Below are 57,671 nucleotides of genomic sequence, written 5' to 3' on the forward strand. Positions count from 1 at the left end.
TTCTTTTGCAGCTCCTCGTTGCTCATGGCACTTCCGCCGTACTTCACAACGATGATCTTGCGATTAAACTTCTGTATATAAGGAAGGGCCTCAACCAGCACCTCCGCTTTCTTCAGTACTTCCTGCATATCCTTGTCCATGTCACTCTCCTCCTTCAATCTGCGCTCCTACATTGCAACAGGCATTAAGATCTGTAATCTGCGTTAATCTTTACATAATCATAAGTGAGATCACATCCCCAGGCTGTAGCCTCCTGATCTCCCTCATTCATGTTTACAAAAACAGTAACAGCGTCAGCCTTCATTATCTTCAGGGCCTCATCCTCATCAAATACGATAGGTGTTCCCTTATCAAAGACCTTCAGCTTTCCATTGACGCTCTCAAAGTACAGCTCCACATCATTCTGATCAAACTGTGCTCCTGAATAGCCCATAGCACACAGGAACCTTCCGAAGTTGGCATCACAGCCGTAAATAGCAGCCTTTGAAAGGTTTGAGCCAACAATTGCCCTTGAAAGAGTCCTTGCATCCTCCTTGCTCTTAGCCCCGACAACCGTTGCCTCAAAGAGCTTACTAGCACCTTCGCCGTCAGCAGCCATCTTCTTTGCCAGGAACTTGCAAACAAAGTCCAGGGCCTCTTTAAAGGTCTCAAAGTCGCTTCCCTTTGAACTGATCTCAGGGTTCCCAGCCTCTCCGTTAGCCATTATCAGTAAGGTGTCATTTGTGGAGGTATCTCCGTCAACTGTTATCATGTTAAAAGAGTCTTTTACCACCTCTGAAAGTGCTTCCTGAAGCAGGTCCTTCTTTATGAAAAGATCTGTTGTAAGGAACGCAAGCATTGTACACATATTGGGGTGGATCATGCCTGAGCCCTTGCTCATTCCACCAAGGGTAACTTCCTTTCCGCCAATCTCAAAACTTACAGCCACTTCCTTATTAACAGTATCTGTGGTCATGATAGCCTTTGAAGCAGCTGTTCCGGCCTCAAGGCTTCCATCTAAAGTCTTACTCATGGTATTTACACCATTTACCAGCTTATCCACAGGAAGCTGCATTCCGATAACTCCGGTAGAAGCCACAGCAACAGACTCAAATGGAACCGAAAGAGCTGCTTCCACAGCCTTGGCTGTTGCCTCGCAGGCATCAAAGCCTTCCTTACCGGTGCAGGCATTGGCAATTCCTGAATTAACAACCACTGCATGCATGGGCTCTCCGGATTTTACTATCTTCATATCCCACTGGACACAGGCTGCCTTAACCACGTTTGAAGTAAAAGTTCCTGCGCTTACACAGGGAGTTTGGGAAAAGACAAAGGCCATGTCTGTCCTTCCCTGATACTTTATGTTTGCTTCGCAGCTGCTGGCCTGAAATCCCTTTGCAGCTGTAACACCGCCTTCTATCTGCTTCATGTTCCCTCCAATCACTTATTAAATACTGTGAGGTTTCCCTCATTCAGTGCAAAATCATAGTAGTTAAGGTCTTCTCTGAGAGTCCAGCCCATCTTCTGCCAGAACTTATTACCTACCACGTTGGTAACAAAAGCATTTAGGCAGACCTTGTTGATCTGCTCCTTTTCAAGCTGCTTGCAGCAGAACTCCACCATCTTTCTGCCTATTCCGTGCATTCTGTACTCTTCACTAACACATACGTGATATAAGCAGGCTCTTCTGCCGTCATGGCCACATAAAATAGCACCCACTATCTTTCCATCCTTCTCGTACACTGCACTGGTGGTAGGATTTCTTTTCAAAAATCTCTCAACGCCTTCCCTGGAATCATCCATGGAGCGCATTCCAAATCCATGAATAGATTTCCAAAGGGCATACACATTATCGTAATCTTCACATGTCATTACACGAACCAAAGCTATCACCTCTTTATGGGAATAATGGAACCAGGTCAAGGCCTGTGTTTTCCTCAAGTCCAAACATTATGTTCATATTCTGAACTGCCTGTCCTGCTGCACCTTTCACAAGATTGTCAATTGCGCCCATCATTATGATACGACCTGTTCTCTCATCAATTTTAAACCCAATATCGACAAAATTGCTACCTTCAACCCATCTGGTCTCAGGATAGATTCCATCATCCAGAAGTCTTATGAAGTGCTCTTTTCCATAGTATTTTTCGTATGCTGCCCTAACTTCTGCTTTTGTAGGAAGATCGCCGTCCTTCTTTATAAGAGTTGCATACTCAGTTGCAAGGATTCCCCTGTTCATAGGAGCAAGATGAGGTGTGAAGTTAAGAAGTAGCTCTTTTCCTGCGGCGTAGCCAAGCTGCTCCTCGATCTCGGGAGTGTGTCTGTGGTTGGCAACACCATAGGGCTTTGCTGACTCATTGACTTCGCAGTAGAGGTTTGCGACCTTCGCTCCACGACCGGCACCGGAAACACCGGAAAGTGCATCTATAATAAGAGTGTCCGGATCGATCAGTCCCTCTTTTACCAGAGGATAGGCCGTGAGGATCGAGCAGGTGGTGTAGCATCCGGGATTGGCTAAAAGCCTTGCCCCCTTTATCTTGTCCCTGTTGATCTCGCAAAGACCGTACACAGCTTCTTCTATATACTGTGGAGCCTTGTGCTCTATCTTGTACCACTTCTCGTATACGGAAACATCCTTTAATCTGAAGTCAGCAGAAAGATCAATAATCTTTACCTTATTAAGGATCTCATCATTAACAAGAGATGCGCACAGGCCCTGGGGAGTAGCTGTAAAAATGACGTCGCACTCTTTTGACAGCTCGTCCATGTTATCGTCCAGGCACTTGGCATCTACTAATTTAAAGAGATTTCCGTAAATGCTGCTGTACTTTTCATCTATATAACTTCTGGAGCCGTACCACACAACCTGCGCCTTAGGATGTCCCTGAATAAGTCTTACGATCTCCGCTCCTGCATAGCCTGTAGCTCCGATGATTCCTACCTTTATCATAGTATTCCCGGTCCTTTCATTAACTGTCTGATGCAACAAATTTGTTTAAGTATACGTCCGCTAAATGAATAATGCAATAGCTTTCCTAAATAAATATGCAAATATTTGTCAATATTTAAATATTTATGCAAATTACTATTGCATTTTATACATTTTAGGTTTATATTAGAGCCAACATTGAAAAATGAAGCAAAAAAGAAAGAAGGAAATCTATTATGGCTAAAGAAAAAGTAATACTCGCTTACTCAGGTGGACTTGATACTACAGCTATCATTCCATGGCTTAAAGAGAACTTTGATTACGAAGTTGTTTGTGTATGTATCGACTGCGGTCAGGAAGAAGAGCTTGACGGTCTTGACGAAAGAGCTAAGAGTTGCGGCGCAAGTAAGCTCTACATATTAGATGTAGTTGATGAGTTCTGCGACGAATACATCGTTCCCTGCGTAATGGCTCATGCTGTTTATGAGAACAAGTATCTTCTTGGTACATCAATGGCTCGTCCTCTTATCGCAAAGAAGCTGGTTGAGATTGCCAGAAAAGAAGGCGCTGTTGCTATCTGCCATGGTGCTACAGGTAAGGGAAATGACCAGATCCGTTTCGAGCTTGGTATCAAGGCTCTGGCACCGGACATCAAGATCATCGCAGCCTGGAGAAATGACAAGTGGACAATGGATTCCCGTGAGTCAGAGATCGAGTATTGCCGTCAGCATGGAATCAATCTTCCATTCTCAGCTGACTCAAGCTATAGCCGTGACAGAAACCTTTGGCATATTTCCCATGAGGGCCTGGAGCTTGAAGATCCTTCCCTTGAGCCCAACTACAAGCATCTCCTTGTTCTTGGCAAGACTCCGGAAGAAGCTCCTGACACACCAACAACCGTTACAATGACCTTCGAAGGCGGAATTCCAAAGTCCGTTAACGGAAAAGAGATGAAGGTGTCCGATATCATTCGTACCCTGAATAAGCTGGGCGGCGAGAACGGAATCGGAATTGTTGATATCGTTGAGAACCGTGTAGTAGGCATGAAGAGCCGTGGCGTTTATGAGACTCCCGGAGGAACTATCCTCTACGAGGCACATCAGCAGCTTGAAGAGTTGATTTTAGACCGTGATACCTATACAATGAAAAAAGATATGGGCAACAAGTTTGCCGATCTAGTATATGAAGGGAAATGGTTCACTCCTCTTCGCGAAGCACAGCAGGCATTTATCGAATCAACACAGAAGTACGTTACCGGTGAAGTTACCTTCAAGCTCTACAAGGGCAACATCATCAAGGCAGGTACAAAGTCTCCATACTCTCTCTACAACGAGAGCATCGCATCATTCAAGACCGGAGACCTCTACGATCACCACGATGCTGAAGGCTTCATCAATCTCTTCGGACTTTCATCAAAGGTTCGCGCTATGAAGATGCAGGAAGTTGAGAAGAACAAATAATATTAGATGAAGTCCATCTTCTTTTTTGCCGGATATTTTATAGTAATGAACATCTTAGGGTTCGCCTTGATGGGAATTGATAAAAGGAAAGCTCAGCGTAGCGCCTATCGAATCCCCGAGGCGACCCTTTTTACGATTGCAATCATGGGCGGAAGCCTTGGCAGTGTCCTTGGTATGTACCTGTTCAGACATAAGACAAAACATTGGTATTTTAAGCTGGGAATGCCTATAATATTAGTATTACAGGTGGCACTAGCCGTTCTTTTGATTCTCAGTCCGCTTGATTTTAAATTTATGTAATGGGGTACAGGGTATGCACTTAGCAGTATGCGACGACAATATAGCTGACAGAAAGCAGACAGAAAGGCTTCTCGGAAGACAATCTGACCGTATCTTCAAAGAGACCGGAGAGCGCATCTACATTGACTCCTTTGGGAACGTGGAGGCATTTCTTCACAATCCCCAGATGTATCATGGACTTTTCGTAGATATGGTTGGAAGCCCCATAAACGGCTTTGAAGTCATGAAAAAGCTCCTTGAAGCCGGCATCTACCGCCCTATCATAATGTGCACCTCCTCCATCGACTACAAACTCCTTATGGAGGAAGCAAATATAGATGCCCCTAATATCTATTTTCTGGACAAGCCCATCAAGGTAGCTGAGATAACCGCCATGGTGGACATGATCAAGGAACAGACAGTTGAGGGCGAGCCTGAAATAGAGCTCAGAAGCCGCGAGGGTACAGTTTACGCCAAGGGGGACGACATCATTTTTGTTAAAAGAGCTAAGAATGAGCTCCACGTTTACCTGACAGACGGACAGATCGTTGCCATCTTGGCAGATATCCTTAATTTCTACGATGAATGCGGAGCTATCTTCGATCAGATGTGTCCCGTCAACGACAACACCTTCATAAATGTAAATCACGTAAAAAAGACATCCTTTGGAAAGGTGGAAATGGATAACGGAGAAACACTTCCCGTGGCCTTCACCTACAGGAATGCTATTAAGAAAACAAAAGAGTTCATCAACAAATGATGAACTCTTTCTTTTCACCCTATTTTCTTTACACTCTCTCCTTCAACCATGTGTCCTTCAAGAATAAGGACACCCTGGCGATATCTCTCCTTACTTATCTTTCTGATAAGATTAAGAACTGCGTTTCTTCCCATTTCGTAGGAGTCTACTCCATAGGTTGTAAGCTTAATATCCCCAAGTCTTGGATAAATGTATCTGTCAAAGCTAACTATGGAAATATCTTCAGGAACCTTTAAGCCTTTTTCTGCAAGTTTCTTTATAAGAACTGTGGCAGTGAGATCACAGCTGCAAACAAAGGCAGTTGGCATCTTCTCAGGAAGCTTAATGAACTTGCTTCCATCAGTGACCTTATCCGCCTCACACCTGTCAGGAATAAGCCATTCCTCTTTAAAGTCAATTCCATGCTCCAAAAGAGACTTCCTGTAACCAAAATACCTGTCTGTAATGGTCCCCGATGACAGGACAGTGCCCACAAAGGCAATATTCCTGTGCCCCATTTCATAGAGGTAGTTAGTCAGGCAATAGGCTCCGTTATAGCTGTCAGCCACAACTGCATCTTCATTGCCTGTATGATAACAGAAATCCAGATAGATCATTGGAATCTCGCACTGGGTCTTCAAGGTTTCAAGGTACTTTTCACTCAGTTTCCCGATTATCATAAGTCCCTCAACCTTCTTATCACTGATAAGCTTTGGAATCCTGCACTCTTCTTCTGCCTCCGTGCTTAGAATCTCAAGCATGGAATAGCATCCCTTTTCCATAGCCAGCTGAGATACCTGCTGATGGAGTCTTGAATAAAAAGAGCTGTAATCATCCACATACTGCTCTGAAATTATCAGCCCTATGATGTAATTCTTAGTGCCTGCTTCCGCCTTCCTTGACACTGAAGGAACGTACCCCATCTCACCGGCAAGGGAATGAATTCTTTCCCTTAAGGCTTCGCTCATGCCCTTTTGCCCCGACAGAGCCTTAGAAACAGTTACTGTACTGACGCCAATTCTGTCAGCAATGTCTTTTAGCCTTACACTCTTTGCCATATGAAACTCCTACAAGCTGGTTGACGCTGCTATTAGTATTATATCCTATTTCATTGAATAAAAATACATAAAATTATTAATGCAGCAAAAAAACTATTAATCTATAATTAACTTATGATAGCGATTAAAATCACACAGCAGAAAAACTTCATGGCAAAGTTCCTTACTACAGATATGTTTGATGCTTATCTGGTGGAGGAAGCTATTATCGAAACCTTTAATACCTTCACAATTGATGGCAGGATCCATAAAGACTTTTATAAAGATACATCTTTAGATCCTGAGCAGATACCTTCAGGTGACTTCTCAAGTTGGGGCAAAATTCGCCCAATATGCCTTGATCTCATAAAAGGTAAACAGACTCCCCTTGGTTTTAAGTTTGTTCTTCACCTGGGACAGGAAGCTAAGGAAAAGCTTCTTGCAGGAGTAGATATGGATATTTCTCCGGATCAGCTGAATTTAGGTATAAATATAAAACTCAGCCAGGGACAGATAATAATCACCACAGGAATGTCCACTAACATCTTCACTATGGATAAAAGCGCAGAAAAAGCCTGGGATGAATTCATCCCAAGCTTCTTAGAATCAAATGGTATAGAAACAGATTTAATGTAGCACTATGTCTGATATTTCTGTAATATTGCGATCAGCTGATCATACTTTGGCTTGATCTGATCATACTTTTCCTTGTACCCGTCCATGGAACCGGCACGAAGTATCTCTGTCAGTTCACACACAGGTGTAAGGAATCCCTTAAGTCCCAGGTTGGCGCCTACTCCCTTAAGAGTATGCACAGCCTTGAAGGCCTCAGAAACATTCCCCTCTGCCAGATATTGGGTAAGATCACTCATGCTCTGGTCGTTCAAGAATTTGAACATAAACTTGGCGATCAGATCCTCATTTCCCATGAATCTGTCGAGAATCTCATTCCAGTCTACGCCCCACTCAATTAACTCAGCCTTGAAATTAGCGTCCATAAGCCTCCGTCCGATTAAAAGAATATCGAAAAACCGAGTAATATTTATACTATAAATAGATTTTACAACAATTCATTTTTCTCAGCAACGGATAGAAGTTCTTTTTATTATATTTTTAGACTTGTTCTCCCATTGCCACAAGCTTCTCTGCCTGATCAGCTGCAATAAGGGAATCGATTATCTCATCCAGATCTCCGTCCATGATCTGATCTATCTTATAGAGAGTAAGTCCGATACGGTGATCAGTAACTCTTCCCTGATGGAAGTTGTAGGTTCTTATCTTCTCGGAACGGTCTCCTGATCCAACCTGGCTCCTTCGAAGCTCTGCCTCGTCATTGTGCTGCTTTGCACTCTCCATCTCAAAGAGCTTGGCACGAAGTACTTTAAGGGCTTTTGCTTTATTCTGCTGCTGACTCTTTTCATCCTGACAGGAAATAACGATTCCTGTAGGCAAATGGGTCAGTCTTACAGCGGAGTCCGTTGTATTGACGCACTGTCCGCCGTTTCCGGAAGCACGGAACACATCGAACTTACAGTCGTTCATGTCAATCTCCACTTCCACGTCCTCTACCTCAGGCATAATAGCAACTGTTATGGCTGAAGTATGGATTCTTCCGCCAGATTCTGTGGCAGGTATTCTCTGAACTCTGTGTACTCCACTCTCAAATTTAAGTCTGGAGTATGCGCCATTTCCCTTTATCATAAAGCTTACGGTCTTAATACCACCGATGCCGATATCCTCAACGCTCATGGTCTCAACACGCCATGCCTGTCTCTCAGCATATCTTGTGTAGACCCTGTACATATCTGCTGCAAAAAGAGCTGCCTCATCTCCGCCAACACCTGCTCTGATCTCCACGATAACGTTCTTCTCATCGTTAGGATCCTTAGGGAGCAAAAGAATCTTAAGCTCCTCTTCCAGTGCCGGGAGCTGATCCTTGGCGTCAGATAGCTCTTCCTTGAGCATCTCCTTCATTTCAGGGTCATTTTCCTCGTCCAGCATGGAAAGGCTCTCTTCTATGGTTTCTTTGCACTTCTTATATCTGTTGTAGCACTCCACCAAAGGCTCCAGGTTCTTCTGCTCCTTCATCAGGGCCCTGAACCTCTCCTGGTCTGAAACCACCGATGGATCGCCCAGCATCATGGTGATGTCCTCATACCGTCTTAAAATGTCTTCTAATTTATCAAACATGGATTTCTCCTTGTGTTCATGTGTGTTCTAAGTTACTGTCAGGCCTGCAGAAAAATATGCTTTGATTCTCATAGCTCTGAACACTCCGATAAGCCTGGCTGGGAGCCAGTCTTATCTCCGTAGAGCTACAATCGAATCTGCAGCATACTTTTTCTGCAGACCTGTATCGTAGACCAACACTACATTTATTCAAAAAAAATTGCCTTATCTAAGTTCATATCATTAGCATATGTACATCGAAGGCAACTAATAATAGCATGCTTTGATTACTCTGTCATTTCCTGAGAAGTCCTTAACAACCTCAATGTCATGATAACAGCCGGCGCTTTCAAGAAGTGCCTTAACTTCATCTGCCTGGTCGAAGCCGATCTCCATAATCAGGTAGCCACTGGTGAAAAGGTAGTCTGGTGCCTTTTCTATGATACGACGGTAGAATACGAGGCCGTCTTCGGATCCGTCAAGAGCTAAGCGGGGTTCGTAGTCCTTTACCTCAGGAGCGAGGGTTTCAATAACAGATGTTTTGATGTAAGGCGGGTTGGAGACTATGATATCGGCTTTCTTCTCCATGGATTCGGGGAAGAGGTCGGTGTGAAGAAACTCAACTCGATCTGATAGTCCAAGCCTTTCTGCGTTCTCCTTAGCTACAGCCAGAGCCGTCTCAGAAATATCTGTACACACGGCTGTAGTGTAGTTTGTGAAGTTCAAAATGGTAAGGCCGATACATCCTGATCCGGTGCAAAGGTCTAAAACCTTGAAGCCGTCCTCCATGTAGCGAAGGGCTTCCTCGGCCAGGAACTCGCTGTCCTGCTCAGGGATAAGCACATCACTTGTTACCTTAAAGTTAATCCCCATGAAATCCCAGCTGCCAAGGATATAGGCAACCGGCTCCCTGTCTGCTCTTCTTTTGATGAACTCGTCGTAGGCCGACTTTTCTTTTTCCGTAAGTTCTCTGTCGGGATGGGCAATAAGCGCACTGTGGTCCGTTTCACATACGTATTCTAAAAGGAGCCGGGCATCAAGCTTAGCTTCTGCAATTCCGGCTCTCTCTAATATTTCTGTTGCGTTTTCAAAACAATCCTTATACTTCATTTTCCTCGTCCTGAAGCCAGCTCTCATCAATCTCATAGCCGAAGGAATCCTTAAGGAACTCCTTCCAGTCAAATACTGCCTCTACAGATCTGATGGCAACTTCTATCATATCCTCATCAGGCTCTTTTGTTGTGAGTCTCTGAAGCCATAATCCCGGTGCTGAGATCCATCTAACCAGGAAGAAATTGGTCCTTCCTGCAAGTCTTATGAGCTCGTAGGAGATTCCGGAGATGACAGGGATAAGAAGGAGCCTTATCACCACGCGCCACACGTAGGAATCAATCCTGATGAAGAAGAAAAGTACGATACTTATGAGCATTACAAAGAGAATAAAACTGCTTCCGCATCTCTTGTGAAGTCTGGAGCTCTTTTTAACGTTGTGGACAGTAAGGGGTCTTCCCTTTTCGATACAGTTGATGCACTTATGCTCGGCACCATGATACATGAAAAGCCTCTTAATATCCTTGATCGTTGAAATTAGCAGTATATAGAGGATAAATATCAATATCCTTAATACACCCTCAATAATAGCCACCAAAGAGTCATTTCTGGCATACTTGGAGATAACCTCTGAAAGAGCATATGGAAGAATCATGAAAAGAGCTATTGCAAAGGCAAAAGAAATAAGTGTTGTAAACACCATAAGGAAGGTATCTTCGTGTCCGTTTGATACCTGCTCAATGCCTTCGTCCAGCTTACTTGGCTTTTCCTTGGTCTCCTCATAGAAGGAAGAGGAGAAATTAAGGGACTTAAGCCCAAGAATAAGTGAATCTAAAAATACGAACACCCCCCTTACAAAAGGAATGTTAAGGAGCTTGCTTCCATAGGCCAGACCATGGTATTCATCCACCTCAACAGCAACTTCGCCATCGGGCTTACGAACTGCCACAGCATACATGTCCTTGTTCTTCATCATTACTCCCTCAAGAACTGCCTGTCCGCCTATTCCTGAGTAGTGTCTGATCTTTCTCTTACGTCTGTTCATACCGTAACCACCCAAAACTAATTTATTATCTTACTATTCTATCAAAGAAAAAGAGGTCGAGGCTACTTGCCTCAACCTCCTACTTGTCATTTCCAATCTAAAATTACTTGTTGTCCATGCCGTACTTCTTGTTGAACTTATCAATACGTCCACGAGCAGCTGTAGCCTTCTGCTGGCCAGTATAGAAAGGATGGCACTTTGAGCAAATTTCTACGTGGATATCGCTCTTTGTTGATCCTACTGTAAATGTGTTACCGCAGTTGCATGTAACAGTTGCCTGATGGAATTCTGGCTGAATGTCCTGTCTCATTTCTTTCTCACCTCACTATATCTTCAATACTTCATCTGTTTCCGACAGACGTTGTCAGTACTTTTCGTACCTGACATAAAATTGTTCACGGTTACTGTTTCACAACAGCTATATAACTATAGCACACTCTTTTTTATATGGCAAGGACTTTTTAATTCAGTATACTTGCCAGTCTTAAGAAACCGCAATAGCCCTTTTCATCCAGCAGTACTTCGATGTCAACACCACGAGGGATGAATGCACGCATCTGTCTGCTGTCAGCGGCGTTGCTTTCAGGGAAGAACAGTTCTATATCTATATCTCCCTTTTCATCAAAGGCTTCCAGGATCTGCCTGTCAAAGCAGGACATCATATCTGATACAATTCTAAGAACTCCACCGGATGGAGTCAACCTGATATTATCAATGATTGCCTGTTTCATCTGGGCAGGAGTCAGGCCAGCGATATTCAGGTACAATACCCTTGATGGCTCCGCTGTCTCATTTCCTGAAGAACCATTATCTGATCCCCCGGTTATGATCCTGACGGGCGAAGGAGGCACTGAATTATCGTTATTTGAAGGAGGCGTTGTTCCACCTGAAGAAGCGTTTGAATTATCGGTATTTGGAGGAGGCGTTGTTCCACCTGAAGAAGCGTTTGAATTATCGGTATTTACTGGATTATTAGTGTTATCAGAATTTCCGCCTGTTTCATCAGTGCTATCATCAATAATCACTTCACCGGCTGCTTCAAGCTGTAAACAAATTCATAAAGATTCCAAGAAACATGGATTGCTACTCCAAAAATCCCCAAAAAGTTATTGGTTTCGGCCTAGAACAATATTGGTTTAATGCCCGGCCGATATTTTAAGCATATTTTAGCTTGGTTGAGCTGTTTTTGGGGTAGTATTTCGGCTTTATAAACTTATGATAATTCTTTAAGCCGACAATTAAGAGTTAGAGAGAGCTTTTAGACCAGAAAAAATCGGCCTGAATGATGATCAGCATATCGCTGTAGCCGACAAACGCATAAAATAGCTTGGAGCCAACTAGGATTATTCGTCTTCATCCTCTGAAGGTACTTCAAATTTCTTTCTGATGGTAAGGATGTTCTGGCCATTCTCAAAGTTATAGAGCATTTCGTCGACTTTTTTCTTAACGAAAAAGATTCCCAGTCCTCCTTGTTTTCTCTTGCAGGCGTCAAGGGTTATATCGGGATCTGGCTTTTCCAATGGATTGTACGGCACTCCGGAGTCAATGAAGGTGATCTCTATGGAATTATCCTTGGGGAATAGCTTTGCGATCAGGGATGCTCTGCCAACTTTACCCTTATCCTTGTAGGCATAGCTGGCTATGTTCACAAACAGTTCCTCCACCACAATAAAGATATGGGAAAGCTCTATCTGTGAAACCTTCAGACTGCTGATTATCCTGTCAATAAAATCTATCACCTTGGGAAGGTTATCAACATGAGCATCAATATCCAGCCTGTATTGAATTTCCTTTGAATTCTTGTCCATCAGCTTTTTCCAACAAAAATAATCATCAGTTGCTGTGAACTATATTGTATCATATTTCTATTCTTTTTTTCGAAATCACGTATAAATATTGTATAATTTAAGAAGACAAGACAAAAGGTCATCATTCTTTCTATTAGGAGGTGCTTCATGGGTGATATAGATCAAAAGAGTACTATCAGCGACAATTCTTTTGCCGGAAAGGCCATAGTTTCTTTTCCTGCGGAATCACTTATCCTGAAGGAAGGTGACGTCAATCCCGATATGTTCAAGATAATACAGGGAAAGGCTGAAATGTATGTAGGCTACGGAACAGACAAGGAGGTTCTTCTTGGAATTGTAGGCCCCGGAACCTGCTTTGGTGAGCTGGGCCTTTTATTAAAAGCTCCGTCAATCTATACAGTTATAGCCTACTCTGATGTCTATGCCATAAGGGTCACAGAAGATCGCATGGGCAATTTCATCCAGGAAAACCACTCCAGTGCTCTCCAGATCATGAAGAACATGGCTCATACCATGGCGATCATGCAGCATCAGATCATGGCTCTTAGCGATGAGATCAACTCCTACACCAAAAAGGATGAGGACAGCTTTGAAGACATGAAGAAAGAACTGCTCCAGAGTCTCTACAATCCCAACGGCCTTGGTATGAGAGGAAAAATGTACTTCATGGGAAGCCAGGGTGGCGACAAAAAATAATATCGCCAGGTATAAAGTTTACTTGAAAAATGCCGAAATAAAGGTTAGAAAGCCATAACTATTCCCATAACGGATTGAGGGAATCTTTAACGTCACGGAGGACGATCATGAGCGTAGGCATGAATGCCAATTTAATATACGCTTCTATCAGAGACAGAAACCAGAACCAGGCGGATAAATGGGCCGATAGCGCCCGTAATGATTTATCCGGAACTACCGGTTCTTCTATGCGCGCCTTTGAGCATCAGCAGCGAGTTCAGGACAAAAAAGAAGACAGTGTTGTAAATCAGAGTATAAGCTACGCTGATTCTTTAAGGGTGTCCAGATCCAAGGCAAAAGAAGCTTCTCTGCAAAAGAAAAAGCTCCAGTATAACTTCAAAAAGATCTCCTCCCAGATCATCACCAGCAAAAACTCTAACAGTGCAAGAATGGCTGTCACCGCTGCCAGACGTGAGGTGCTGCGGCTTAAAAAGCTCCAGGCCAGCGGCGAGTATGACGATGAAGAGATCCAGATCTCCATTGATCACGCCAAGTCCATGGAGCGCATAGCAAAGAAAAAACTCGCTCACTTAGAGCAGGAGGAAATGATAGAACGAGGTCATAAATCCGCAATGGGAGGCCTTGAAGAAAAAGAGAAAACTGAGGATGAGCAGAATCAGGACGAGGAACTAGAAAAATCTGAAGATGAACTTTCCGAGGAAGAAATGAACGGGGACGAAGGCCTTGATCCCGATGTCTACTACCCTGAAGAATTTGAACTTAGCTTGCATGAATTAGTCCAGGATGCCCAGGATGCCATAGCCTTTCGTATGGAAGAGCTGGCAGTCCAGATGCAGGATCAAATGGACGAAATACAGGAAAGCTCAATGACTTCCATGGATCAGCTGATGAATGAGCTTTCGGAAGGCATGAAGGAAATGCTTGAGGACCTTAACCTTGATGATCTGGCAAACACCATTGCTGCTCCTGATCCCAACATGTCAGAGTCCGATCTTAAGATGCTTAAGCTTAAGCACCGCACCAAGGAGATGAAGGAAATCGCCAAGGCTGACGGTGAATATCTTAAGTCCATCATGGATAAGTATGAGAAAAAAGGCATCGCAGGAATTAACATAACATCCGGAAGCGGAGCATTTTTGCCGGGTAATGCATTATCCGGAGGAATATCACCTGTAACAGTAACCATCCCTAGCGCTTATGGTTCCGGAGCCCCCTCCATGGGTATTGATATTTTCGCTTAAACTCTAAGATAAAAAGTATGGTATCATTGAAACATGAGCAAATATAGTGATATTGATGACGAGCAGCTCATCGTCCGTATTCACGACGGCGATGAGCCTGCTATTGTAGATTACATAATGAACAAATATAAGGAGCTGGTTCGAAAAAAGGCCAATTCAATGTATATCCTTGGAGCTGATAAGGATGACCTTATCCAGGAAGGCATGATAGGTCTTTTCAAGGCCATCCGCGACTATGACTGTGGTCGGGATGCCAGCTTCTCTACTTTTGCTGACCTTTGCATTTCAAGGCAGATGTACTCTGCCATCAAGTCCCAGGCAAGGAAAAAGCACGGCCCATTAAACAGCTACATCTCCATCTATGCAAGCCGCGAAGACCTGGATGCAGGAATGGATATTCCCTTAGAGGATATGTTGGAGGCAGACCCCAACTTTGTCCCCGAGCAATACGTTATCGACCAGGAGAGTTTGCGGACCCTTGAAGATGAGATTGAAAAAGAACTAAGTGACCTGGAGAGGCAGGTCCTTGACCTTTATATCACAGGAATGAGCGTAAAAAAAATCTCTGCAGTCCTTGGCAGGGATGAAAAATCCACTGACAACGCCATGCAGAGAGTTCGCTCCAAACTAAAAAAATATCTCAAGCACTAAAAAATCAGGCTGACGTCCCAAAATTGAGGCGCCAGCCCTTATTTTACATCATTCTCTGTCTTACTACTTCGAAAGCAAGGATTCCGGCAGCAACAGATGCATTCAGTGAATCAATGTCACCCTTCATAGGAATTGATGCTATCATGTCGCACTTTTCTCTTACAAGTCTTGAAACTCCGCTTCCTTCATTTCCAATAACAAGTCCGATCGCACCCTTTAAGTTAAGCTTGTACATGGTCTCTCCGCCCATATCAGCACAGGCAAACCATAAGCCTCTCTTTTTAAGGTCCTCAATGGTATTTGCTATGTTAGTAACCTTTACAACAGGAGTATAGTTAAGAGCTCCGGCAGAAGCCTTAGCCACAGTAGCTGTAAGTCCTACTGCCCTGTTCTTTGGAATGATAACTCCATGGGCTCCGGAAAGATTGGCCGTTCTGATGATAGCCCCAAGGTTATGTGGATCTTCGATTTCATCAAGAATAAACACGAAGGGATCTTCATTCCTTGCACTTGCCAGCTCAAAGATATCCTCCATTTCTGAGTACTTATAAGCTGCAGCAATAGCAATGACGCCCTGGTGTTTCCCTGTGTCAGACATCTGATCAAGTCTGTCACGGTTTACAAACTTTATAAGGCAGCCCTGCTTCTTGGCTTCACGTCTGATGGTGGATACAGGTCCATCCTGGCAGCCATCAAGAATGTAGATCTTGTCGATGGTCTTTCCTGACCTAAAAGCCTCTATTACGGCATTTCTGCCCTCTATTTTCTCTTCATTTATTCCGGTAATTTCTTTTTCCTTATCCATCTAAATCCTCTTATTCAGTGCCTGATACATCGCAGCAATCAGTTCACCAATACTCCAAGCTTCTCGCAGCCCTTTTTCACCAGGTTCAGTGCCCTGTCCATGTCTCCTGACAGATACAAAAAACCTATAACAGCCTCAAAGCCAGTTGCTTCCAGGTACTCCATGGTAGATGCATTCTTGGCTTTGGTGTGGGGCTTTGAGTTACGTCCGCGCCTGAAAATGTCTTTTTCCTCATCGGTGAGATCATCCATAATAGCAGCTGCTAAAGCCGCCTGGGTGGGCGCTTTAACAATAGCGCTTGCTTTTTTATGGAGATTATTTACCGCTGTATTTCCTTTATTAACGAGAACGGAGCGGACCACCAGGTCAAAGACTGCATCCCCGATATACGCAAATGTCAGAGGCGAATAGGTCCTGATGTCCTTGGACTCCACATCAAATTTCTCGTTTATATATTCGTTTAAATCAGCTGCCATTTAACTCCCTCACGGGTATCCTTGATCTCTACGCCCTTATCAAGAAGCTCCTGTCTTATAGCATCAGCAGTTGCAAAATCCTTTGCCTTCTTAGCCTCAGCCCTCTCCTGTATCTTGGAATTGATGAACTCCAAAAGCTCAGGATCAACGGGCGCTTCCTCTGAAAGTGCCTTGGCATGTCCGATAAGATCAAGAGAAAGCACTCTGTCAAAGCTCTCAACCAGAGCAAGCTTTGTAGCATCGTTAGTGTCAGCCTTAAGGGCATCGTAAAGGATTGTAATAGCCATTGAAGTATTCAGGTCGTCAGAAACAGCTTCCCTGAACTTAGCCTCAAACTCTGCCTTAACCTTCTCGTCAACTGCTCCCTCAGCCTTAAGCTCAGCCACTCTCTTGACCAGCTTGTTGTAAACTGCTGCTGTATTATCAAGAACCTCAAAGGAGAACTCAAGAGGCTTCCTGTAGTGGGACTGAAGGCAGAAGAACCTGTAAACAAGAGGATCATAGCCTTTTTCCTTAAGGACAGAAACAGTAAGCACTGCTCCCTTTGACTTGGACATCTTTCCAGCCCTGTCGTTAAGGTGATTGGAGTGGAACCAGTATCCGCACCACTTGTGTCCAAGATAGCTCTCAGACTGGGCAATCTCATTGGTGTGATGAGGGAACATATTGTCAACTCCGCCGCAGTGGATATCAAGCTTCTCTCCAAGATGCTTCATGGAAATGCATGAGCACTCAATGTGCCAGCCTGGGTATCCAACGCCCCATGGGCTGTCCCACTTAAGAGCCTGGTCCTCAAACTTTGACTTGGTGAACCAGAGAACGAAGTCTGTCTTGTTCTTCTTGTTCACATCTTCCTCAACGTCATCTCTTACGCCAACCTCAAGCTGCTCCTTCTCGATTGCTGAAGAGAATACATAGTAGTCATCAAGCTTACTTGTGTCAAAGTACACATTTCCGCCGGCCTGATAAGCATATCCCTTTTCGAGAAGCACCTCGATCATGTGAATAAACTCAGGGATGCAGTTAGTTGCCGGTTCTATAACATCTGGTTTTTTATTGCCAACAGCCTCAAAATCCTTGAAGAAAGCATCTGTATAGAACTTCGCGATCTCCATTACGCTCTTGTGCTCTCTCTTTGCACCGGCAAGCATCTTGTCCTCTCCGGTATCTGCATCAGAAGAAAGATGTCCCACATCAGTGATGTTCATGACACGCTTAACTTCATAGCCTGCGTACTCCAAAGCCTTTATAAGCGCATCCTGCATGATGTAGGTTCTGATATTTCCAATATGAGCAAAATGATAAACGGTAGGTCCGCAAGTGTACATGGAGACCTTTCCAGGTTCGTTTGGCACGAACTCATCGATCTTTCTAGTAAGTGAATTGTAAAACTCAAACTTCTCTGCCATAGTTAATTTCCCAAAAATCCTTTCCTAAAGCTCTTTTCATCCTCTGTCACAGCCCTGACATCGTTCGCAACCGCCAGCATTCATCACTGAGCTATAAGCGTCCATCGGATTTGTCAAAAGACATATCGCCTGTGATGAAATTCCTTCCCCAGAGCCTGTAAAGCCAAGCCCCTCCTCGGTTGTAGCCTTGACATTAACCTGAGACATCTCAATTCTCAGTGCCTGAGCTATGTTTATCCTCATCTCATCGATGAAAGGCCTCATTTTAGGAGCCTGTGCAATGATGGTCGCATCAATGTTCTCGATGACGAAATGATTCTTATCAAGCATGGTGCCCACTTCTTTTAAAAGAGCTATTGAATCAGCTCCCTTGTACTTAGGATCAGTGTCCGGGAAGTGCTTTCCGATATCTCCCAAAGCTGCTGCTCCAAGAAGGGCATCCATTATGGCGTGGAGGAGTACGTCAGCATCTGAGTGGCCCAGAAGTCCCTTTTCATAAGGGATCTTAACGCCTCCCATAATGAGATCTCTTCCCTCTACCAGTTTATGTACATCGTATCCCATTCCAATACGCATAAATCCAGTTCCTTTCTATATCAGATAAAATCTATGATAAGTTCAACTATAAACGCTGCTCCGCAGGCAAACCCTGCAACAGTTAGAAGGCTCTTTTTATTAAAGGCCAGGAAAAGAGCTACTGCAAACCCTACAAGCGATGACCAAACATAATTGGTCGCTCCCAAAATAGCAGGAAATGTCATGGCAGCCAGTGTGGCATAGGGCACGTAATACAGGAAGGACCTGATAAAATTGCTCTTTATCTCTTTTCTTATAAGAGTCAGTGGCAGTGACCTGATAAGATAGGTTACTACTGCCATCAACAGGATGTAAAGGTAAACTCTGCTCATGCCTCTTTACCTCCTGCCTCTTTATCTTCATGCTTTATAGGGGCAAAAACAGCCGCCAAAGCAGAAGCAACAATTGTTATTATAATGATCCTGAAACCGCCGGAAATGTGGTCCTTAAGGAAAGGCGCAAAGGTGAACACCGTGCTCAGTCCCATGGCTGAAACCACTACAGCAAGTACAGCCTTGTTGATCCTTGTATCAGGAATAATGATCGCAATAAACATACCATAAATCGCCAGTCCAAGGCAACTTATAAGGCGCTGTGGCATGATCTGTCCGGAGATGGCTCCAAGGGTGGTTCCAAACACCCATCCAAATACGGAAGTGACTATAAGGCCGTAGGAATAGGCAGGATAGAGCTTACCCTTTTGAAGTACGCTGAGGGCAAAGATCTCATCGGTCACACCATAGGAAATTCCCAGTCTGTGGCCCGTTGAAACACTTGTATCAAGCTTTTGTGAGAGGGCACAGCTCATGAGCATGTACCTCAGATTGATAATGAACTGCAATATAGCCAGCTCCACAAAGCTACCGTTTCTGGCTATAAGCTCCAGGGCTGAGAACTGCCCTGCACTTGTGACATTTAAAAGAGATGTCATAGCTGCCTGAAAGGTTGTCATCCCGATCTTGGAGGCCTCAATTCCAAAGGCAAAAGAAACTGCTATATATCCAAGACAGATGGGGATGGCATTTTTACAGCCCCTCTGAAATTCCTCAAAACTACCTGCACTACTTTTCATACTTCTCTTCCCAACTACTTAAAGCTTTCCTAATTCCGAAAGCACGTCTCCCATCACAACCGGTCCAATGCTCCCCTGTATCATAGCAACGTTTCCGCCGCCCTTAGCACCGAACTTCTCCCTCAGTACCTCCTGAAGTGCTTTAAGCTCCTTGCCTTCAGCTCCGGTCGCAACAATGTACTTGTAGCCCGACTCATCAGTTCCGGAGAATACGCCGCAGTATCCGCCATGCTCTGCTGCCAGGGCATTTACAGTCTTTCTCATAAGATTTCCGTCCATTCTGGAATCCTTTACAAGAAAAACATCTGCCTGGACCTTATCTATGGCCTGAAGCTCATATTCCAAGAGCTTTTCCTGAGCTTCAATAAGTTTTCCCTTAAGCTCATGGTTTTCTTCTCTCATCTTAGTCACAGAATCCATGACTTTATCTGCTGAGGTTGTAAGGCTTCTGGAAATCTCTGACAGGATATCGTGTTCATCCTGAATATAGCCTAAAGCTCTTTTGCCACAGAGGATGCTGACCCTTACTCCGCCCTTGTAGGCCTGGAAGGAAACAACCTTAAGGAATCCTATCTCCGCAGTTGTGCTTACATGTGGTGCACAGCAGGCGCAAACGTCATAGCCCGGAATGGTGACGATCCTCACATCGCCGGTCAGTTCCTTCTTGCTTCTGTATTCCAGCTTGTCCAGTTCCTCTTTTGACGGGAAAGTACACTGAACCTCAATATCCTCCCAGATAGCCCTGTTGACCTTAAGCTCCAGAGCCTTGATATCATCTGCATTTAGAGGGCCGCTGTAGTCCATGGTGACCTCGGAATCGCTTAAATGGAAACCCACATTGTCGTAGCCAAACTCAGAGTGCACGATCCCGGAAAAGATATGTTCTCCGGTGTGCTGCTGCATATTGGAAAACCTGTGTCCCCAGTCGATCCTGCCGGTAACCTTTGTGCCTTCCTGTAGAGACGCATCTGTCACGTGGGTTATGATTCCATCCTTTATAGAAGTGTGTGTCACCTTGATACTGGTTCCATTTTCATCCTCTATAACGCCTACGTCAGAGCTTTGTCCACCCTGCTCCGGGAAAAAGGCTGTCTGGTCCAGAATCACAAAAAAAGTGCCACCCTTCCCTTCTGTGCAGGAAAGAACCATGGCATCAAATTTGTATGTGTATGCATCTTCATAATAAAGTTCTCTTGTCTTAACCATAGAACACATTTTATCACATTACAGCGAGACTTAACAGTACAAAGTCTACCTGCATGTAAAGCAGACACGAACTCGAAAATGACAAGCATTTTCTCGTTCGTGTGGCTCGTCATATAGATTTACCTTCATTTGCATGCAAGCATGCAATGCAGATAAATCTACATGACTCTGCTTTACACGCAAAAAGAGACTGCATCATGCAGTCTCTAATGGTAGCTGGGAAAGTTCCTCTAATACTCTTCTCTTTATGTCATCCTTTTCTGCCTTAAGTGAGAACGCCAGCTCCGTATAAAGGAGCTTCTCAGCGATATTAAGGTACTTCTCGTTCAGGCTGGCAAATCTCTTGCCTTCTGCTTCGCGGATAGCCTTGTTCCTGCGAAGGGCTTTAACCAGGCTCATCATCTCCTCGGCCATGTTACGCTTGATAACTTCCATAATGGCCGGTTCTGCCTTCTTCCCTTCCGGCAATTCAAGATCCGGAGCAAACTCGATCTCATCGATCAGATCCTCTGCTTCATCTGCAGCAATAACATCCCTCACCTTGTCCTCAGCGCCATCTACAGGCACATAGAGAACACTTCCGGCGTCAACTGCTGAGATCATCTGATAATACTCTTTCTCTTTTCCTCTCTCAAGAAAAGACGGAATCAGAATATCACGTACGCTGCAGAGGCCGTGACTGCCATAAATTACGCACTCACCAACATTTAGCATCCCGTTCCTCCTTATATGTAAAAGCACACAACTGTTAACTCAATTATGAGCGCCTCAGCATGTCAATTATAACATAATATTACGCCTTTTGTAACATTTAAAATCACTAAAAAGTGTGTTATTTTTGTGTCTAGTGGTCACTCCTCCAATCGGCTCTAGATATAGTGTTTATATGCTCTGTACGGATTTCGTTCAGCATAATAACATGTGTTTTTGAATTGGTGTGATGGTACTTAAAACCACACTTTTGTTGCAATTTTTTTGAGCGTTCATTACCTTCAAAATAACCACAGTAAATAGTGTCTAATTTTAGGTCCTCAAAGCCGTGTCTCAATATCTCTTTTGCTGCCTCAAAAGCTATGCCTTTACCCCAGAAAGGAACCCCAAGCCAGTAGCCAAGTTCCGCGGTATTGTCAGGAATACCGCGCTCACCAGAGTCCCTGAACATCAGGCCTATGCTGCCAATTGGCTCGTCCGTGCCCTTTAAGCATATGGCATAGGTCTCATCCTTAGCCAGGATAGTCCGGATCACAGCTTTTGAATAATTTTCATCAGTATGAGGAGCCCAGCCTGCCGGCGGCCCCACTCTTTCATCCTTTGCATATTTAAAGAGGCTGGAAGCATCTGCATCTCTCCAGCCTCTGAGTATCAATCGCTCAGTTTCCAGTACCATTTTCCCCGCCTTACAGACTAACGAACTTAAATCCCGTCTCTTCCACAAACTGATCTAATTCCTTCTTGAAAACGAGGTTATACTCTTGCTGCATATGAAGCGCATCATTAGTCAGGTAAAAAATAACCTGTCCGCTCTTAATATCAAATTCCAGGTCGTTTCTCGGGTCAAGGGCATCGATATCCTTGAAGGAAATCCCATACTTTTCTCTGCAATAATCATCCTTATTGGGCAGGTCCATAGTCTCCGCGATAATCTTATTTTTGGCCTTTATGAGCTCATCAACCTTCTCCAAAAAGATATGATGGGCGATGTTAAAAGGGGTAAGCTCATACCCTACCAGTTTCATATCACCAATGATCCTGTCAAAATCCACGCAGCAGGCTGCAAATGGATCCACCTTGTTCTCACCGTAACAAAATACTGCATTATAAAGAGCCTCGTTCATAGCCTTTCTCCTTTCTGTGCTTTAAGAAACTCAATATATTCGTCTTCAGGTATGGGCCTTGAATAATAAAAGCCCTGAAGGTATTCAACACCTTTATCAATCAAAAGCTGTGCCTGTTCAATGGTCTCCACACCTTCTGCAAGAACGTGAAGTCCATAATCCTTAAGAAAGTTTATGGAGTATTCCAACATCCTCATGTTTTCAGGTTTTCCTGAATCAAGGCAGTTCCAGATGAATTCCTTGTCCATCTTAACCAGAGCGTAATCCATTTTTAAAAGCTCTAAGAGGTTGGAATAGCCCGAGCCGAAGTCATCCATTGAAAAGGTGCTTCCCAGCTCTTTTAACTTCTGGACGTTCTCCTTGAACATCTCATCATTGTTAATATAGGCCGTCTCTGTGATCTCGAAATTGATGAATTTAGGAGGAATGTGATATTTCTCCATCTTGCTCATGAGCCTTGAGTAGGTCTGTCTGTCCACTACTTCATTTCCAGAAAGGTTAACTTCCACTGTCTTAAGGCCATAGCTTGAAAGATTCTCCCTAGCTATGAAGGAGCAAACCTTTTCAAATACCAGATCATCAATTTCACGGATAAGGCCACACTTTTCAGCTACAGGAATGAAATCCTCAGGGGAAATATAATTCTCACTTTCAGCTTTTCTAAGTCGCACAAGAGCCTCTGTGGATGTAAACTTTCCATCCGCAACACATAGGATCGGCTGGTAGTAAACATCGAAAGCCTTATCCTTAATGGCCTTCCTAACGATGGTCTCTACATTGTTTCTGTAGGTCATCTTGTCCACAATCCTGTCATTTACCACCAGATTAGGTGACGACTGGGTATAGACATATTCTCCGGAAACGAAGCTCAGGATCTGAAGTGCTTCATCCAGGTCATCTGTGCATTTAGGAACCTCAAGAACTGAGTAGGTAAGCTTATAGTTGCTATTCTCGTCCTTATAGTTGTTGATGAGGGACATGAGCCTCTCAACCTTTTCCGGACTCCTTATGGCAAAGGAAAGGGTATTCCACTCAGAAAGATATGCAGCTTCTCCAATTACATCCTCGGCCAGCCTGGCGATCCTGAACTGGAGATTTCCAAGCATGTCCCTGTCCTCTCCCGTGAGAACAGTGGATTTGCCTGTAAATATAACTGATGCTATGAAAAAATGCCTCTTATATCCGAACTTGTCGATCAGCATCATGTGGAAAGCATCCTTGTTCCTTACATTGCTGATATTCTTCTCGTAATACTCTTTGGGGTTTTCAGCAGAAAGAAACAGGATAAGGGACATAAGCATCATTGCTACACTGCTGACCTGATATCCATGGACCAGAAACTGGAATGAGCAAAGAGCTGTCCAGATAAAGAGGCCAATAATTATACCAATTGCCTCTTCCTTGCGGAGCTTTCCTCTTCTGAATACCGCCATAATAAGTGTTCCAAAAATGTAAACAAATCCTACAAAGTAGCAAAACTGTACAGTAGGTCCGTAATTGTAGTAATATCCTGCGTTTGTCCTGCTGTAATAAATAGTCCCGGTAAATACCGCGACGATACCAACAGCCACCGGGACTGCCATGATCGCCACAACAAGCTTATTGACCATTTTGCCTCTGATGACCTTTGCATACACATAATTGCACATCAGATAGGCACATATCATAAGGGTTTCAATATATAATCCCTGGGACGCCCTTTTCAAAACATAGAAGGAATCATCAAGATAAACAAAAACAGCACACTCCAATATATCGCACACAGTATTGACGCATGCTGCCACAAGGAATGCGAAGAACACGCGTGAAGAAAAGACCTGAGGCATCGACCTCCTCAGGTAGATAATGATCAGTACTGCTAGTACCAAAATTGCAATAAAAGGTGTGCGTATTTCCATAAATAAATTATATTACAAATTCCCCGGTGCAACAACTAATTTTAAGAAGGCGTATGGATTACGCAATAAAAAATGGAAGCCAGATATTTACTAGCTTCCATCTTGTTTATTATAGTAGCGAGAGGGGGACTTGAACCCTCGACACCGCGGGTATGAACCGCGTGCTCTAGCCAGCTGAGCTACCTCGCCATCTCTATGATCTGTCGCCGTCAATCACAAGCGACTTGTATAATATACCGCGATGAAACTATGTTGTCAAGCATATTTTCAAGATATTTTGTAAAAAAGAGTTTATTATCGTTTTAGTGTAAACCAATGTATAATTAATTCATAACATAATGTAGGAGGCAAAAGAAATGTGGGCTTACGAAACGTCTTTTTACCAGATATATCCATTGGGATTCTGTGGGGCTCCCTTTGAAAATGATGGAAAGCTGGAGCACAGAATACTTAAGGTCATAGACTGGATACCTCATCTGGAAAAGCTTGGGATAGGAGCAGTTCTTTTCAATCCGGTGTTTGAGTCAGATACCCATGGCTACAACACCAGGGATTACAGAAAGATTGATACAAGGCTTGGCACAAACGAGGACTTCAAGAAAGTATGTGACGCACTTCATAAAAAGGGGATCAAGGTAGTACTTGATGGAGTGTTTAATCATGCAGGAAGAGGCTTCTTTGGTTTTACCGATGTTCTGGAAAAGAGATGGGACTCCCAGTATAAGGATTGGTTCCATATAAGCTTTGATGGCAACAGCAATTATAATGACGGACTGTGGTATGAGGGCTGGGAAGGCAACTTTGACCTGGTAAAGCTTAACCTTAGAAATCCACAGGTCGTGGACTACCTGTTAGAGAGTGTTAAATTCTGGATCGATGAGTTTGGAATTGATGGTCTTCGTCTTGATGTGGCTTACTGTGTTGAGAGCGACTTCCTTAGAAGGCTCAGACATGAGACGGAAGGCTGGAAACAGGATTTCTTCCTGATGGGTGAGATGATCGGGGGCGACTACAACAGGATCATGGGTGATGACCTTTGCCACAGCGCCACCAATTATGAGTGTTATAAGGGCATGTTCTCTGCAATGAACAGCATGAACCTTTTTGAGATCGTGCATTCATTGCTCAGACAGTTTGGCCCGGAGAATTGGACTCTATACAAAGGAAAGCACCTGTTATCATTCGTTGACAACCATGATGTCAGCAGGATTGCCAGCACTTTGGTTAATCCAAACCATTTAAAGCTTATCTATACCCTTATGTTTGGAATGCCAGGAATCCCTACAATCTACTACGGAAGTGAATGGGGAACCAAGGCTGATAAAAAAGAAGGTGATCCTGCTCTTCGCCCCTGCTTCGAGAAGCCCGAGTGGAATGAGCTTACGGACCATATAGCAGCCCTGTGCAAAGGACAGAAAGGATCCAATGCTCTTAACTACGGCGGATTTAAGTCCCTGGTACTTACAAATCGCCAGTGTATCTTTGAAAGAGAAACTGCCGACGACAGAGTCCTGGTAGTTATAAACGCAGATGAAAACCCTTATCATGCCCATTTTGACGCAAGAGCAGGAAGGGCAAAAGATCTGATCACAGGAGCAGACATCGACTTTGGCGGCGGACTTGAAATTCCAGGCTATACCTCTTATCTTTTGCAGATCTGAGGCTAGAGCACGCGGTTCATACCCGCGGTGTCGAGGGTTCAAGTCCCCCTCTCGCTACTAAAAATAGGAAAGCATTCATTGCTTTCCTTTTTTGTTGTCCAGAGCCCCCGGATGGTCATAGGAGACGGGGTTTGTGGTCCATTTTTCTTCATAAAATGCAAGTGTCTTGCATTACATTTATAATACTATTGTATCTTCAAATATAATCTGATATAATTACCCTACAATAATAAAATATTTTTTAGTTTAGAAGCGTATGAATACTTTTCAAAATGAATATGATCAATTGAATAAGGAACTATCCTGTATTCAGGAAGATCTTACGCATTACCCCAAAGGTAACATTCGAAAGCGTATGATAAAAGGCAAAGAATACCATTATCTCCAATACCGAGAAGGCAAACACGTTAAGAGCCGTTATATCAAATCAGATGATGTCAGCAAACTTCAACTTGAATTAGAAACACGGAAAGATTTGGAAAAACAGGCTCAAGAAATTGAAAACAGGCTTACTATGTATGCAAAACTCCTTGGAATACATAGGTCATATCGTCCTGTGAAGGATGTAGATTATGAAAAGTACACTCTATTCATGTCTACTGTGGCACATGATCACAAGTCCATGAGTCAGGAAGAATTCTTAAAAAAATATGATATTACTAAATACAGGGGTATAAATAAACGATATCTCGCTGGCTATCTGGATTATATTTGTGATATTGAAAGACCTATAACCAGAAAAACCAACGATCTTGTCCTGGATCCGTATACCTATCTTATGTATTTTAAATATGATCAAAAAGACGTTCTAAACGAAGAGCTCCAACGAGCTATTCCTGCCTTCTTGTGCAGAGGTTTACTAATAACAAATGTTCAGGAGGCAGTAAATGTCCCATCTAACAAGTGAAGAATACCTATCCAAATCAAACATTGAAGAATATCTCGATGCACTAGCTCAAAAGATCATTGAAACAGGCATTGGAAAACATACAATTCTAATAGTTGGTGGCGCAGCCATGGCACTTAAATATCATGATGGGAGATCCACTGTTGATATAGATATCTGTTACAGAGAACAAAACAATCTTTACTCATGCTGCCAGTCAGTTGCAAAAGAAAACAATCTTCCTGATGATTGGATGAATGCGGATGTCATGCACTCTGATTCGTTTTCATTTGCACTATTTGACAATGCTAAGCTATTTAAGACATATCGTAGCATTCTTGATGTTTTTCTTGTTGATGACCTTGATTTATACTGCATGAAGTTGGTATCCTTCAGGCCAAAAGACATACAAGATACGGAGGTTCTCTCCTCTTCTTTGAAACAAGATGGAATAACTCCCAATAAAGTCATCAGCAATTTCACCCGGCTGTATGGTGATGAATATTTACTTCGAAATGATATCCACAAGCTAAAGCTTGTGGACGCACAGCTTTTGTAACGTTCTAACGTAATATTGACTATAAATAGATTTATGTTATTCTATACTTAATCAGTGAACCCTACTGTGAGTGGGAACTATAAAAGCGGTGAATCCTACCGTTAAGTGGAAACTACTGAAGGCTGCACTTTGTTGTAGCCTTCTTTTTTTGACAAGACTAACAAAATCAAGCCTTTGATATTATCGCTTGTTTTTATCGCTTGTTTACATCCTCTTCTATTTGACAAAATACAATAGTTGATCCAAAACAGTAGTCTTTTCACATTTCTGCTTTATAATTTTGATGTATTTTGCTATTATTTTGATAGAAGCAAAGCTTTAGGTGCGCTGACACCTATAAAATCTGATATCTCAGCTGCACATGTTGGGCAGCAAGTTGGCAGGCAACGGAAAAACCTGACAATTCAGTTGCACATGTTGGGCAACAAGTTGGCAGACAACGGAAAAATCAGCAAAACCAAAAATGGTGAAAGCTGTCCTATGGGCAGCTTTTTTACTCTGACAATCGATTGAAAAGTGAAAACAAAATGAAAACAAATTGGTGGATGACGTTTGAAATCCGCATAAATACAGGGATTGCAGAGCTCAAGACTCTTCAAGTCCCCCTCTCGCTACTAAAAAAAGGAAAGCATTCGTTGCTTTCCTTTTTTATTTATCTCTACGCAATTATAAAACTTTTATAAACATCATTACGCTCACACATATATCTCCCATGGTAATTTATAATAAAAAAAGAAAATCTTCATTTTTTATTGCCCTACCCGGTTTTCATTCGTATACATAAATAACTGGGTCAAATGATTCCTAAAAAGAAGGAGGAAATGTGATGGAGCAGAAAAACGAGAACAAAGCAATTCTTAATGATAATGAGCTTGAGAACGTTTCAGGCGGCGTGAAAGCAGGTGTGGCTGGCGTGGCTGGCGTAGCTGGTGTTGCTGGCGTGGCTGGTGTTGCAAGCAATGCAGGTATTGCAAGTGAAGCAGGTATTGCAAGCAATGGAAAGAAAGGACGTTTGAGCAGCCTTAAGTCTGACGGAGCATTGTCAAGATTTTAAAGAATTCGTAGTATAAAGACAGCGTTATTCATGAATGCTGGTGATAGAGGCCTTCTATGATGAAATATCACAAGAGGGCCTTTTTTCGGCGTTTCTACATTTATTGAATGGAGAAAAACTAATGAGGAAAAGGCAAATTGTTGTTTGTGGTACCCTGATAGCTGGTATGCTTCTATATGGCTGCGGAGCTGGAACTGGCTCTCAAGACGCCAATAGCTCTTTTACCCAGAAACAGGTAACCGTATACGAAAAAGATGCCACTGAGCAATCTGAAATCACCTGTGTGTTTAACGACGATATGCCTAATGTTCCCTATGTCAATCTGGAACAATATCTGGATCTTGTCTATGGCGAGGATTCCGATTATACGCTGACAGGATGGGGAAATCATTATACGGTCATCGGGAAAAATAAGAATACCGGAAAGACCGGCAGTAAGTTAAAGATCAATACCCAAAAAGAAACGCTGACCTTTGAAGATTTTGAGGAATTTGTAGTCGGAAAAGCAGATGGGACCATGGTAGATTATGTAAGCACAACTCTTGTGTCCCGGGAAGGCGACCCAAAGGTAACCTATGATCTGTCAGGATATGGAATAGATATCCATGCCCAGAACGGACAGGTTTTCCTCCCACTCTCCACCTGGTCGGATATATTAGATCAGAGCCTGACCTATTCTGATTATATCGATGGAGCGATCTATTTTATCAGGGAAGATTCCTCCGGAGCAGATGCAGCGGATAATATTGCGGCTAAAGAGAATGAGTTTTTTGAAACTCTGACCAGAGAACAGGATGTGGCTGCCTACGCGTATCGTGAGCTGTGCTTTGCACTTGATAACCTCTACGGAAGACCGGGACGGGCCCTGTCTCCGGAATTTGTGGAGAAACTAAGCACCCTTGGACTTGATAAAACCCTGGAAGAAGGCGGGACGCTAAATGGAATTGACCTTAAACAGATGAAGACCTATCTTTCTTCCACAAACAAAGCAGAATACGCACAGGGACTTATCATGCTGGATGATCTGCTGTTTGATGGAGGCCATTCCTTCTTCAGTAGTTCTTTTATTTTCAGGCTTATTAATAACCAAGACCTTGAAGTGAGCAAAGACTTCCGAAGGCTCCTTGATGAAGATTCCGCTTCCAAAGAAGCGGCCAACAAGGTTTTAGACCTTTGGGAAAAAGTTTTTGTTACGGCCAACAGACTGACTGCCCAGCGCCTGGAAGGATTCGGAGAACCCTCCAGGACTTGGGAAAATGAAGATGAGCAAGAAATTGCTTCTATTTATCTTTTTAACAATACAGCAATCTTCCAGTTTGATGAATTTGATGATGATGTGATCATCCAGGATTCCGGAGTAAGGCCCTTTGTGGAAGCTTTAGAATATGCAAAAGAAAACAAGTGCGATAACTTTGTTCTGGATCTTTCCACTAACGGAGGCGGAAGTGATCAGACCATGGGCTACATCCTCAGTATGATCTATGAGGATAATGCTTTCTTCTACCACTATAATGTAAATACTGGGGCATGGAAAAAAGGTATTTTCAACGCAGATAAAAATCTGGATGGTTCCATAGATGAAAAAGATGCGGACGTAAAAAACGGTTTCAACTACGCTATCATGATATCAAGATATTCATATTCCTGCGGAAATTATGCGCCCACACTGGCAAAGGAGCGAGGCATTCCTTTGATCGGGGAAACTTCCGGAGGAGGAGGGTGTCTCGTTAACATGCTGGCACTGCCAAATGAATGTAACTACTATCGCATTTCCTCTAACATAGCCATGACTGATTCCCATGGTATTTCAGTTGATGGAGGCATAACTCCCGATTATCCCCTGTCAGTAAATCCGGATGACGCAGCTGAAACAACGCTTTATAATCCCAAAGAGATTGTTTCTATCATGAACAATCATTATCGCTAAGAAACGTGTGGCGCTAAGCGCGCATAATAAAAACCGGAAACATCACCTTGATGTTCCCGGTTTTTCCTTTATACTCACATCTTAATAAGTTCATACTCTCTTGTTCCAAGTCCGATCTTTTCGCCGTGCTCTAAGGTCTCTTTCCACTTAACATTTGGGTTGGAGTCAAGGAAGTGGTCGTGGTGATGGTGCCAGCCTTCCTGAGCAAGGTGGTCTCCAAGCTGACTGTTGCGAACAGGCTCAGCTGCAAGGCAAAGATCTGCGCAGGCCTGATCCAGAGCTACAGGGTCAAAGGATGCCAACATTCCGATGTTTGGAAGGATTGGAGCATCATTCTCTCCATGGCAGTCGCAGTTAGGAGAAACGTCCATAATAAGACTGATATGGAAGGTTGGCTTGCCATTGCAGATTGCAGCTGTGTACTCTGCCATCTTGCAGCAAAGGGCCTCTTTCGCACTGTCCTGCTGGGCGCTGATGGCGTCAAATGCGCAGGCTCCGATACATCTTCCGCAGCCCTTGCAGAGATCCTGGTTAATAAAGGCTTTTCCAGATTCATAGGAAATAGCATCTGATCCGCACTCTCTTGCACAGATATGGCAGGATCTGCAAAGCTCAGGGTCAACTATGGGCTTTCCGTCGTTGTGCTGCTGCATCTTGCCGGCTCTGCTTCCGCCGCCCATTCCAATGTTCTTGATGGCTCCGCCAAAGCCTGTCATCTCATGTCCCTTGAAATGAGAAAGGGAGATGATAATATCAGCATCATAAAGAGCTCTTCCAATCTGAGCTTCCTTGCAATACTCTCCGTTCGGTACAGGTACTACTGCTTCATCTGTGCCCTTAAGGCCATCGGCAATGATAACGTAGCATCCTGTAGTAACACTGTTAAAGCCGTTTACCTCCGCATTGTAGAGGTGATCTACCGCATTCTTACGGCTTCCGGGATACAGTGTGTTGCAGTCTGTAAGGAAGGGCTTTCCTCCAAGTTCCTTGACAAGGTCAGCCACAGCCTTCACGTAGCCGGGTCTTAAATAGGACATGTTGCCCAGTTCTCCGAAATGCATCTTGATGGCAACAAACTTCCCCTCAAAATCGATGCTATCGATCCCTGCTCTTCTTATGAGGCGCTGCAGTTTTGCTGTCTGTGGAACATCCAGCTGGGTCCTGAAATCCGTAAAAAATACTTTTGCCTTCTCCATAAAAATCTCCTTACCTGAATCGCCGTTTTCCGCCGCCAATTTAATGATAACATTATATCTTTATTTCAACTACTCAAACAACTCTGCTTTCACCATCATCAGAATAGAGATCATAGGAGCCTGGCTCTGCGCCATGACAAATAAATGTCAGATCTGAAACGCCCACTTTTCCCATGCTCTTTTCAGGTTTTGCCAGAGGCAATACATGGCCCTTTCGAACAAACACAAGGATCTCATTAAGCTCTGCCCTGACATAATGGTCCCCGGCACTCATAACATCTTCATCATAGTCATCAAATGCCCTGAATCTCACAAGTTTCATCTCCTCAGGCAGATAAACATATCTTCCCTGCGCATTCTGGGTATAAACCGGAGCCAGCATTATGCTCTCACCAAGAAGAAGCTGATCCTCCACAAGTGCGCTTCTGTCGTCATCATACTCAAAGCACAGGGGCTTAAAGAGCATCCTGTCATTTAGCGCAGCCTTCATAAATTCCGAGTACAGATAAGGGATCAGCGCATATCTTAGCCTTATAAAATCCCTGAGCACCGGCACATTATCAAAGCGATACAGTTCCTGCCTTCTGGTGTATCTTGCAGAGTGATTTCTGAAAAGAGGTGTGAATATGCCAAAGGCTGTCCATCTAAGCACCAGGTCCTCTGTGGTATCACTTCCGAAGCCGCCAATATCAGCGCCAGTGTACAAGAATCCACACATATTAACAGCCGGCATCTGCTGGATATTCAAAAGCAGATGTGACCACCAGGAATGGTTGTCGCCGTGCCAGATACCGCCATAGCGATGCATTCCGATATATGAAGACCTTGAGAACATCAATATCCTTTTATCCGGAGAAAGCTTTTCAAAAGCCTCCCCTGCTGCCCTTGTCATGTTATAGCCAAAGAGATTATGAACCTTGTCGTGCCTGATCCTCCTGCCCTTATATTCATGATAAAAGCGCTTGTAATCCTCCGGATTATTATCAATGGAGCCAACCAGATCCTTAAAGTCAAAGAACGACTGCACATCCAGGTTCTTGCCCTTATAATCCTCTATCTGCTCAAAAACTTCCTCCAGATGATCCTGGATATAGAATATGGCCGGCTCATTCATGTCATTCCAGAATCCGTCAATTCCCTGGTCCATCAAAACCTTATACTTATTTCCAAACCAGGCTCTGGCCTCCTCATTCAAAAAGTCAGGAAAATGCACCTTTCCCGGCCAGACAGCAGCCACCAGGTTTTCGCCATTATCTTTTTTTACAAAATATCCCTTTTCAACGCCTTCCTCGTATACATCGTACCCCTCTTCGATCTTGACGCCGGCATCAATGATAGGCACAAGATGGATGCCCCTTGCTCTCATCTCCTCTACAAACTTCGGGAACTCAGGAAAAGAGCTATCATCTACTGTAAAGTCCTTGTACCTCTCCATGTAATCAATATCAAGATAGATCATGTCCAGCGGGATTCCAGCTTCCTGGTACTTATCAGCCACCTCCCGGACTTCATCCGCAGTCATATAGCTCCATCTGCTCTGGCCAAATCCAAAGGCCCACCTTGGGGGAATATAGCTCCTGCCAATGATCTGTCTGAACTGACTGACGATGTCCAAAACGCTGTCGCCATCAACGATATATATGTCAGCATCGAAATCTTCAAAAGCCACAGTCAGCTTATCAAGCTTTGAATATCCAATGTCAAAGTTCACCTTTCCGGGAGTATCCACATATACGCCAAATTGTCTTTTCTTAGAGAACACCACAAAGAAATTCTGTGATGCATAGAGGGAGTGCTTATTCTCGGTATGATTGGGATCATCCGAATTATTGCTGCTGTACAGCCATCCCCTCTTATTTATTCCCCTTACAGTTTCACCAAGTCCAAAGACCTTGTCATTTTTTTCAAGCAGAAGAGACAGCTCTTTTCCCTCAGTATCCATTGAAAAATAGGGAATGCTGCCCTCTGTTATCTCAATTTCTTTTACCACCGAATCCGTTGGGATCGGCTCTCCAATCCTGTACTTTCTGATCATAATTATGCCCTCCGGTAAAAAAATCTTATCACAAAAGGGAACTGTCAGACAGTTCCCTTTTTTCAAGGCTATACACATTTTTCATTCACATAAAATATCCAAAAGTTCTTTAAAAGAACTTATGTTGTAGTCAGCTCGTCCGCTTCCTGCTGCGCCTATGGCTACAGCATCCATTCCCGCTGCATGAGCGGCAGTAATTCCTGCATCTGCATCCTCTACCACAAGACAGTCAGATGGGTTTTCTCCAAGGAACTGAGCTGCCTTAAGGAACACCTCAGGGTCCGGTTTTGATCTGGTAATCATTGTTCCGTCAGCCACCTTGTCAAAGGCATCCGTCAGTTCGCATCTCTCAAGGATATATGCTGTGTTCTTGCTGGAAGAACCTATAGCAAGTCTGTATCCGGCTTCCCTAAGCCCAAGAAGAGTCTTTCGAACTTCGTCTGTCACATCATCCTTTGTCATTTCTCCAAGGCTTTCCCTGTAGATGTCATTCTTCTCCTCCAGATACTCTTTTTTCTTATCCTCTGGGATCGGGTCACCCTGATATTTTTCAAGAATGATGTCAAAGCTCTCTTCTCTGCTGACTCCCCTTAATCTGTCGTTGTCTTTCTCAGTAAAGTCTATTCCTAATCTGTCGGCAAGCTTTTTCCATGCCAGGTAGTGATACTTGTCGGTAAAAACAAGTACTCCATCAAGATCAAATATTATTGCTTTATATTGCATTTTTCTCCCCCGGTAAGCCTATAACGCTCTTTTCCATGGCTGAATTCAAGATCTTCCCCGCTTACAAGTTCCACCAAAGTCTCTTTAGCATCTACAGAAACTTTGATCAGTCTGCCATGATACCCAAATTTGAAAGAATACCCCTTAAGTGTTCCCGGCAGGAAAGGATTGATGGAAAGGCCCTCCTCGTCAATTCTTATGCCGCCAAAGCCATAGATAAATGCCATGTAGGAGCCACCCATATTGGCTGTATGTACTCCATCTGCACTGTTTCCATGAAGGTTTAAAAGATCCAGCTTTGCAGAATCTCCGAAATACTCAGCTGCTTTGTCATATAATCCAAGTCTTGATGCCTGCATTGAGAACACGCAGGTGGACAGGGACGAATCGTGAGTCGTTATCTTCTCGTAGTACCTAAAGCTCTTTTCCATGGTCTCGACGCTTGCGCTGTCAGGGAAAAGAAAATGAGCCAGAACCGTATCCGCCTGTTTGCAGACCTGATATCTGTAAAGGTGCAAAGGATGATAATGAAGAAGCAGTGGGAACTCCTCCTTTGGGGTCGAAGCAAGATCCCAGACGGGCTTTTGAAGGAACGAATCATCCTGAGGATTTATTCCAAGTTCTTCATCATAGGGAATGTAAATGCTCTCTGCCGCCTTTGAAATATCAAGGATCTCCTTATCAGTGAGAGCAAGCTTTTGCTTGAGCGCTATGATCTCAGGAGTGTTGGCAAATTTTTCTAAAAGCTTTATGGTCCATTTCATTCCATGGGCTGCTGCACAGTTGGTATAGAAATTGTTGTCCACCATGCAGGTGTACTCGTCAGGACCTGTAACTTCGTTAATAACAAAGCGGCCCTTGCGATCGTAGTTTCCTGTATCCAGCCACAGTCTTGCTATCTCAACAAGTATCTCCGCTCCTTCCTTCAGGATGAAGCTCTCATCTCCGGTTGCAAGAAAGTACTGAACGATTGCATAGGAAACAGCGCCATTGATATGGTACGCAGCTGTTCCGCTGGGGAAATATCCAGAGCACTCTTCGCCGGTTATGGTACGCCAAGGATAGAGTGCACCCTTTTTGTGCCCAAGAAGGCCGGCGTTTTCCTTAGCCTTCTGAAGGGTCTTATATCTGAAATGTAGTATATTTCTTGTAAGCTTTGCATCAGTCAGGGTAAAGAAAGGAAGTGCATACATCTCTGTATCCCAGAAATAATGACCTTCGTAGCCCTCTCCTGTAAGCCCCTTTGCAGCCATGCTGTATCCGGGTGTCCTTGGAGCTGAGCAGAATAACTGATACATATTGAAGCTCATGGCAAGATCCAGGTCGTCATCGCCGTAGATCTCCACTGCTGACTGATCCCAAAAACTTTTAAGGATCTTTGTCTGTCTATCGTATAAGTGCTCAAGACCGCTTCCATCAGATCCCACCTCTTCCAGGGCATCCTGTAGGACCGCCATAGCGTCTTTTGCCGGATCTTCACTCTTCAGTGAGTCAGAAAAAGAAGAGAACTTTACGAGGCGTATTTCCTGTCCCTCTGAAATATGCCCTTTGATATAAGTGCATACCCGCCTATCATCGGTATTGTCATACACATCGATATAATCGTCCTCGCCTATCAGGATGTTGGAAGTGGCTGAAGCAATACTTATGTTACTTACCTTTGTACTGCTCACACAAAAGATGGAATTGTCAATAGCCTCAGCACAATTGACCGTAAGGTAAGATGGACTTTCTGCTGCAAGTCTTGGATCTGTTGGATCCGAATAGTTTGTGACATTACCTATGTGCCAGGAATCAAAAACTATCTCACCATCAAAGTCCATGGAAGTAACACTGTATTCAATAGTGAAGAGCTGGGGGATGTCAAAGTGAGTCATCCTTTTTGTAACTATCTTTACCGTATTGCCAAGGGGGCTCTTCCAAAGGATCTGCCTGGAGGTGAAGCCATTGTCCATGTCCAGGATCCTCTTGTTGGAGATGATTTCCCCGGTTCCCAGGTCAAAGCGCTCTCCACAGATGTAAAGATCTATGGACTGTGTATCCGCCACATTTAGCATTGTCTGCTTTTGTTCAACCAGATTGCACAGACTCTCAGCCTGCTTCATGGGAATGATCTCATAGACCCCCGCCAGGTACATCCCTCGCATGGTATTAAAGTCATCGGGCACACCTTCTTCAAGTGTGCCCCTGACTCCAATGTACCCATTGGCATTTGAAAACAATGTTTCATTTAATCTAAGTGTTTTGTTGTCGTAGTTCTCGTCTCGTATAATGACACGATTACTGTTGTGCATAATATGCCTCTATTGCTTTCTGAAGTGTATCAAGGAACTGATCTGTATCTTTAATTGAGCCCTTTGCAAAATCCTGGAATACTACGGATGTTACATTCTGGGCAAGTCCTGCTTTCCAGCCCTGCCAGTGCCAAGCTGAAGTCTTTCCTGCTGCTGTATACTCACCGATTGTTGCTGCATAAGGATCTTCAGGAGCATACTTTGATGAAGTGAAAGGTGAAACGCAGCCGCACTTCTCAGCAAGGATCTGCTGTCCCCCTTCGTTTTCTGAGCACCACTGGATAAATGCCTTGGATGCTTCAACGTTTCCATCACTGTAAAGTCCCCACCAGTTAGGTGAATTTGTCTGTATTGTGTCCTGACCCTCGATGAATGCATAAGGGATCATTCCTACTTCAAAGTTTCCTGCCTCAGCGTACTGATCAGCATAGGTTGTTGTCATAGATGCACCAATCCAAGATCCCTGAGTTACGAAAGCGTACTTTCCGCTTGCAAAGCCAAGAACCTGATCATCATAGGATCCTGAAATACCCTTAGGGTCTGTGTACTCATTGAAAAGAGCTACCATCTCTGCGAAAGGCTTAGCACGGTCCATATCAAGCTTTCCGCCATCATTGATGAGATCAAGATATGTTGTATCGTTACGCGCAAGTCCGGAATCAAGGTATGTTCCAAACAGGTGCTGTCCAGCTGTCCACCAGAGATTTGCGGACTCTGTATAATAACCAACAACTGCTGTGAGGCCAAGCTCATCCTTCATGGAATCAAGCTTTTCAAAAGCTGCTCTCATGCTCTCAGGACCTGTGATAGACTTAGGATCAATTCCTGCCTTGTCGAGGATTGACTTGTTGTATGACAGTCCAATTGCCTCTGTCGTTGTTGGAAAACCATATACATGACCATCAGCAGCTACATACTCAGCCTCTGTATCCTTGGTCCATGCTTCATCTGAAAGATCAGCAAGAAGGTCTTTCCAGGTCTCATAGTGTGTATCACCTTCAAATACGAAGATATCCGGCATATTGCCTGCCTGATAGTAGTTCTTAAGGATTGCCTGTGTATCCTGTCCACCACCAATTGTATCGATGGAAACTGTTACACCGGTCTGCTCCTTATAAGTGTCTGCAAGGATAGCCAGGCCTTCCTGTATCTCAGCCTTGTTATTAACCAGTCTGATTGTTGTTCCTTCAGCATCATCAGCTGTTGCTGCAGGTGTCTGAGCCGTTGTGGCTTTCTGTGTAGTTGCGTCAGATGATGTGCTGCCTGTAGTCTCTGTGTTACCTGTAGTGGTAACTCCACAGCCTGCCAGTGCAAATGTAATTGTTGATGTTGCTGCGAGCAAAAGTGCTAATGCTTTCTTCTTCATGTTCTCCTCCTTTATTATGAAAAATGCTTCGTTCGCTCTGATGCTTATATACTAAGCAATTCACTAAATAATCCGCAATAATGCATGTTATTTTTGGTTGTTTGATATAAAAAAAGGCCTTCCATATGTAATTTTCACACATGGAAGGTTTGTAATTTTACTAAACTCAGATATATTTTACTAAAATCCTTTACTATTTTAGTAAAAACCGGTTAAATATCAGGTTATCACTTATGGGAAAGCTGTGCTGTCTTCCTCCATTTCACCCTGGCTCCGATCCTGTAGGTCTCATAATCTCCGGATCCATCCAGTATACTCAAAAGAGCCTGTCCCGCCAGAAAGCCTCTCTCATAATCCGGAACACTTACCGTAGTCAGTCCCATATAGCGGGAAATAATTATATCGTCAAAGCCGCATACCGAAATGTCCTCAGGCACTCTAATGCCATTCTCTGTAAAATAGCGGATCGCTCCAATGGCCATCATATCGTTGGCACAGACCAGGACTGATGGCATCTTATCCTGAAGCATGATAAGCCTTGCTGCCTGAACTCCGCTCTTTTCTCTCCAGTCCCCCTCGTACAGATCATTTCTGTTAAAAGAGATCTTGTTGGTCTTAAGGACATCCCTGAAGGCGTTATAGCGTTCCTTATTGTCAGCTGTGTTCTGCCCCGAAAGAAAGGCAAAGGACTTATATCCCTCATCCACAAGCTTTTGTATAAGCTGTCTCTCGCCCTCGTAGTTATTGACGATCATGGCCTTCACATTGGGATGATCCAGTTCCCTGTCCAGGGTTATTACCGGAAGTCCCTTGTCTGCCACAGCAAGAACCTGGGAATCCAGTATCTGTGAGCTTAAGATTATGCATCCACAGACCTCATCCGGATCGGAATAATGGGCAAGGTCATCGCCGTTGCAAATAAGAATATGATATCCCTGTTTGCCCACGTAATCACTAACTCCATGAAGTATATCCAGGTAAAAGAGTGTATCAAAATCACTAAAGCTGACGATAATGGTCCGCCTCTTTCCGTCTATTCCGTTTTGTTCCTTGTGAATATATCCCAGTTCATCAGCGATCTTAAGGATCTTTTCACGAGTCCCCGCTCCCACATTCTTTTTCTTGTTAAGAACATTTGAAACCGTGGTCATTGACACACCGGCCTTTAAAGCTATTTCCCTGATTCCAACCATGGCATTCTCCCTGCGATGATCTTACAAAAACAACTCCTAAACTACACTGTCACATAACAAAAGCTCTTTTCACCCTCACAGTAATGAGGTTTGCTATAACTCCAATAATAACACCTGTAATGGTTCCAATTACGATAAGGAAAGGAAGGTAATAGATAAGACTTCCGGTTTCCAAAACCAGCATTGCAACTATGATCTGGCCCACGTTATGGAATACGCCTCCAAGGATACTCACTCCCGTCATGGAAAATTTCCCGAATCTCTTGGCGATCAGCATCACAAATAAAGAAAGTGCTGCTCCTGCCAGTGAATACATCATCATGGACAGATTTCCAAAGGTAAGCCCCACCAGCACTACTCTTATGATGGAAAGGGCGATGGCATCTCTTTCTCCCACGGTATAGAGAGCCACCATGACCGCCAGATTGGCCAGACCAATCTTAGCTCCCGGTATTCCTATATTTATGGGCAGCATAAATTCAATATATGAAAGCACAAAAGCCAGTGCAACAAAAAGCCCTAAAAAGGCTATCCTTTTATTCTTCATCAATATCACTCCAAGCTTAGATCAGTAGGTTGATCCGTCTATGTCGTTGTCCTCTCCGCCTTTAATCTGCACTATCAGCTTGTTGGGCAGGCAGACGATGGATTCTCCGGAATACTTTATCCGGTTGTGGTGAACACAGATCTGGTCCGGACAGGAAGCCTCCACAACATCCGCATATCCTTCGGAAATGGTAAGGATATTGTAGGAACCGTCTGCAAGCTCTATTCTCTCACTAGCATCCTCTGAAAGAGGGTATGAACCGTAAACTGCGCCATCGATTGTCACAACAGCAACTGCCCCATCCCCTGTATTATTCTTTTGCCAGATTCTTATGCCTGCGATGGTAAAAAGAGTAACCACCAGTATCATAGCAATAAGAATGAAATCATTTTTCTTCATTTATTTAACTAACATATCCTCATTTTTTGACAAGCAGAAATCAGACCACCTTGTGTATCCACTTGCCCTTAAGAAATCTTATGCTAAATATGATACCACGCATTCCCCAATCACTGAACATACCGATCCAGACGCCCATAGGTCCAAGGCCTGCCACACGGATAAGGTATGTTGCCAAAGAAACCCTGCAAAGCCACATGGTCAGCGTAGCTACCAGCATTGAGAACTTCACATCTCCTGCGGCTCTCATACCGTAAGCTATTATGAAGGATGGCGACCACAAAAGTGGCTTAACAATGGTGATCCAGCCAAGCATGTAGATGCAAAGGGCTGCGCTCTCCTTCTCCATTCCTGCAAGAGCCACCACCGGCCTTGAGATCCCATAGGTGAAAAGACAACTTGCAAGAACCACAATGTATCCCCAGCCTATCATCTTCTTGACATAGTAGACTGCCTCGTCCTTTCTTCCTGCACCAAGGCACTGGCCCACAACTGTCATAAGGCCGATTCCCACGCCACATCCTGCAACGCCGTTCACGTTCTCGAAAATGTTGGTCATGGCCTGAGCTGCTATGGCTGTAGTTCCAAGGATTGATACAGAAGACTGGATCGCCAGCTTACCGAACTGGAACATGGAATTCTCGATACCGTTTGGAATTCCCATGGCCAGGATCCTTTTTATCTTGCCAAAATCAGGCTTTAAGCTCCGGATAGAACTGATGCTTATCTCCCTCTCTTTATTGCTTAACAGAGTCAAAAGAACTGCTGCTGAGAATAACCTTGACAGGAGCGTCGCCAGGGCTGCTCCAAGAACTCCCATGTGAAAACCAAAGATAAAAAGTGCATTTCCTGCTACGTTAAGAATATTGGAGACAATAGCCACATTCATTGGAAGCTTAGTGTTGGACTGAGCTCTGAATATGGCTCCGCCAGCAGCAGAAAGAGCTATCCCCGGATATGAAAGGATACTCAAGAGAAAATAGGTGCTGGCAGCTTTCATAACGTCAGCCTCTATCCTTCCAAATATCAACGACAAGAGACTTCCCCTGAAGATAAGACATACCACAACAATGATGGCAGATAGGGCGCCTGATACAAGAACAACCTGGGCTGCAGCTTCATTAGCTCTTTTCATTTCCTTCTGACCAAAGTAGGTGGAACATATGATAACGCCTCCTGTAGCCATGGCAGCAAAGGCCTGCACTACCAGGTTATTGATGGAGTCCACAAGAGAAACTCCCGAAAGAGCTGCTGCCCCCACGTTACTGACCATCATGGAGTCCGCCATGCCCATAAGGGAGTTTAAAAATTGTTCAGCTATAATAGGAATCAGCAACAGGAAAAGTTTCCTGTTGCTGAAAAGATGTTTTGTGTCCATATTATTTCTCCCGCGATATACGGATTGCTCCGCTTACGCTCTCGCAATCCTACGTCCATTCGGAAATCGATCCACTCGTTCCTCGTGTATCTTTTTTCCTCATGTACGTTGTGTCTTCGAGGTAACAACCTCCTTTGTGCAAGCACAGGAGCTTGTTACTTCGAATCCACCTATCGCTCACATCCTCTCAGGAGCACTAAATCCGAGAAGATCAATACCGGTCTCAAGGACCTTAAGTGTAATTGCAAGAAGTGCAATGTAGCTCTCCTTCTTGTCAGGGTCTGCCTCGGTGAGGATCTTTGTACCGTGGTAGAAGCTGTTGAAGGCGTTACTGAGTTCGTAGATATATCCGCAGATCCTGTTAGGAGCAAGATCCCTTGCTGCGCTCTCTACTGCATCAGCAAATCTTGTAAGGTTCAGCATAAGTTCCTTCATTGCAGCGCTGTCAGGGTTGCCAAGCTTAGCTTCCTTGACATTTCCGCCCTCTGCCTCGTACTTCTTAAGAATAGACTTGATACGTACGATGGTGTAAAGGATGTATGGACCTGTATCTCCCTCGAAGGAAGTGAATTTATCAATATCGAAGATATAGTCCTTAGCAGGCTGATTAGAAAGATCACCGTACTTAAGGGCTGAAAGAGCAACCTTCTTGGCTGTGCTCCTTGCCTCTTCCTCATCGATGTCAGGATTGCTTTCCTTGATCCTGTTGTACATCTTCTCGTTGATCTCCTGAACCAGGCTCTCAAGGTGCATTACGCCGCCTTCTCTTGTCTTGAAAGGCTTTCCGTCAGGACCGTTCATGGTTCCGTTTCCAACGAATCTAAGATCTGTCTCAGGAAGAGCCAGCTTAGTCTTCTTAGCTGCACGGAATACCTGCTCAAAGTGAAGAGACTGTCTCTTATCTGTGAAGTAGTAGATAGCCTCAGGGCGGTACTCCTTCATACGCTCCTGTATAGTTGCCAGGTCGGTTGTAGCATAAAGAGCTGCTCCGTCAGACTTAAGGATCATGCATGGAGGCATTTCTTTTGTATCTGACTCCTCTGCAACATCAACAACAAGAGCACCCTGGCTCTCATGAGCATAGTCGTGCTGCTTCATGTAATCAACCATTCCGGGGATAATGTCGTGTACATCTGACTCACCCTTCCAAAGGTCAAAGTGAACATCAAGGCTGTCATAGTTCTTTTTAAGATCAGGAATAGAAACGTTCATGATGTGATGCCATATAGCTCTGTAAGCCTTGTCTCCGTCCTGCATACGCTTTGTTGCTTCAAGAGCCTCAGCCTTATACTCTGCTGCAGCCTTCTTTTCTTCCTCTGATGCATCATCAGCTACCTTGGTCTTTCCGCTGGCAACAGGGTAGATCTCAGCCAGTTCCTGGATTGTGAAAGGTGGCTCTTTGGGGAAAGGTCCCTTAAAGTCAGGATCAAAATATGGAAGCTCAGGATGACGGCACTTAAGCTCTGTGATGATAAGTCCCATCTGAAGTCCCCAGTCGCCCATATGGATGTCGCCGATAACGTTGTTTCCGGCATACTTAAGGATTCTCTTAACTGCCTCACCGATTACAGCTGGACGAAGGTGTCCAACGTGCAAAGGCTTAGCCACGTTTGCTCCGCCGTAGTCCAAAATGATAGTTGGCGCATGGCCCGGCATTGTTACACCCATGTGCTTCTCGTGAAGCATCTTAACCACGTAGCTTCTTACGAAATCTCCGCTTACTGTGATATTAAGAAATCCCGGCTTAACAGACTCCACCTTTTCAAACATGTCGTTATCCTGAAGTCTTGCTGCCACGTCATCTGCAATAATGAAAGGAGCTTTTCCGTATTTCTTGGCTCCTGCCATGGCTCCGTTACACTGATATTCGCAAAGATCAGGTCTGTTGGAGATTGTTGCCCTTCCAAGCTCACGGTCATATCCTGCTGCCTCAAAAGCATTTCCAACTTCCTTTGAAATAAGCTCAAGTACCTTTTCCAAATTTTCATCCTCTTTCTATAATTGTTGTTAATTGATTCTGAATAAAGTGCACTATATTATATATTATTTTTTGAAAAACTGCACCCACAAAAGTTCTGCCTGTATAGACCAAATTTCTGGGACAGCTCTATTGAGCGCTTGTAGCCCTCTTTTTTCTTGAAGTCAGAGGGTAAAAAAGCTATCCCTTCTCTAGCAGCAGCCTCTTCGCCAACTTCATTCAATACCTGGGCGTTTTTAAGTGGGCTGATGGTCAGGGTAGTTGTCATGTAGTCAAAGCCCTTTTCCTTAGCTACCCTGGCAGTTTCACCAAGTCGCAGTTCAAAGCACTTCCTGCACCTTTCGCCACCTTCCTTACAGGTCTCATACCCTCTTGCTGCTTCGTAGAAGACCTTGGGGTCATAGTCACCCTCTATTATCTCGATCTTCCTTGCCCTCTCATCGGAGTGCATTCCTACAAAGTCCTGAAGTTCCACCTGCTTGTTGTATTCCTCTATAAGCCTCTTTTCCTCGATGACTCTTTTCCTGTATTCCTCACCATCAGTGATGTTTGGGTTAAAAAAGAATACGGTCACATCAAAGTACTGTCGTAGAAACTCCAGACAGTAGGAGGAACAGGGCGCACAACAGGCATGCAAAAGAAGTTTCGGATAAATCCCATCCTTTTGAAAGGCGTTTATACGCTCATCAAGCTCTTTTGAATAATTCCTCTTGTTCATATTCCAAGTCCGTTTATAATCTCATCCACTATCTCTTCAGGAGTCTTGCCATCTGTATCAATAACAAGTTCCGCTGCTGCGTCGTACTTTTCTGAGCGGTCAGATAGCAGCTCTTTTATCCTGGCTAAGGGATCTTCAGTCTGAAGAAGTGGCCTTGTGGTGTCTCCCTTTACTCTTTCATAGACTGTCTCAGGGGTGGCCTTTAAGTAGATAACTTTTCCGGCCTTTTCAAGGAGCTTTCGGTTCTCCTCCCGAAGGGGAAGTCCGCCTCCAAGAGAAATCACCATGTCTCTCCAGTGTTCCCCTACTATTGTCTCTAAAAGATCTGTCTCCATCTGACGGAAAGCTTCCTCTCCATCAGTCTTAAATATATCGCTAATGATGCGGCCTTCAGCCTCTTCAATGGCCTCATCCGTATCCATCAGCTCCAGCTCAAGTCTGTCAGCAAGGAGCTTCGAAACAGTGGTCTTGCCACTCCCCATAAAGCCCTCAAGGATAATGTTTCTGGCGCCGTTCACTTCCAGCATCAGGCTCTTGTAGATCTCATCTGCCTGTTCTTTCGTGATCTTCACATTCCTGTCAGCATTCCAAAGCTCGTATGCGTCAACTCCCTGGTACAGGAGCATCTTAAGCCCTGAGAAAGTCTTTGCTCCCGCCTCCTTGGCAAGCTTAAGGAACTTGGTCTCAAGAGGCCTGTAGACCACATCCAGAGCAGCATAAGCGTATTTGTAGAACTCTTTATCCTCGATAACAGCACTGTTTACATCAGGGAAAAGACCTACTGATGTGCACTGCACTACGAAATATCTCTTTTCGCTTTCGACTACCTTTTTGTAATCGGCGATGTCCATGGGGATCACTCTCTCGTCCCCAACGTCCTCGGCGATCTCCACTGCCTTTTCAAAGGTGCGGTTCAAAATGTATACCTTTGAAGCTCCCTTATTAACGCACAAATGAGCAGTTGGTCTTGCTACACCACCTGCTCCTAATATCACTACGGTCTCTCCTTCAAGCTCTATGCCCTCTTCCTGCATAGCCCTGAAAAGACCTGTCATATCTGTGTTATATCCGCGATATCCCTTAAGAGCCTCATCCCTTACCAGGGTATTTACAGCCCCTACAGCCTCTGCCATGGGATCCACGTATTTAAGGTAGGGGATCACGTCGCTCTTATAGGGCACTGTCACATTAAGACCGCGAATTCCAAGTTCAAAGGCACCCTTTACAGCAGCCTTCAAGCCATCCTCAGGAACCTCAAAGGGCACATAGACAAGGTTTGTATCTGTCTGCTGTGCCAGAGTGTTATGAATAAGAGGCGACATGGTGTGCCTTACAGGGTTTCCGATTATTCCGCAAACTAAGGTGTTACCGTCAGTGTAATTCGCCATAGCGATCTCCCTTTAGCCTTCCGCTTTCTTCTTAAGCTTCATCCTTACCACGATATCTGTTACTACTGCAAAGATAACAAGGCAGATAGCCAGCATCTGTGATACAGGAAGTCCCGTGGTGTGCATGATCAGCTGATCTGTACGAAGGTTCTCGATCCAGGCTCTTCCAAGGCCATAGCCACCCAGGTACAAAAGAACTATCTCTCCGTCAAATTTCTTGTGCTTGCAATAAAGAAGCATTATAACGAACAGGCAAAGATTCCACATGCTCTCATAAAGGAAGGTGGGGCTTACCTGAATATAATTGGCGCCTTCAACCATATTCGCCTTCATGAGTTCTGTGATCTCACCGGCTCTTACTGCCTCCACAGGAAGTCTCATGGCAAAGAGATTATCTGTGTATTCTCCAAAGGCCTCTCTGTTGGTGAAGTTTCCCCATCTGCCCATAACCTGGCCAAAAACCAGTCCATACATGATGGTATCCCCGAACAGAAGAAAGCTCTTTTTCCTTATCCTTGTGTAGATAAAAAGGGTAAGGAATCCGGCAATTACTCCGCCGTAGATGGCAAGTCCGCCGTTCCTTATATTAAATACGCTTAAAAGGTCGTCCTTGTAGTAGTCCCAGGCGAAGAAAACGTAATATGCCCTGGCTCCAAGGATTGAAAAAATGATTATGTATATTGCCACATCCCAGTAGTCATCCTGTGACTGACCTGTCCATTTGGCGACCCTTGAAATGATCAAAAGAGCTACTAAAAAGCCAAGGCCAATGATGACTCCGTACATAGCTACCGTAAATCCAAATACGGTAAAGTTCTTCGGAACATTTTCAAGATAGATACCAAGGTGCGGAAACGCGATATCCATCTTCCCCATTATATCTGGCATGTTGTCCTCCCAAATCTATGCAGTCTGACATTGCAGACTCGAAATTGCTTTATCAGACGTTGAAACGGAAAAGAATTACATCTCCGTCCTGAACCACGTACTCCTTGCCTTCCATACGAACTAGGCCCTTTTCCTTAGCTGCTGCGATGGAGCCTTCACGAAGAAGATCTTCATAGTTGATAACCTCAGCCTTGATGAAACCTCTCTCAAAGTCAGTGTGAATCTTACCTGCTGCCTGAGGTGCCTTTGTTCCGATCTTGATGGTCCATGCTCTTGTCTCGTCCTCACCTGATGTAAGGAAGCTCATAAGTCCAAGAGTCTTGTAGCTTGCTGCAATGAGCTTATCAAGGCCTGACTCTGCAAGGCCAAGGCTCTCAAGGAACTCTGCCTTCTCATCCTCGTCAAGCTCTGAGATCTCAGCTTCAATCTGGGCACTGATAACAAATACTTCGCTGCCACTCTTTGAAGCCAGCTCTCTTACTGCTGCAACATACTGGTTTGATGCGCCGTCATCTGCAAGATCATCATCCTTAACATTTGCTGCGTAGATAACAGGTTTCCAGGTAAGAAGATCAAGACTGTTAACAAATGCTCTGTCGTCATCATCCTCAATCTCAAGCTCACTTGCCATCTTGTTAGCTTCAAGAGTGGCCTTTATCTTCTCGAGGATCTCAAGCTCTTTTGCTGCTGCCTTATCCATACGTGCAAGCTTGGAAACCTTTGCGATCCTTCTCTCCAAAACCTCAAGGTCAGCAAAGATAAGCTCAAGGTTGATTGTCTCTATATCTCTTGCAGGATCTACAGAGCCGTCAACGTGAACAACGTTAGGATCCTCAAAGCATCTTACTACGTGAACAATAGCATCTGTCTCACGGATATTTGCAAGGAACTGGTTTCCAAGGCCTTCACCCTTTGAAGCACCCTTTACAAGACCTGCAATATCAACGAATTCTATTGTAGCAGGAGTAACCTTCTTGGAGTTATACAGATCTCCAAGGAGTTTGAGCCTCTTATCAGGTACTGCTACAACTCCAACGTTAGGATCAATTGTTGCAAAAGGATAGTTTGCAGCAAGTGCTCCTGCGTTTGTAAGTGAATTAAAAAGTGTACTCTTTCCAACGTTTGGAAGACCGACAATGCCGAGTTTCATGTGATGTATCTCCTTTAAATTTCCATAAAAATAGCCCTAACATGGCGAATATATATTACCATGTCAGGACCATTTTGTAAAAAATATGTTGGGGAGTCACGGGGAGTCACGGGGACGGTTCTTTTGACTCCCTTTTTCATGGAGTCAAAAGAACCGTCCCCGTGACTCCTTTAATTTCATATCCTTTTTATATTCCTTTTATCTTTGTTCGGTCATCATATCAGATTATCCCTAATACATCAGGAGATCCGTATTTTTTACATGTCAAAAAACCCGTTCCTTTTGACAATAACGATACTGACGCATCCGGCTATAACTGCCGTCGCGCCAAGTGATATCAGCAGTATGGGAAGCCGCAGACCGGTCCATGCCCCCACATCCGTCGGATCATCGGGATTATAGTCAAACGTAACCGTGGAACCTATCTTCATATTATCTCCGCTGTCAATTGACCCTTCATATTCCTGTCCGTCAACGGTGTATTTGATATAATTCCTATATACTCTGCTATCAGTATTATCCTCTTATCATATATTTCCTTCATTATTTTTCATTTTATCAAGTGTTCCAAGTATAGCTCCGTAGGTGCCGCCCTTGTCATCACCAGCTCCGCTTCTGGCGAAGGCCATAAGCGTAACAAACAGCAGATCAAGATATACCTCTGTCGTCCAAATACGATAAAAGCCCGGAATAGGTATCTTGCCTTCCACTTTATGTGCGTCTGTATCTTCTTCATGCGGGAACTGACTTGTCTGCACAGCGTGTGCAATTTCTTCTCCGTCCCGCAAAATGCGATATTCCATTCCTACAAGCGCACCCTCACCCGCTGTGACAGATGACTCGACACTTATGCCATTTTGCTTCAAATGCTTCCATATATCCACGCCGTCAAATTCAAATGTATCATGAACATCGGCAAGAAGAGTACCCCAGGTGCTCTCAAGCACCTGTCCTACGAGATGTGGAACAGTCTTTCCATGTTCATGGTCTATGAAATCAAATTTATAGTCAACAGCCACACCGAATTTTGTCATTTTTGCCTCATAAAGCACTCTTCTGTTTTCATCTTCAATTCGATGACCCGCCTTGGGGGTGCCAAGGTCAGTAAGGAAATAGAGTTCTCTTTCCCCTCCCGCAACATGCGGAGCATAACCTGTATATCCACTTAATTCCTGACGTTCCTTGGTCTCCTGCCTTTCCCTTCTTCCCTTGAAAATAGAGATTAAAACAAATGCCAGAATAAGCGGGCAGACGATCAGCAGATAAATGCCCATCCCGTTTTTGCCATAGGCAAGCTCCGGGTTTGACGGATCGTATAAAACAGTGATCGTATTGCCTACACTATCGGCTTTAACGGAATTATCAAGCTTAACGATATAAGTTTCGCCGTCAACCTCATACTCCACAGTGGGCCGATAGGTTGTATCATCGCCGCTCCCTTCCTCTGTAAGGTCTGTAATCACGGCTGTTGTTTCCACAAAACCCCGTGTCTGAAAAAAGGTAACATTCACACCAACGCACAGACCTATAATTGCCAGTATCACGGCAATAATTTTAACCATAGACTGATGAAAAATCATATCCTAACCTCCGTTTTACCGCTTCTTAGTAAACTCCTTCAAAACAGATTCAATTCCGTCCTTTCTGGTGTATGAAGTTCCTCCGTCCCTCATGTCTTCATTTTTGACCGTTGAAGCAATGAAAGTGTTCTGATCGGCTATCCTGTAGACTTCGCAATCAGCTATCAAACCCTTTGTCAGCGGTGTTTTCCTCCTTGAGCCCGTTCATGAAAAGATTATACTGATTTCCCTTTTGATCCGTAAAAGTTTCATTTACCGAAATATATCCCGCACCTCTTGTTGCCTTGCTGTTAAGATGCACGTCATGTGCTTCCGTATCCGCAGTGATTGCGGTATCCGATGCCTCATTTTCAGATCTGTCTTCTGTTTCGTCGTCTGAACCGCTCTCATTATGACGGTAAATCCTTACTTTCAATTATATGTAATACGATGTTGATACTCAACGGATTTTATAAAACGCAAATGCATTGCATAGGTATTGCATGTACGAGCCTACCGTTGTATGGTGGATTTTCTCATTCATGCTGCCAAGGACATTTGTAATATTCCTGGCCGATGAAAGATTTGAAATGTTATCCATAAGAAAATCTACAATTCTGCCCATCAACTGAGTTTTTCTTATTTTATATTTCTGTCTGATATCCCTTACAATCAGAGTGTCAAATACATCTGCAATGTAATCATACTTTGCTTCAGGATCTTTATATAGATAAGAGCCTGCCATTCCACCTTCTTTAATATATGATGATAGGGTCTCATATCTGTCGCTCAAATCAAAATACCTGACATATTCCTTGAAGGAAAATGGAAAAACTTTTATTTCAAATGTTCGTCCAGTAAAAAGTGTGGCAAGATCTGAACTAGGCAAAAAAGCATTTGAACCGGTTATATATATCATACTTTTCGGATGCATGCAGTCCATTGATGGCCTTTTCAAAATCCTCACACATTTGAACTTCACCTATCAAAACAAAGTTCTGCATATTCTCTTTATACAAAGAGTTTATATGTTCATACAGCGCTCGAAAAGTGAGCAGTTCTTCAAACTCCGGCAGGTAAAAATTGATATGGATTATATTTGCATCTTGTCTATTAGCCATTTTCAATTTTTTTTCGTTTTTGGCTAATAGAAGCATGGCATTAAAAAAACAGCACCGGACATATGACTATCCGATGCTGTTATTTTTATCTGCTAACTTGGGTCTCAATATAGCTTGTTACAAAATGAAATAATGTTGATATTTTTTCTCGGTCTCCCAAAAATCGAGTGCAACACGAGTGCCATTTTTTTATAAAATATATGAATCTTTATCAAGTTATATCAGAGTTGGGATTTCCGCAAATGAAGTATTTATGCGGTTTTGAATAGATTTAATGTTTTATATGGAGATATATGAAAAAGGCGTTCAAATAACAATGCCCAATTTCATGGTATATATCTCCTTTAAAACAATTATTGTCGTAAAAATAGCCCTAACATGACGAATATATATTACCATGTCAGGACCATTTTGTAAAAAATATGTTGGGGAGTCACGGGGACGGTTCTTTTGACTCCCCTCTAAAACTCCAGTTTGTTCTCCATCAGCCATTTTGCTGCCCTATGTAAAAAATCAGTGAAGTCTATGAAATTTCCCAAAGTCATATTGACTTAAATATGATTTATGATAATCTTAACTTAGCAGTGAACCCTACTGTGAGTGGGAGCTATTAAAGCGGTGAATCCTACCGTTAAGTGGAAGCGAATGAGGGCTGCACTTGTTGCAGCCTTCTTATATTTTGGAGGAATATGAATCAAGAAAAGCTTTATCTTTACACCGTGGATATGAAATATGTCCGTAATCTCCATTCTGCCGATGACAGAGTACAATCTTTTGGCGAAATGGCAGGCAAATAAAAAGAAATGAGTATTTTGTATTGAGATTCACTCCGATAATGCTATCCTCAGGTTTTACTGTGAGCGCATCTTAAGTCTCATTCATCTTCTCAACTGTTCTGGTTTCAACTGTGACCTCAGAGCCATATTTTGACTCCATCTGCTCTTTTACATCATTTGCAAGATTTTCCTTAAACTCTTCGTAATTCATCATGTATCCTATGAATTGAATAATGGTCGTGCCCGATTTTGGGCGTAGAAAAAAGCAGTCATTCTCTTTAAGAACAACTACCCTTTATGTAAAATCCATATTCAAATATCCTGCGTGATGATGTCCGGTTAACAGTATCTACACCAGGCCTACACCAACTGCCATTTTCTAATGTGAATTTATGTAGCGAAACGTGTAATTTAAGTTTCCAAACAATCGCGAAATAACGGCTCGCGTGACCTTATGTAATTATACGTGATTAAGGAGAAGTCTTTCGATTCCCAATTTCATGGTATATATCTCCTTTAAAACAATTATTGTCGTAAAAATAGCCCTAACACGGCGAATATATATTACCATGTCAGGACCATTTTGTAAAAAATATGTTGGGGAGTCACGGGGAGTCACTGGGACGGTTCTTTTGACTCCCTTTTTCGTGGAGTCAAAAGAACCGTCCCCGTGACTCCTTGGGCGGATTTGTAAAAGCATTGTCACGGTATTTCATAGCACTTTACTGTGTGGGGCTTTAGCTGGATCTTCTGCTTATTCTTAAGGATTTCTTTTTGGTCATCCCATATTTCTGTGGCTGTGACTGTGTCTGAATCCGTAAGTCCAAGATCCTCAAATTTAAGCTTGGCGGTTCCTTTGCTCTCTCCTATATTGAAAAGAGCTATGTATGTTTTTCCATCCTTAGTCCTGCTCTGCCAAATGACTATATCGTCCTTTCTCATGACCTGATGGGCTTTTCTGCCATAACTGTGCATGTCAAGGAGCCTGGTGTTTGATAGAAGTTTCAGGGTGAATTCATCATTATCCCTTAGCTCTCCTCCTATGAAAAGAGGTGACCTGAAGATGCACCATAGGCTCATCATGATCTTCTGCTCGTCTTCAGTAAAGTGGCTGTAGTGACCGGGACCTCCCCCTTCATCATTGCAGACACAAAGGTGTCCCACAGGAAGCATATCGCAGTCTGGCCAGTGACCCTTGCAGCCAACGCCTTCCCAGGCATGACATCTTTCAAACATTCCATAAAGGAGCTCCCACTTGTCCCAAAAATCATCAGTCATTCGCCACATGTTGGCATTTTCTAAAAGGAAGTCCTTCTGCTCCACTCTGGCGGGGCCGGGAGACAAAGAAAGGACCATTTTTCGTCCGCTTCTTTCAATGGCATTTCTTATGAGAGCAATCTCGGAAAAACCTGCTCCCGGAGCCTCCGGTCCACAGTCTATCCTTGCTATATCATCGACCTTAACAAAGTCCACTCCCCATTCAGCATAGAGTCTGAAAATAGAATCATAATATTCCTGGGCTCCCTCTTTTGACGCATCAACGCCGTACATGTCTGTGTTCCACATGCAGATGGAAGCTGGGTGTGCTATATCTCTGGCAGTCTGGTTGCTGCCAAGTATCTTACAGTTCCCATGGACAGCCTGTCTTGGAATTCCACGCATGATATGGATTCCAAACTTAAGCCCCATGCCATGGATCTGGTCTGCAATAGGTTTAAAGCCTTTTTCTTTCGCTGCAGAAGGGAATCTGTTTGGAGCAGGCATAAGCCTTGAATACTCATCCATTTCAAGCTCAGTGAATTTATGGTATTCATGGGAATCTGCCAAAGGCTCATACCACTGGATATCACAGACAACATACTTCCAGCCGAACTCCTTCAGGTGCTCCTTCATGTATTTCGCATTTCCAAGAAGCGCTTCTTCATTGACACTTGCGCCATAGCAGTCCCAACTGTTCCACCCCATTGGCGGGCGCTTTGCAACTATCTTTTCTTTATCCTTACCCATGAGATTCTCCCTTTGTAAGTTTCCAGTAAATTCCGTAGCTCTGCCTGTACTGATTGTAGTGCGTGGTGAAAAGAAGCGGAGTATCCACACCCTCCAGCCTGAAATCCATGGTCCCCGGCTCTTTAATAAGATGTTTATCAAGGTTGCGAAGGAAATCTTCCACGGATAGTTCATCAGTTATACGCAATACATCTGAATCAACTGCCTTCGTCCCGGACACAACCACTGCTATGCCATGTGGCTTTGTGCTGATCTTCGTAGTTCCCAGCATGGCAGACAGCACATAAGGACCGTACATGAAGGCATAGGTATTTTCTCCATCAGGAAGATTCTCGTAGTGAAGCCCCATAGGCCAGCGAAGGGTTATAACACTACCATCCTGTAATAGATCTTTTGACAGGTTGTAAAAGCCATCTTTGTCTTGTATGTTACATCGTAATCCATCAATTTCTATCTCCGGATTGCCACAAAGCCACTCGGGTTTCCTGAGGTATAAGTCATCACAGAACGCTTTCCCAGATTTTGTACTGATAATCATTTTAACCTTGTCAGACTTTGTGAAGTCGCATTCCTGCCAGATAGAATAGTCCTCAGTTTCCAGCTGGGAATCCAGATATAATGCCACCAGGAGCTTACTCTTTTCACGATAGTAAATTCCCTCCTGAAGCTTGGTGAAATTCTCGTAGCCTGTTCCGGTGCAGCACCAGAAATTGCCATCAAAAGTATTGAATACCTTATGGTAACCTGTAGCCATTGGCTGAAAATACGTGGTAAAGCCTGTATCATGATCCTGGGACGCCATGATGGCATTTATCAAAGTCCGCTCAGCGTAGTCCAGGTATTTCACATCGCCGGTTGCCAAAAAGAGTCTTCGGGAGAATTTAAGCATGTTGTAGGTGTTACAGGTTTCATTGTTGACGTTGGTTCTCTCGCTGTCCAGAACGTAGTCTGCTCCGAAGTGCTCATCCTCACTGTTGCCGCCTGTTACATAGGTGTGTTTTTCGATAACCATATCCCAGAAGGCCTTGGCGTATTCAAGGTATATACTTTCGCTGTTATCAGCCTCATACCTGGCCAGTGCGCCGATAAACTTGGGGATTGTGGTGTTAGCGTGAACGTCCTTCAAATGGTCTTTTGTTCCGGCAAGGGCAGCCTCAAAAAGCTTGGTCTCATCAAACTGATGAGCAGCCTTGAAAAGAATGTCCGGATCAGATATGGCAAAAGAGCTTTCGGCGCCCTCCAGATCTCGGTTGATCCTGTAAAGTTCATAAAGGCATTCGTTCATACCTCCATACTCAATGCTAAGGACTGTCTGCCTGGTTTCAGGGCTCCAGTCATTGGCCCTTTTTGCAATCCAGAGCCCAAGTCTGTTTGCGACTTTCAGGGCGTTTGTATTTCCTGCGATAGCATAAGCAGCGTTTAATCCTGACAGGATCTTATGCATGGTATACCAGGGCACCCAGGCCTCTGTAAATGGATTACTCTTTCCCTCCTCAACATTATCAAATTGAAGAGTTGGGTTAGTAACAAACTCTTTTGATGGGAGTGTTGCACCAAACACATAGCCCTCATAATCTGTTTCCATAGTCATTTCCTGGCACTCAAGGAGACTATCTACCACATATTCAAGGCGCATTCGTGTTTCTTTTTGGGCTCCATCATCAAGTCCCGGGTTAACTGCAGCCTGGGACAGGGCTGTGACATAGTGACCAAGGGTATGTCCCCCTATCATTCCGTCTTCCCAGCCTCCGGGATAGCGCTTCTTATCTTTCATAAAGGTCTTTTGCTCCTGAAAGCTCAGGCCCTTTATGATAGCTGCAGTCTCTCTGAAGCCGGCCAGTAGCCTGTCTGCATCAAGCTTAAGTATGTTATGGGCAGTAATCTTTAGTGCCTCATCATAGTAAGAATCTGTAACCTTGACTTTCATATCTTATAACTTCATTTCTCCTGCAATATTTATTGAGTAATAATCCCTGATCTCTGTAATATCATCAGTCATTCCAAGGATCCACATAAGCTTTGTGAGAGCTGCTTCGCCCGTCATGTCGTGGGCTTCAAGGGCACCTATCTCGATAGCTCTTTTACCTGTTTCATAGACATCCATCTTGGTGCCTTCATATCTGCACTGGGTTCCAACAACAACGGTCATTCCGCCCTTTATCAGCTTTTCAAGAGCACCGATAAAATCGTGCTTCACGAAGGGCATTCCACCAATTCCGTAGGCCTCAATATAGAGTCCTTTGTAGCCAAGCTCTGCTATGGATTCAATAAAGTTTCTGTGTATTCCTGGGAACATCTTTATCATGCAGACCTTGTCAGAATAGGTGTCCGTAAGCTTGAAAATGCCTGTTCTATCAGGAACAGCTGCGGTGTCAATCTTCATGCCAAGGGAACTGATGGTAGCGATATTGGGATAGTTAATGCTCTCGAAGGCATCAAAGCTTAAGGACCTTACTTTTGAGGCTCTGCAGCCCAGCATTACTTTTCTGTTGAAGGCAACAAACACTCCCGGAATCTGGCTGGCTGCCATATGTATGGCGCATCTGCAGTTCTCCATAGCGTCTGCCACAGGGTCTGTTATGGAAAGCTGGGAACCTGTGATCACCACGGGAATTCCAATGTTCCTGAGCATAAAAGAGAGCATGGAGGATGTGTAGGCCAGCGTATCTGTGCCGTGTATGACCACTATTCCGTCATAATCATTTCTGCAATCACTTATCCTACGGGCCAGAGCGCTCCAGTCCTCAGGAAAGATATTGGCACTGTCCAGGGAGCAGAAATCCTCAATCTCAATGTCAGTATCCCCTGATACCATCTGCAGCTCTTTTTGCATATCGTGTATTGAAAGACCTGGAATAAGGCCGTTTTTCTTCATGACAGCAGAAAGTGTTCCGCCGGTATTTATGATAAGTATCTTTTTACTCATGTCTTAATGCTTCCTCCGATAAAAAGCTATGAAGTTCTTTTACATTTTCGATTGTAGCATATTTATTTTGCCTTTTAGTTATTTTTAAGTTATACATGATAATCTTCTCTCATCAAAAACAAAACGCTTATGAAATGAGGAGAATATCATAATGAAAAGAATCGAAGTAAAGAAATTATTACCTTTTGTATCTATAATGCTTATGTGTATGTCGGTAACAGCTTGTGGTCAGAACGCATCTTCTGCAAGTTCAGCTAAAGAAGATACTGCAGTTGTGGCAGAAGAACAAACTCAGGGCGAAGCCCCTGAAAAACCTGATGGCGAAGCTCCTGACGGTGAGGCTCCCGGAGAACCACCTAGTGGAGAAAAGCCAGACGGTGCTCCCGGAGATGCTCCTGGCGGCGGCTTTGGCGGAGGCGGAATGAGCAGCGCTGACATAGATTATTCCGGGGCTGTTGAGATCACCAGCGGCGATTCTCAGGATGGCCAGACCTACAAAAGCACTACTGCAGATGAGAGTGCACTTTTGATCTCCACCTCCGACGATGTGACAATTTCAAACGCAACAGTAAGTAAGACCGGTGATTCTGATGGTGGTGACAACTGTAACTTCTATGGACTTAACGCTACTGTCCTGGTAAAGGACGGATCCACAACCACAATTTCCGGTGCAACAATCACCTCTGATGCAGACGGAGCAAACGGTGTATTCTCTTACGGCGGAAATGGCGGCCAGAATGGTGCTTCAGGAGACGGAACAACTGTAATCATCTCTGATTCAACTATCACAACTACAGGGGACGGCTCCGGTGGTATCATGACAACCGGTGGTGGAGTTACAAAGGCCTCAAACCTCACAGTTGAGACCAGCGGACAGTCCTCAGCTGCAATCCGCACAGACCGTGGTGGCGGAACAGTTACCGTTGATGGCGGAACCTACACAACTAACGGTCTTGGATCACCTTCAATCTACTCAACTGCTGACATCACTGTTTCCAACGCAACACTTGTTTCTAACCTTTCAGAAGCAGTTTGTATTGAAGGAATGAACTCCATTACACTTAAAAACTGTGACATGACAGCCAACAACACAAAGATGAACGGTAACGCCACCTTCCTTGACTCCATCATGATCTATCAGTCAATGTCAGGTGATGCAAACAGCGGTACCTCAACTTTTGATATGACAGGCGGTAGCCTCACAAGTGAAAACGGACACGTATTCCATGTCACAAACACTAACGCTGTGATCAATCTGAACAATGTTAAGATCACTAACAAGGACTCCGAAAATATCCTGCTCTCCGTATGTGATGACGGCTGGAATGGTGCAGACAATATCGCAACTTTAAATGCAGTAAACCAGACTCTCGAGGGAACTATCCTTGTTGGCAGCAACTCCACACTTACCCTTAACCTTACAGATGGTTCCAGCTTTACAGGCTCCATCAGTGGCAAGATAACAAACGCCAAGGGTGATTCAGTTTCTACCGAAGTGGGTGAGGTCAATGTAACTCTCGACAAGAACAGCACCTGGACTCTTACAGCAGATACCTACATCACTTCCTTCGACGGAGATGTT

Annotated in this window: 57 protein-coding genes, 1 tRNA gene and 2 pseudogenes (2 of these 60 cut by a window edge); 13 read left to right on the forward strand and 47 right to left on the reverse strand. The window is 44.0% G+C overall.

The annotated features are described in order from the left end of the window. The 4 genes in view from argB to argC are tightly spaced (at most 44 nt apart) and all read right to left on the reverse strand, a layout consistent with a single transcriptional unit that may run on beyond the window. Nucleotides 1-140 carry the 5' portion of an acetylglutamate kinase gene (argB, locus tag BO18_RS02045; RefSeq protein WP_034443167.1) on the reverse strand. 751 nt of this gene lie to the left of the window's left edge, so 140 of the gene's 891 nt are visible here — the first part of the coding sequence; the start codon lies at nt 138-140; the stop codon falls past the left edge of the window. A gap of 44 nt (nt 141-184) precedes the next feature. After that, nucleotides 185-1,408 carry a bifunctional glutamate N-acetyltransferase/amino-acid acetyltransferase ArgJ gene (gene argJ, locus BO18_RS02050; RefSeq protein ID WP_034443169.1) on the reverse strand — a complete coding sequence of 408 codons (1,224 nt, stop codon included), beginning with the start codon at nt 1,406-1,408 and terminating at the stop codon, nt 185-187. 11 nt (nt 1,409-1,419) lie between these two features. After that, complete coding sequence (locus BO18_RS02055; RefSeq protein ID WP_034443170.1) at nt 1,420-1,863, reverse strand: GNAT family N-acetyltransferase; 444 nt, start codon at nt 1,861-1,863, stop codon at nt 1,420-1,422. A 13-nt stretch (nt 1,864-1,876) separates the two neighbouring features. Then, nucleotides 1,877-2,929, reverse strand: coding sequence for an N-acetyl-gamma-glutamyl-phosphate reductase (gene argC, locus BO18_RS02060; protein ID WP_034443172.1), 1,053 nt, complete (start codon nt 2,927-2,929; stop codon nt 1,877-1,879). 215 nt (nt 2,930-3,144) lie between these two features. Between argC and BO18_RS02065 the strand changes: the two genes are divergently transcribed. Genes BO18_RS02065 through BO18_RS02075 form a run of 3 tightly spaced genes read left to right on the forward strand, consistent with a single transcriptional unit; the run spans nt 3,145 to nt 5,407 of the window. Continuing rightward, complete coding sequence (locus tag BO18_RS02065) at nt 3,145-4,368, forward strand: argininosuccinate synthase (RefSeq protein ID WP_034443174.1); 1,224 nt, start codon at nt 3,145-3,147, stop codon at nt 4,366-4,368. Nucleotides 4,369-4,413: 45 nt separating this feature from the next. Further along, nucleotides 4,414-4,668, forward strand: a complete 255-nt coding sequence (locus BO18_RS02070) for a DUF1294 domain-containing protein (protein ID WP_330379525.1) — start codon at nt 4,414-4,416, stop codon at nt 4,666-4,668. A gap of 13 nt (nt 4,669-4,681) precedes the next feature. After that, on the forward strand, nt 4,682-5,407 hold the full coding sequence (locus BO18_RS02075; RefSeq protein ID WP_034443178.1) for a LytR/AlgR family response regulator transcription factor: 726 nt from the start codon (nt 4,682-4,684) through the stop codon (nt 5,405-5,407). A 14-nt stretch (nt 5,408-5,421) separates the two neighbouring features. On the opposite strand, the gene BO18_RS02080 is transcribed toward BO18_RS02075, so the two are convergent. Further along, a complete protein-coding gene (locus BO18_RS02080) occupies nt 5,422-6,444 on the reverse strand; it encodes a substrate-binding domain-containing protein (protein WP_034443180.1) in 1,023 nt (340 codons plus the stop codon). A 150-nt stretch (nt 6,445-6,594) separates the two neighbouring features. On the opposite strand from BO18_RS02080, the gene BO18_RS02085 reads away from it, so the two are divergent. Then, the gene (locus BO18_RS02085; protein WP_051688443.1) at nt 6,595-7,059 is read left to right on the forward strand and encodes a DUF5721 family protein; all 465 of its coding nucleotides are present in this window, start codon (nt 6,595-6,597) and stop codon (nt 7,057-7,059) included. A 2-nt stretch (nt 7,060-7,061) separates the two neighbouring features. Here BO18_RS02085 and BO18_RS02090 read toward each other — a convergent pair whose 3' ends face one another. The 7 genes from BO18_RS02090 to BO18_RS02120 form a co-directional block, all read right to left on the reverse strand. Beyond that, nucleotides 7,062-7,421, reverse strand: a complete 360-nt coding sequence (locus BO18_RS02090) for an Hpt domain-containing protein (RefSeq protein ID WP_051688444.1) — start codon at nt 7,419-7,421, stop codon at nt 7,062-7,064. A 115-nt stretch (nt 7,422-7,536) separates the two neighbouring features. Further along, nucleotides 7,537-8,613, reverse strand: a complete 1,077-nt coding sequence (gene prfA / locus BO18_RS02095; RefSeq protein ID WP_034443184.1) for a peptide chain release factor 1 — start codon at nt 8,611-8,613, stop codon at nt 7,537-7,539. A 246-nt stretch (nt 8,614-8,859) separates the two neighbouring features. Then, a complete protein-coding gene (gene prmC / locus BO18_RS02100; RefSeq protein ID WP_034443186.1) occupies nt 8,860-9,702 on the reverse strand; it encodes a peptide chain release factor N(5)-glutamine methyltransferase in 843 nt (280 codons plus the stop codon). Beyond that, nucleotides 9,692-10,687, reverse strand: a complete 996-nt coding sequence (locus BO18_RS02105) for a DUF1385 domain-containing protein (RefSeq protein WP_034443188.1) — start codon at nt 10,685-10,687, stop codon at nt 9,692-9,694. The genes prmC and BO18_RS02105 overlap by 11 nt, the downstream gene beginning before the upstream one ends. A gap of 103 nt (nt 10,688-10,790) precedes the next feature. Then, on the reverse strand, nt 10,791-10,997 hold the full coding sequence (gene rpmE / locus BO18_RS02110; protein ID WP_026654342.1) for a 50S ribosomal protein L31: 207 nt from the start codon (nt 10,995-10,997) through the stop codon (nt 10,791-10,793). 151 nt (nt 10,998-11,148) lie between these two features. Then, nucleotides 11,149-11,712: a hypothetical protein gene (locus BO18_RS02115; RefSeq protein ID WP_034443191.1), complete on the reverse strand. Its 564-nt coding sequence runs from the start codon at nt 11,710-11,712 to the stop codon at nt 11,149-11,151. Nucleotides 11,713-12,030: 318 nt separating this feature from the next. Continuing rightward, nucleotides 12,031-12,495: an ATP-binding protein gene (locus BO18_RS02120; RefSeq protein ID WP_034443194.1), complete on the reverse strand. Its 465-nt coding sequence runs from the start codon at nt 12,493-12,495 to the stop codon at nt 12,031-12,033. Nucleotides 12,496-12,642: 147 nt separating this feature from the next. Here BO18_RS02120 and BO18_RS02125 point away from each other — a divergent pair, with 147 nt between their 5' ends. From BO18_RS02125 to sigH, 3 genes are all read left to right on the forward strand, one after another. Further along, nucleotides 12,643-13,191, forward strand: coding sequence for a Crp/Fnr family transcriptional regulator (locus BO18_RS02125; protein ID WP_034443196.1), 549 nt, complete (start codon nt 12,643-12,645; stop codon nt 13,189-13,191). A gap of 107 nt (nt 13,192-13,298) precedes the next feature. After that, nucleotides 13,299-14,432, forward strand: coding sequence for a hypothetical protein (locus tag BO18_RS02130; RefSeq protein WP_034443198.1), 1,134 nt, complete (start codon nt 13,299-13,301; stop codon nt 14,430-14,432). A 33-nt stretch (nt 14,433-14,465) separates the two neighbouring features. Continuing rightward, nucleotides 14,466-15,083, forward strand: a complete 618-nt coding sequence (sigH, locus tag BO18_RS02135) for an RNA polymerase sporulation sigma factor SigH (RefSeq protein WP_034443200.1) — start codon at nt 14,466-14,468, stop codon at nt 15,081-15,083. A 43-nt stretch (nt 15,084-15,126) separates the two neighbouring features. Here the strand turns inward: sigH and rlmB are convergent, their stop codons facing one another. The 12 genes from rlmB to BO18_RS02195 form a co-directional block, all read right to left on the reverse strand. Next, the gene (gene rlmB / locus BO18_RS02140; protein ID WP_051688445.1) at nt 15,127-15,888 is read right to left on the reverse strand and encodes a 23S rRNA (guanosine(2251)-2'-O)-methyltransferase RlmB; all 762 of its coding nucleotides are present in this window, start codon (nt 15,886-15,888) and stop codon (nt 15,127-15,129) included. 38 nt (nt 15,889-15,926) lie between these two features. Further along, nucleotides 15,927-16,364, reverse strand: coding sequence for a Mini-ribonuclease 3 (locus BO18_RS02145; protein WP_034443202.1), 438 nt, complete (start codon nt 16,362-16,364; stop codon nt 15,927-15,929). Continuing rightward, nucleotides 16,349-17,773 (reverse strand): cysteine--tRNA ligase, encoded by a 1,425-nt coding sequence (gene cysS, locus BO18_RS02150; RefSeq protein ID WP_034443204.1) that lies wholly within the window; start codon nt 17,771-17,773, stop codon nt 16,349-16,351. Before cysS ends, BO18_RS02145 begins: the two co-directional genes overlap by 16 nt. A 36-nt stretch (nt 17,774-17,809) precedes the next feature. Then, nucleotides 17,810-18,349 carry a 2-C-methyl-D-erythritol 2,4-cyclodiphosphate synthase gene (gene ispF, locus BO18_RS02155; protein WP_034443206.1) on the reverse strand — a complete coding sequence of 180 codons (540 nt, stop codon included), beginning with the start codon at nt 18,347-18,349 and terminating at the stop codon, nt 17,810-17,812. A 20-nt stretch (nt 18,350-18,369) separates the two neighbouring features. After that, a complete protein-coding gene (locus BO18_RS02160; RefSeq protein ID WP_034443209.1) occupies nt 18,370-18,681 on the reverse strand; it encodes an AzlD domain-containing protein in 312 nt (103 codons plus the stop codon). Then, nucleotides 18,678-19,421 (reverse strand): AzlC family ABC transporter permease, encoded by a 744-nt coding sequence (locus tag BO18_RS02165; protein ID WP_034443211.1) that lies wholly within the window; start codon nt 19,419-19,421, stop codon nt 18,678-18,680. Before BO18_RS02165 ends, BO18_RS02160 begins: the two co-directional genes overlap by 4 nt. An 18-nt stretch (nt 19,422-19,439) precedes the next feature. Then, nucleotides 19,440-20,627, reverse strand: a complete 1,188-nt coding sequence (locus BO18_RS02170) for an alanyl-tRNA editing protein (protein ID WP_034443213.1) — start codon at nt 20,625-20,627, stop codon at nt 19,440-19,442. 195 nt (nt 20,628-20,822) lie between these two features. Beyond that, nucleotides 20,823-21,341, reverse strand: coding sequence for a CarD family transcriptional regulator (locus BO18_RS02175; protein ID WP_034443215.1), 519 nt, complete (start codon nt 21,339-21,341; stop codon nt 20,823-20,825). 130 nt (nt 21,342-21,471) lie between these two features. Then, nucleotides 21,472-22,014 carry a GNAT family N-acetyltransferase gene (locus BO18_RS02180; protein ID WP_034443217.1) on the reverse strand — a complete coding sequence of 181 codons (543 nt, stop codon included), beginning with the start codon at nt 22,012-22,014 and terminating at the stop codon, nt 21,472-21,474. Between the two features lie 10 nt (nt 22,015-22,024). Beyond that, entirely contained in the window at nt 22,025-22,462 is a 438-nt protein-coding gene (locus BO18_RS02185) for a hypothetical protein (protein ID WP_034443219.1), read from the reverse strand. Next, the gene (locus BO18_RS02190; protein WP_034443221.1) at nt 22,459-24,288 is read right to left on the reverse strand and encodes an EAL domain-containing protein; all 1,830 of its coding nucleotides are present in this window, start codon (nt 24,286-24,288) and stop codon (nt 22,459-22,461) included. Before BO18_RS02190 ends, BO18_RS02185 begins: the two co-directional genes overlap by 4 nt. Before the next feature lie 187 nt (nt 24,289-24,475). Next, nucleotides 24,476-24,549: transfer RNA gene (locus tag BO18_RS02195), tRNA-Met, on the reverse strand. Nucleotides 24,550-24,716: 167 nt separating this feature from the next. Here BO18_RS02195 and BO18_RS02200 point away from each other — a divergent pair. From BO18_RS02200 to BO18_RS02220, 5 genes are all read left to right on the forward strand, one after another. Next, nucleotides 24,717-26,021 (forward strand): alpha-amylase family glycosyl hydrolase, encoded by a 1,305-nt coding sequence (locus tag BO18_RS02200; RefSeq protein WP_034443223.1) that lies wholly within the window; start codon nt 24,717-24,719, stop codon nt 26,019-26,021. A gap of 355 nt (nt 26,022-26,376) precedes the next feature. Further along, complete coding sequence (locus BO18_RS02205) at nt 26,377-26,928, forward strand: hypothetical protein (RefSeq protein ID WP_185752322.1); 552 nt, start codon at nt 26,377-26,379, stop codon at nt 26,926-26,928. After that, nucleotides 26,909-27,466, forward strand: a complete 558-nt coding sequence (locus tag BO18_RS02210) for a DUF6036 family nucleotidyltransferase (RefSeq protein WP_034443227.1) — start codon at nt 26,909-26,911, stop codon at nt 27,464-27,466. Before BO18_RS02205 ends, BO18_RS02210 begins: the two co-directional genes overlap by 20 nt. 826 nt (nt 27,467-28,292) lie before the next feature. Further along, nucleotides 28,293-28,520 carry a bacteriocin gene (locus BO18_RS34665; protein ID WP_034443228.1) on the forward strand — a complete coding sequence of 76 codons (228 nt, stop codon included), beginning with the start codon at nt 28,293-28,295 and terminating at the stop codon, nt 28,518-28,520. Nucleotides 28,521-28,641: 121 nt separating this feature from the next. After that, entirely contained in the window at nt 28,642-30,447 is a 1,806-nt protein-coding gene (locus BO18_RS02220) for a S41 family peptidase (protein ID WP_034443230.1), read from the forward strand. 74 nt (nt 30,448-30,521) lie between these two features. Here the strand turns inward: BO18_RS02220 and BO18_RS02225 are convergent, their stop codons facing one another. From BO18_RS02225 to BO18_RS02320, 23 genes and pseudogenes are all read right to left on the reverse strand, one after another. Further along, nucleotides 30,522-31,643: a DUF362 domain-containing protein gene (locus BO18_RS02225; protein WP_034443232.1), complete on the reverse strand. Its 1,122-nt coding sequence runs from the start codon at nt 31,641-31,643 to the stop codon at nt 30,522-30,524. A 73-nt stretch (nt 31,644-31,716) separates the two neighbouring features. Continuing rightward, nucleotides 31,717-33,678, reverse strand: a complete 1,962-nt coding sequence (locus BO18_RS02230; protein WP_034443234.1) for a glycoside hydrolase family 31 protein — start codon at nt 33,676-33,678, stop codon at nt 31,717-31,719. 81 nt (nt 33,679-33,759) lie between these two features. Then, on the reverse strand, nt 33,760-34,401 hold the full coding sequence (gene pgmB / locus BO18_RS02235; protein WP_034443236.1) for a beta-phosphoglucomutase: 642 nt from the start codon (nt 34,399-34,401) through the stop codon (nt 33,760-33,762). Beyond that, nucleotides 34,383-36,695, reverse strand: coding sequence for a glycoside hydrolase family 65 protein (locus BO18_RS02240; protein WP_051688446.1), 2,313 nt, complete (start codon nt 36,693-36,695; stop codon nt 34,383-34,385). The genes pgmB and BO18_RS02240 overlap by 19 nt, the downstream gene beginning before the upstream one ends. Beyond that, a complete protein-coding gene (locus BO18_RS02245) occupies nt 36,682-38,061 on the reverse strand; it encodes an ABC transporter substrate-binding protein (protein WP_034443238.1) in 1,380 nt (459 codons plus the stop codon). The genes BO18_RS02240 and BO18_RS02245 overlap by 14 nt, the downstream gene beginning before the upstream one ends. A 227-nt stretch (nt 38,062-38,288) precedes the next feature. Further along, nucleotides 38,289-39,254: a LacI family DNA-binding transcriptional regulator gene (locus BO18_RS02250; RefSeq protein ID WP_034443240.1), complete on the reverse strand. Its 966-nt coding sequence runs from the start codon at nt 39,252-39,254 to the stop codon at nt 38,289-38,291. A gap of 49 nt (nt 39,255-39,303) precedes the next feature. After that, entirely contained in the window at nt 39,304-39,801 is a 498-nt protein-coding gene (locus tag BO18_RS02255; RefSeq protein WP_034443242.1) for a Gx transporter family protein, read from the reverse strand. A 21-nt stretch (nt 39,802-39,822) separates the two neighbouring features. Then, nucleotides 39,823-40,200 carry a NusG domain II-containing protein gene (locus tag BO18_RS02260; RefSeq protein WP_034443244.1) on the reverse strand — a complete coding sequence of 126 codons (378 nt, stop codon included), beginning with the start codon at nt 40,198-40,200 and terminating at the stop codon, nt 39,823-39,825. 40 nt (nt 40,201-40,240) lie between these two features. Next, nucleotides 40,241-41,578, reverse strand: coding sequence for an MATE family efflux transporter (locus tag BO18_RS02265; RefSeq protein ID WP_034443246.1), 1,338 nt, complete (start codon nt 41,576-41,578; stop codon nt 40,241-40,243). Between the two features lie 177 nt (nt 41,579-41,755). Beyond that, the gene (gene argS, locus BO18_RS02270; protein WP_034443248.1) at nt 41,756-43,558 is read right to left on the reverse strand and encodes an arginine--tRNA ligase; all 1,803 of its coding nucleotides are present in this window, start codon (nt 43,556-43,558) and stop codon (nt 41,756-41,758) included. A 56-nt stretch (nt 43,559-43,614) separates the two neighbouring features. Further along, the gene (locus BO18_RS02275; protein WP_034443250.1) at nt 43,615-44,274 is read right to left on the reverse strand and encodes an epoxyqueuosine reductase QueH; all 660 of its coding nucleotides are present in this window, start codon (nt 44,272-44,274) and stop codon (nt 43,615-43,617) included. Continuing rightward, complete coding sequence (aroE, locus tag BO18_RS02280) at nt 44,271-45,662, reverse strand: shikimate dehydrogenase (RefSeq protein ID WP_034443252.1); 1,392 nt, start codon at nt 45,660-45,662, stop codon at nt 44,271-44,273. The genes BO18_RS02275 and aroE overlap by 4 nt, the downstream gene beginning before the upstream one ends. Nucleotides 45,663-45,674: 12 nt before the next feature. Further along, entirely contained in the window at nt 45,675-46,550 is an 876-nt protein-coding gene (lgt, locus tag BO18_RS02285; RefSeq protein ID WP_185752323.1) for a prolipoprotein diacylglyceryl transferase, read from the reverse strand. A 52-nt stretch (nt 46,551-46,602) separates the two neighbouring features. Next, the gene (gene ychF / locus BO18_RS02290) at nt 46,603-47,700 is read right to left on the reverse strand and encodes a redox-regulated ATPase YchF (protein ID WP_034443254.1); all 1,098 of its coding nucleotides are present in this window, start codon (nt 47,698-47,700) and stop codon (nt 46,603-46,605) included. Nucleotides 47,701-47,957: 257 nt separating this feature from the next. Beyond that, nucleotides 47,958-48,209 (reverse strand): annotated as a pseudogene (locus BO18_RS34670) (DUF3592 domain-containing protein); the annotation flags it as partial. Between the two features lie 18 nt (nt 48,210-48,227). Continuing rightward, nucleotides 48,228-49,280: a DUF3592 domain-containing protein gene (locus BO18_RS02295; RefSeq protein WP_022776976.1), complete on the reverse strand. Its 1,053-nt coding sequence runs from the start codon at nt 49,278-49,280 to the stop codon at nt 48,228-48,230. Between the two features lie 157 nt (nt 49,281-49,437). Next, complete coding sequence (locus BO18_RS02300; protein ID WP_034443258.1) at nt 49,438-49,695, reverse strand: hypothetical protein; 258 nt, start codon at nt 49,693-49,695, stop codon at nt 49,438-49,440. A 24-nt stretch (nt 49,696-49,719) separates the two neighbouring features. Then, nucleotides 49,720-50,416 (reverse strand): annotated as a pseudogene (locus BO18_RS02305) (ATP-binding protein). A gap of 270 nt (nt 50,417-50,686) precedes the next feature. Next, nucleotides 50,687-50,872, reverse strand: coding sequence for a hypothetical protein (locus BO18_RS34675; RefSeq protein ID WP_185752325.1), 186 nt, complete (start codon nt 50,870-50,872; stop codon nt 50,687-50,689). A 375-nt stretch (nt 50,873-51,247) separates the two neighbouring features. After that, a complete protein-coding gene (locus BO18_RS35965; protein WP_255350890.1) occupies nt 51,248-51,370 on the reverse strand; it encodes a hypothetical protein in 123 nt (40 codons plus the stop codon). A gap of 488 nt (nt 51,371-51,858) precedes the next feature. Then, a complete protein-coding gene (locus tag BO18_RS02310; protein ID WP_034443260.1) occupies nt 51,859-53,163 on the reverse strand; it encodes a glycoside hydrolase family 27 protein in 1,305 nt (434 codons plus the stop codon). Continuing rightward, entirely contained in the window at nt 53,156-55,090 is a 1,935-nt protein-coding gene (locus BO18_RS02315; protein ID WP_051688447.1) for a beta-L-arabinofuranosidase domain-containing protein, read from the reverse strand. The genes BO18_RS02310 and BO18_RS02315 overlap by 8 nt, the downstream gene beginning before the upstream one ends. 3 nt (nt 55,091-55,093) lie before the next feature. Beyond that, the gene (locus BO18_RS02320; protein ID WP_034443262.1) at nt 55,094-56,089 is read right to left on the reverse strand and encodes an asparaginase; all 996 of its coding nucleotides are present in this window, start codon (nt 56,087-56,089) and stop codon (nt 55,094-55,096) included. Between the two features lie 151 nt (nt 56,090-56,240). Between BO18_RS02320 and BO18_RS02325 the strand changes: the two genes are divergently transcribed. Further along, nucleotides 56,241-57,671 carry the 5' portion of a hypothetical protein gene (locus BO18_RS02325; protein WP_034443264.1) on the forward strand. The gene runs 57 nt beyond the window's last position, so 1,431 of the gene's 1,488 nt are visible here — the first part of the coding sequence; its start codon is at nt 56,241-56,243; its stop codon lies off the right edge, out of view.

This window comes from Butyrivibrio sp. AE2032 (assembly GCF_000702965.1).

What these genes read in the sequence shown, in the direction of transcription:
- argJ (WP_034443169.1), bottom strand. Translation starts at nt 1,408, where the DNA reads ATGAAGCAGATAGAAGGCGGTGTTACAGCTGCAAAGGGATTTCAGGCC.
- argC (WP_034443172.1), bottom strand. Translation starts at nt 2,929, where the DNA reads ATGATAAAGGTAGGAATCATCGGAGCTACAGGCTATGCAGGAGCGGAG.
- BO18_RS02065 (WP_034443174.1), top strand. Translation starts at nt 3,145, where the DNA reads ATGGCTAAAGAAAAAGTAATACTCGCTTACTCAGGTGGACTTGATACT.
- BO18_RS02070 (WP_330379525.1), top strand. Translation starts at nt 4,414, where the DNA reads ATGAACATCTTAGGGTTCGCCTTGATGGGAATTGATAAAAGGAAAGCT.
- BO18_RS02075 (WP_034443178.1), top strand. Translation starts at nt 4,682, where the DNA reads ATGCACTTAGCAGTATGCGACGACAATATAGCTGACAGAAAGCAGACA.
- BO18_RS02080 (WP_034443180.1), bottom strand. Translation starts at nt 6,444, where the DNA reads ATGGCAAAGAGTGTAAGGCTAAAAGACATTGCTGACAGAATTGGCGTC.
- BO18_RS02085 (WP_051688443.1), top strand. Translation starts at nt 6,595, where the DNA reads ATGGCAAAGTTCCTTACTACAGATATGTTTGATGCTTATCTGGTGGAG.
- BO18_RS02090 (WP_051688444.1), bottom strand. Translation starts at nt 7,421, where the DNA reads ATGGACGCTAATTTCAAGGCTGAGTTAATTGAGTGGGGCGTAGACTGG.
- prfA (WP_034443184.1), bottom strand. Translation starts at nt 8,613, where the DNA reads ATGTTTGATAAATTAGAAGACATTTTAAGACGGTATGAGGACATCACC.
- prmC (WP_034443186.1), bottom strand. Translation starts at nt 9,702, where the DNA reads ATGAAGTATAAGGATTGTTTTGAAAACGCAACAGAAATATTAGAGAGA.
- BO18_RS02105 (WP_034443188.1), bottom strand. Translation starts at nt 10,687, where the DNA reads ATGAACAGACGTAAGAGAAAGATCAGACACTACTCAGGAATAGGCGGA.
- rpmE (WP_026654342.1), bottom strand. Translation starts at nt 10,997, where the DNA reads ATGAGACAGGACATTCAGCCAGAATTCCATCAGGCAACTGTTACATGC.
- BO18_RS02120 (WP_034443194.1), bottom strand. Translation starts at nt 12,495, where the DNA reads ATGGACAAGAATTCAAAGGAAATTCAATACAGGCTGGATATTGATGCT.
- BO18_RS02125 (WP_034443196.1), top strand. Translation starts at nt 12,643, where the DNA reads ATGGGTGATATAGATCAAAAGAGTACTATCAGCGACAATTCTTTTGCC.
- BO18_RS02130 (WP_034443198.1), top strand. Translation starts at nt 13,299, where the DNA reads ATGAGCGTAGGCATGAATGCCAATTTAATATACGCTTCTATCAGAGAC.
- sigH (WP_034443200.1), top strand. Translation starts at nt 14,466, where the DNA reads ATGAGCAAATATAGTGATATTGATGACGAGCAGCTCATCGTCCGTATT.
- rlmB (WP_051688445.1), bottom strand. Translation starts at nt 15,888, where the DNA reads ATGGATAAGGAAAAAGAAATTACCGGAATAAATGAAGAGAAAATAGAG.
- BO18_RS02145 (WP_034443202.1), bottom strand. Translation starts at nt 16,364, where the DNA reads ATGGCAGCTGATTTAAACGAATATATAAACGAGAAATTTGATGTGGAG.
- cysS (WP_034443204.1), bottom strand. Translation starts at nt 17,773, where the DNA reads ATGGCAGAGAAGTTTGAGTTTTACAATTCACTTACTAGAAAGATCGAT.
- ispF (WP_034443206.1), bottom strand. Translation starts at nt 18,349, where the DNA reads ATGCGTATTGGAATGGGATACGATGTACATAAACTGGTAGAGGGAAGA.
- BO18_RS02160 (WP_034443209.1), bottom strand. Translation starts at nt 18,681, where the DNA reads ATGAGCAGAGTTTACCTTTACATCCTGTTGATGGCAGTAGTAACCTAT.
- BO18_RS02165 (WP_034443211.1), bottom strand. Translation starts at nt 19,421, where the DNA reads ATGAAAAGTAGTGCAGGTAGTTTTGAGGAATTTCAGAGGGGCTGTAAA.
- BO18_RS02170 (WP_034443213.1), bottom strand. Translation starts at nt 20,627, where the DNA reads ATGGTTAAGACAAGAGAACTTTATTATGAAGATGCATACACATACAAA.
- BO18_RS02175 (WP_034443215.1), bottom strand. Translation starts at nt 21,341, where the DNA reads ATGCTAAATGTTGGTGAGTGCGTAATTTATGGCAGTCACGGCCTCTGC.
- BO18_RS02180 (WP_034443217.1), bottom strand. Translation starts at nt 22,014, where the DNA reads ATGGTACTGGAAACTGAGCGATTGATACTCAGAGGCTGGAGAGATGCA.
- BO18_RS02185 (WP_034443219.1), bottom strand. Translation starts at nt 22,462, where the DNA reads ATGAACGAGGCTCTTTATAATGCAGTATTTTGTTACGGTGAGAACAAG.
- BO18_RS02190 (WP_034443221.1), bottom strand. Translation starts at nt 24,288, where the DNA reads ATGCCTCAGGTCTTTTCTTCACGCGTGTTCTTCGCATTCCTTGTGGCA.
- BO18_RS02200 (WP_034443223.1), top strand. Translation starts at nt 24,717, where the DNA reads ATGTGGGCTTACGAAACGTCTTTTTACCAGATATATCCATTGGGATTC.
- BO18_RS02205 (WP_185752322.1), top strand. Translation starts at nt 26,377, where the DNA reads ATGATAAAAGGCAAAGAATACCATTATCTCCAATACCGAGAAGGCAAA.
- BO18_RS02210 (WP_034443227.1), top strand. Translation starts at nt 26,909, where the DNA reads ATGTCCCATCTAACAAGTGAAGAATACCTATCCAAATCAAACATTGAA.
- BO18_RS34665 (WP_034443228.1), top strand. Translation starts at nt 28,293, where the DNA reads ATGGAGCAGAAAAACGAGAACAAAGCAATTCTTAATGATAATGAGCTT.
- BO18_RS02220 (WP_034443230.1), top strand. Translation starts at nt 28,642, where the DNA reads ATGAGGAAAAGGCAAATTGTTGTTTGTGGTACCCTGATAGCTGGTATG.
- BO18_RS02225 (WP_034443232.1), bottom strand. Translation starts at nt 31,643, where the DNA reads ATGGAGAAGGCAAAAGTATTTTTTACGGATTTCAGGACCCAGCTGGAT.
- BO18_RS02230 (WP_034443234.1), bottom strand. Translation starts at nt 33,678, where the DNA reads ATGATCAGAAAGTACAGGATTGGAGAGCCGATCCCAACGGATTCGGTG.
- pgmB (WP_034443236.1), bottom strand. Translation starts at nt 34,401, where the DNA reads ATGCAATATAAAGCAATAATATTTGATCTTGATGGAGTACTTGTTTTT.
- BO18_RS02240 (WP_051688446.1), bottom strand. Translation starts at nt 36,695, where the DNA reads ATGCACAACAGTAATCGTGTCATTATACGAGACGAGAACTACGACAAC.
- BO18_RS02245 (WP_034443238.1), bottom strand. Translation starts at nt 38,061, where the DNA reads ATGAAGAAGAAAGCATTAGCACTTTTGCTCGCAGCAACATCAACAATT.
- BO18_RS02250 (WP_034443240.1), bottom strand. Translation starts at nt 39,254, where the DNA reads ATGGTTGGAATCAGGGAAATAGCTTTAAAGGCCGGTGTGTCAATGACC.
- BO18_RS02255 (WP_034443242.1), bottom strand. Translation starts at nt 39,801, where the DNA reads ATGAAGAATAAAAGGATAGCCTTTTTAGGGCTTTTTGTTGCACTGGCT.
- BO18_RS02260 (WP_034443244.1), bottom strand. Translation starts at nt 40,200, where the DNA reads ATGAAGAAAAATGATTTCATTCTTATTGCTATGATACTGGTGGTTACT.
- BO18_RS02265 (WP_034443246.1), bottom strand. Translation starts at nt 41,578, where the DNA reads ATGGACACAAAACATCTTTTCAGCAACAGGAAACTTTTCCTGTTGCTG.
- BO18_RS02275 (WP_034443250.1), bottom strand. Translation starts at nt 44,274, where the DNA reads ATGAACAAGAGGAATTATTCAAAAGAGCTTGATGAGCGTATAAACGCC.
- aroE (WP_034443252.1), bottom strand. Translation starts at nt 45,662, where the DNA reads ATGGCGAATTACACTGACGGTAACACCTTAGTTTGCGGAATAATCGGA.
- lgt (WP_185752323.1), bottom strand. Translation starts at nt 46,550, where the DNA reads ATGCCAGATATAATGGGGAAGATGGATATCGCGTTTCCGCACCTTGGT.
- ychF (WP_034443254.1), bottom strand. Translation starts at nt 47,700, where the DNA reads ATGAAACTCGGCATTGTCGGTCTTCCAAACGTTGGAAAGAGTACACTT.
- BO18_RS02295 (WP_022776976.1), bottom strand. Translation starts at nt 49,280, where the DNA reads ATGATTTTTCATCAGTCTATGGTTAAAATTATTGCCGTGATACTGGCA.
- BO18_RS34675 (WP_185752325.1), bottom strand. Translation starts at nt 50,872, where the DNA reads ATGGCTGATGGAGAACAAACTGGAGTTTTAGAGGGGAGTCAAAAGAAC.
- BO18_RS35965 (WP_255350890.1), bottom strand. Translation starts at nt 51,370, where the DNA reads ATGATGAATTACGAAGAGTTTAAGGAAAATCTTGCAAATGATGTAAAA.
- BO18_RS02310 (WP_034443260.1), bottom strand. Translation starts at nt 53,163, where the DNA reads ATGGGTAAGGATAAAGAAAAGATAGTTGCAAAGCGCCCGCCAATGGGG.
- BO18_RS02315 (WP_051688447.1), bottom strand. Translation starts at nt 55,090, where the DNA reads ATGAAAGTCAAGGTTACAGATTCTTACTATGATGAGGCACTAAAGATT.
- BO18_RS02320 (WP_034443262.1), bottom strand. Translation starts at nt 56,089, where the DNA reads ATGAGTAAAAAGATACTTATCATAAATACCGGCGGAACACTTTCTGCT.